Source organism: Longibaculum muris, assembly GCF_004343035.1.
Lineage (GTDB): Bacteria > Bacillota_I > Bacilli_A > Erysipelotrichales > Coprobacillaceae > Longibaculum > Longibaculum muris.
In genome coordinates this window covers 57,672-115,342 of sequence record NZ_SMCQ01000006.1, presented here as the reverse complement: position 1 = coordinate 115,342, position 57,671 = coordinate 57,672, and the positions used below count along the sequence as shown (strand labels likewise).

At 29.4% G+C, this 57,671-nt stretch carries 58 protein-coding genes, 9 tRNA genes, 1 pseudogene and 1 other annotated feature (2 of these 69 cut by a window edge); of the genes and pseudogenes, 52 read left to right on the top strand and 16 right to left on the bottom strand.

Going from position 1 to position 57,671, the window contains the following annotated elements; translation table 11 throughout:
* From EDD60_RS06420 to EDD60_RS06260, 34 genes are all read left to right on the top strand, one after another.
* Positions 1-1,222: the 3' portion of a glycoside hydrolase family 32 protein gene (locus EDD60_RS06420; RefSeq protein ID WP_066446933.1), read on the top strand. 95 nt of this gene lie to the left of the window's left edge; 1,222 of the gene's 1,317 nt are visible here — the last part of the coding sequence; its start codon lies off the left edge, out of view; the stop codon is at positions 1,220-1,222.
* 66 nt (positions 1,223-1,288) lie between these two features.
* Entirely contained in the window at positions 1,289-2,773 is a 1,485-nt protein-coding gene (locus tag EDD60_RS06415) for a response regulator (RefSeq protein WP_066446930.1), read from the top strand.
* Between the two features lie 34 nt (positions 2,774-2,807).
* Positions 2,808-3,500, top strand: coding sequence for an ABC transporter ATP-binding protein (locus tag EDD60_RS06410; protein ID WP_066446928.1), 693 nt, complete (start codon positions 2,808-2,810; stop codon positions 3,498-3,500).
* 1 nt (position 3,501) lies between these two features.
* A complete protein-coding gene (locus EDD60_RS06405) occupies positions 3,502-5,061 on the top strand; it encodes a putative ABC exporter domain-containing protein (protein WP_066446976.1) in 1,560 nt (519 codons plus the stop codon).
* Between the two features lie 86 nt (positions 5,062-5,147).
* Positions 5,148-5,858, top strand: coding sequence for a trehalose operon repressor (treR, locus tag EDD60_RS06400; protein ID WP_066446926.1), 711 nt, complete (start codon positions 5,148-5,150; stop codon positions 5,856-5,858).
* Positions 5,859-5,981: 123 nt separating this feature from the next.
* Positions 5,982-6,422, top strand: coding sequence for a LytTR family DNA-binding domain-containing protein (locus EDD60_RS06395; protein ID WP_066446921.1), 441 nt, complete (start codon positions 5,982-5,984; stop codon positions 6,420-6,422).
* 10 nt (positions 6,423-6,432) lie between these two features.
* On the top strand, positions 6,433-6,885 hold the full coding sequence (locus tag EDD60_RS06390; RefSeq protein ID WP_066446918.1) for a DUF3021 domain-containing protein: 453 nt from the start codon (positions 6,433-6,435) through the stop codon (positions 6,883-6,885).
* Positions 6,886-7,183: 298 nt separating this feature from the next.
* Complete coding sequence (locus tag EDD60_RS06385) at positions 7,184-7,633, top strand: hypothetical protein (protein ID WP_066446915.1); 450 nt, start codon at positions 7,184-7,186, stop codon at positions 7,631-7,633.
* A 258-nt stretch (positions 7,634-7,891) separates the two neighbouring features.
* Complete coding sequence (locus tag EDD60_RS06380; protein WP_066446913.1) at positions 7,892-9,226, top strand: MATE family efflux transporter; 1,335 nt, start codon at positions 7,892-7,894, stop codon at positions 9,224-9,226.
* Between the two features lie 104 nt (positions 9,227-9,330).
* Positions 9,331-11,208: a PTS system trehalose-specific EIIBC component gene (gene treP, locus EDD60_RS06375; RefSeq protein WP_066446911.1), complete on the top strand. Its 1,878-nt coding sequence runs from the start codon at positions 9,331-9,333 to the stop codon at positions 11,206-11,208.
* A 12-nt stretch (positions 11,209-11,220) separates the two neighbouring features.
* Positions 11,221-12,861 carry an alpha,alpha-phosphotrehalase gene (treC, locus tag EDD60_RS06370; protein ID WP_066446909.1) on the top strand — a complete coding sequence of 547 codons (1,641 nt, stop codon included), beginning with the start codon at positions 11,221-11,223 and terminating at the stop codon, positions 12,859-12,861.
* Positions 12,862-13,036: 175 nt separating this feature from the next.
* Positions 13,037-13,237, top strand: coding sequence for a cold-shock protein (locus tag EDD60_RS06365; RefSeq protein ID WP_066446907.1), 201 nt, complete (start codon positions 13,037-13,039; stop codon positions 13,235-13,237).
* Positions 13,238-13,462: 225 nt separating this feature from the next.
* On the top strand, positions 13,463-13,663 hold the full coding sequence (locus EDD60_RS06360) for a cold-shock protein (RefSeq protein WP_066446905.1): 201 nt from the start codon (positions 13,463-13,465) through the stop codon (positions 13,661-13,663).
* 206 nt (positions 13,664-13,869) lie between these two features.
* Positions 13,870-14,643 (top strand): HAD-IIB family hydrolase, encoded by a 774-nt coding sequence (locus EDD60_RS06355; protein WP_066446903.1) that lies wholly within the window; start codon positions 13,870-13,872, stop codon positions 14,641-14,643.
* A 242-nt stretch (positions 14,644-14,885) separates the two neighbouring features.
* Positions 14,886-15,410: a sigma factor gene (locus EDD60_RS06350; RefSeq protein WP_066446902.1), complete on the top strand. Its 525-nt coding sequence runs from the start codon at positions 14,886-14,888 to the stop codon at positions 15,408-15,410.
* Entirely contained in the window at positions 15,403-16,593 is a 1,191-nt protein-coding gene (locus tag EDD60_RS06345; RefSeq protein WP_066446899.1) for a hypothetical protein, read from the top strand. Before EDD60_RS06350 ends, EDD60_RS06345 begins: the two co-directional genes overlap by 8 nt.
* A gap of 66 nt (positions 16,594-16,659) precedes the next feature.
* The gene (locus EDD60_RS06340; RefSeq protein ID WP_165973134.1) at positions 16,660-18,144 is read left to right on the top strand and encodes a DUF4118 domain-containing protein; all 1,485 of its coding nucleotides are present in this window, start codon (positions 16,660-16,662) and stop codon (positions 18,142-18,144) included.
* Positions 18,145-18,438: 294 nt separating this feature from the next.
* Positions 18,439-18,813: a DUF1016 N-terminal domain-containing protein gene (locus tag EDD60_RS16405; protein ID WP_243646647.1), complete on the top strand. Its 375-nt coding sequence runs from the start codon at positions 18,439-18,441 to the stop codon at positions 18,811-18,813.
* On the top strand, positions 18,738-19,343 hold the full coding sequence (locus tag EDD60_RS16400) for a PDDEXK nuclease domain-containing protein (protein ID WP_449560095.1): 606 nt from the start codon (positions 18,738-18,740) through the stop codon (positions 19,341-19,343). The genes EDD60_RS16405 and EDD60_RS16400 overlap by 76 nt, the downstream gene beginning before the upstream one ends.
* A 553-nt stretch (positions 19,344-19,896) precedes the next feature.
* On the top strand, positions 19,897-20,592 hold the full coding sequence (locus EDD60_RS06330) for a response regulator (RefSeq protein ID WP_066446893.1): 696 nt from the start codon (positions 19,897-19,899) through the stop codon (positions 20,590-20,592).
* A gap of 153 nt (positions 20,593-20,745) precedes the next feature.
* Complete coding sequence (locus EDD60_RS06325; RefSeq protein WP_066446891.1) at positions 20,746-21,120, top strand: hypothetical protein; 375 nt, start codon at positions 20,746-20,748, stop codon at positions 21,118-21,120.
* Positions 21,117-21,554 carry a potassium channel family protein gene (locus EDD60_RS06320; protein ID WP_066446889.1) on the top strand — a complete coding sequence of 146 codons (438 nt, stop codon included), beginning with the start codon at positions 21,117-21,119 and terminating at the stop codon, positions 21,552-21,554. Before EDD60_RS06325 ends, EDD60_RS06320 begins: the two co-directional genes overlap by 4 nt.
* Positions 21,555-21,556: 2 nt before the next feature.
* Complete coding sequence (locus EDD60_RS06315; protein ID WP_066446973.1) at positions 21,557-22,222, top strand: potassium channel family protein; 666 nt, start codon at positions 21,557-21,559, stop codon at positions 22,220-22,222.
* The gene (locus EDD60_RS06310) at positions 22,219-23,697 is read left to right on the top strand and encodes a TrkH family potassium uptake protein (RefSeq protein ID WP_066446886.1); all 1,479 of its coding nucleotides are present in this window, start codon (positions 22,219-22,221) and stop codon (positions 23,695-23,697) included. The genes EDD60_RS06315 and EDD60_RS06310 overlap by 4 nt, the downstream gene beginning before the upstream one ends.
* Before the next feature lie 344 nt (positions 23,698-24,041).
* Positions 24,042-24,794, top strand: coding sequence for a hypothetical protein (locus tag EDD60_RS06305; protein ID WP_066446879.1), 753 nt, complete (start codon positions 24,042-24,044; stop codon positions 24,792-24,794).
* Between the two features lie 146 nt (positions 24,795-24,940).
* Entirely contained in the window at positions 24,941-25,462 is a 522-nt protein-coding gene (locus EDD60_RS06300; RefSeq protein ID WP_066446876.1) for a hypothetical protein, read from the top strand.
* A gap of 131 nt (positions 25,463-25,593) precedes the next feature.
* Positions 25,594-25,802: a binding site (T-box leader), on the top strand.
* 116 nt (positions 25,803-25,918) lie between these two features.
* On the top strand, positions 25,919-27,139 hold the full coding sequence (locus tag EDD60_RS06295) for an argininosuccinate synthase (RefSeq protein WP_066446873.1): 1,221 nt from the start codon (positions 25,919-25,921) through the stop codon (positions 27,137-27,139).
* A gap of 12 nt (positions 27,140-27,151) precedes the next feature.
* Complete coding sequence (gene argH / locus EDD60_RS06290; RefSeq protein WP_207905298.1) at positions 27,152-28,531, top strand: argininosuccinate lyase; 1,380 nt, start codon at positions 27,152-27,154, stop codon at positions 28,529-28,531.
* The gene (gene argC, locus EDD60_RS06285) at positions 28,528-29,562 is read left to right on the top strand and encodes an N-acetyl-gamma-glutamyl-phosphate reductase (RefSeq protein ID WP_132226330.1); all 1,035 of its coding nucleotides are present in this window, start codon (positions 28,528-28,530) and stop codon (positions 29,560-29,562) included. The genes argH and argC overlap by 4 nt, the downstream gene beginning before the upstream one ends.
* 12 nt (positions 29,563-29,574) lie before the next feature.
* Positions 29,575-30,789, top strand: coding sequence for a bifunctional glutamate N-acetyltransferase/amino-acid acetyltransferase ArgJ (argJ, locus tag EDD60_RS06280; RefSeq protein WP_066446859.1), 1,215 nt, complete (start codon positions 29,575-29,577; stop codon positions 30,787-30,789).
* A 14-nt stretch (positions 30,790-30,803) separates the two neighbouring features.
* Positions 30,804-31,664, top strand: coding sequence for an acetylglutamate kinase (gene argB, locus EDD60_RS06275; protein ID WP_066446858.1), 861 nt, complete (start codon positions 30,804-30,806; stop codon positions 31,662-31,664).
* A 10-nt stretch (positions 31,665-31,674) separates the two neighbouring features.
* The gene (gene argF, locus EDD60_RS06270; RefSeq protein ID WP_132226329.1) at positions 31,675-32,676 is read left to right on the top strand and encodes an ornithine carbamoyltransferase; all 1,002 of its coding nucleotides are present in this window, start codon (positions 31,675-31,677) and stop codon (positions 32,674-32,676) included.
* 125 nt (positions 32,677-32,801) lie between these two features.
* Positions 32,802-33,605 carry a hypothetical protein gene (locus tag EDD60_RS06265; RefSeq protein WP_132226328.1) on the top strand — a complete coding sequence of 268 codons (804 nt, stop codon included), beginning with the start codon at positions 32,802-32,804 and terminating at the stop codon, positions 33,603-33,605.
* Positions 33,606-33,664: 59 nt separating this feature from the next.
* Entirely contained in the window at positions 33,665-34,114 is a 450-nt protein-coding gene (locus tag EDD60_RS06260) for a hypothetical protein (RefSeq protein WP_066446854.1), read from the top strand.
* Positions 34,115-34,158: 44 nt separating this feature from the next.
* On the opposite strand, the gene EDD60_RS06255 is transcribed toward EDD60_RS06260, so the two are convergent.
* The gene (locus EDD60_RS06255) at positions 34,159-34,737 is read right to left on the bottom strand and encodes a metalloprotease family protein (protein ID WP_066446847.1); all 579 of its coding nucleotides are present in this window, start codon (positions 34,735-34,737) and stop codon (positions 34,159-34,161) included.
* Positions 34,738-34,843: 106 nt separating this feature from the next.
* Positions 34,844-35,950, bottom strand: coding sequence for a DUF362 domain-containing protein (locus tag EDD60_RS06250; RefSeq protein ID WP_066446844.1), 1,107 nt, complete (start codon positions 35,948-35,950; stop codon positions 34,844-34,846).
* A 174-nt stretch (positions 35,951-36,124) separates the two neighbouring features.
* Between EDD60_RS06250 and EDD60_RS16075 the strand changes: the two genes are divergently transcribed.
* A complete protein-coding gene (locus EDD60_RS16075; protein ID WP_165973133.1) occupies positions 36,125-36,268 on the top strand; it encodes a hypothetical protein in 144 nt (47 codons plus the stop codon).
* Positions 36,269-36,621: 353 nt separating this feature from the next.
* Positions 36,622-36,888: a hypothetical protein gene (locus tag EDD60_RS06245; protein WP_066446839.1), complete on the top strand. Its 267-nt coding sequence runs from the start codon at positions 36,622-36,624 to the stop codon at positions 36,886-36,888.
* A 48-nt stretch (positions 36,889-36,936) separates the two neighbouring features.
* Here the strand turns inward: EDD60_RS06245 and EDD60_RS06240 are convergent, their stop codons facing one another.
* A complete protein-coding gene (locus EDD60_RS06240; protein WP_132226327.1) occupies positions 36,937-37,794 on the bottom strand; it encodes a pilin in 858 nt (285 codons plus the stop codon).
* 136 nt (positions 37,795-37,930) lie between these two features.
* On the opposite strand from EDD60_RS06240, the gene EDD60_RS06235 reads away from it, so the two are divergent.
* Together EDD60_RS06235 and EDD60_RS06230 are read left to right on the top strand one after the other, a co-directional pair.
* Entirely contained in the window at positions 37,931-39,049 is a 1,119-nt protein-coding gene (locus tag EDD60_RS06235) for an aldo/keto reductase (protein WP_066446831.1), read from the top strand.
* Between the two features lie 61 nt (positions 39,050-39,110).
* Entirely contained in the window at positions 39,111-40,376 is a 1,266-nt protein-coding gene (locus EDD60_RS06230) for an N-acetylmuramoyl-L-alanine amidase family protein (protein ID WP_132226326.1), read from the top strand.
* Between the two features lie 53 nt (positions 40,377-40,429).
* On the opposite strand, the gene EDD60_RS06225 is transcribed toward EDD60_RS06230, so the two are convergent.
* Positions 40,430-42,865 carry an ATP-binding cassette domain-containing protein gene (locus EDD60_RS06225; protein WP_066446823.1) on the bottom strand — a complete coding sequence of 812 codons (2,436 nt, stop codon included), beginning with the start codon at positions 42,863-42,865 and terminating at the stop codon, positions 40,430-40,432.
* A 209-nt stretch (positions 42,866-43,074) separates the two neighbouring features.
* Here EDD60_RS06225 and EDD60_RS06220 point away from each other — a divergent pair, with 209 nt between their 5' ends.
* The 5 genes from EDD60_RS06220 to EDD60_RS06200 all read left to right on the top strand — a co-directional run bounded on the left by EDD60_RS06220 (position 43,075) and on the right by EDD60_RS06200 (position 47,707).
* Positions 43,075-44,484, top strand: coding sequence for an amidophosphoribosyltransferase (locus EDD60_RS06220; RefSeq protein ID WP_066446822.1), 1,410 nt, complete (start codon positions 43,075-43,077; stop codon positions 44,482-44,484).
* Between the two features lie 229 nt (positions 44,485-44,713).
* On the top strand, positions 44,714-45,841 hold the full coding sequence (locus EDD60_RS06215) for a helix-turn-helix domain-containing protein (protein ID WP_066446820.1): 1,128 nt from the start codon (positions 44,714-44,716) through the stop codon (positions 45,839-45,841).
* A complete protein-coding gene (locus tag EDD60_RS06210) occupies positions 45,838-46,038 on the top strand; it encodes a PLDc N-terminal domain-containing protein (RefSeq protein WP_066446818.1) in 201 nt (66 codons plus the stop codon). The genes EDD60_RS06215 and EDD60_RS06210 overlap by 4 nt, the downstream gene beginning before the upstream one ends.
* A complete protein-coding gene (locus EDD60_RS06205; RefSeq protein WP_066446816.1) occupies positions 46,038-46,940 on the top strand; it encodes an ABC transporter ATP-binding protein in 903 nt (300 codons plus the stop codon). Before EDD60_RS06210 ends, EDD60_RS06205 begins: the two co-directional genes overlap by 1 nt.
* Entirely contained in the window at positions 46,937-47,707 is a 771-nt protein-coding gene (locus tag EDD60_RS06200) for an ABC transporter permease subunit (RefSeq protein ID WP_066446814.1), read from the top strand. Before EDD60_RS06205 ends, EDD60_RS06200 begins: the two co-directional genes overlap by 4 nt.
* A 20-nt stretch (positions 47,708-47,727) precedes the next feature.
* On the opposite strand, the gene EDD60_RS16070 is transcribed toward EDD60_RS06200, so the two are convergent.
* Positions 47,728-47,895, bottom strand: a complete 168-nt coding sequence (locus EDD60_RS16070; protein ID WP_165973132.1) for a hypothetical protein — start codon at positions 47,893-47,895, stop codon at positions 47,728-47,730.
* A gap of 146 nt (positions 47,896-48,041) precedes the next feature.
* Between EDD60_RS16070 and EDD60_RS06195 the strand changes: the two genes are divergently transcribed.
* The 5 genes from EDD60_RS06195 (at position 48,042) to EDD60_RS06175 (ending at position 52,612) form a co-directional block, all read left to right on the top strand.
* Positions 48,042-48,878, top strand: a complete 837-nt coding sequence (locus tag EDD60_RS06195) for a tRNA 2-thiocytidine biosynthesis TtcA family protein (protein WP_066446808.1) — start codon at positions 48,042-48,044, stop codon at positions 48,876-48,878.
* Between the two features lies 1 nt (position 48,879).
* On the top strand, positions 48,880-49,575 hold the full coding sequence (locus EDD60_RS06190) for a tRNA threonylcarbamoyladenosine dehydratase (RefSeq protein WP_066446806.1): 696 nt from the start codon (positions 48,880-48,882) through the stop codon (positions 49,573-49,575).
* Between the two features lie 59 nt (positions 49,576-49,634).
* Entirely contained in the window at positions 49,635-50,027 is a 393-nt protein-coding gene (locus EDD60_RS06185; RefSeq protein ID WP_066446803.1) for a hypothetical protein, read from the top strand.
* A gap of 48 nt (positions 50,028-50,075) precedes the next feature.
* Positions 50,076-50,495, top strand: coding sequence for a hypothetical protein (locus EDD60_RS06180; protein WP_066446799.1), 420 nt, complete (start codon positions 50,076-50,078; stop codon positions 50,493-50,495).
* Positions 50,496-50,617: 122 nt separating this feature from the next.
* A complete protein-coding gene (locus tag EDD60_RS06175) occupies positions 50,618-52,612 on the top strand; it encodes a penicillin-binding transpeptidase domain-containing protein (protein WP_132226325.1) in 1,995 nt (664 codons plus the stop codon).
* 87 nt (positions 52,613-52,699) lie between these two features.
* Here EDD60_RS06175 and EDD60_RS06170 read toward each other — a convergent pair.
* The 10 genes from EDD60_RS06170 to EDD60_RS06125 all read right to left on the bottom strand — a co-directional run bounded on the left by EDD60_RS06170 (position 52,700) and on the right by EDD60_RS06125 (position 54,964).
* A tRNA-Glu gene (locus tag EDD60_RS06170) sits at positions 52,700-52,775 on the bottom strand.
* Positions 52,776-52,782: 7 nt separating this feature from the next.
* Positions 52,783-52,858, bottom strand: a tRNA-Asn gene (locus EDD60_RS06165).
* Between the two features lie 8 nt (positions 52,859-52,866).
* Positions 52,867-52,940: transfer RNA gene (locus EDD60_RS06160), tRNA-Gly, on the bottom strand.
* Positions 52,941-52,947: 7 nt separating this feature from the next.
* Positions 52,948-53,036 (bottom strand) — tRNA-Leu (locus tag EDD60_RS06155).
* A gap of 14 nt (positions 53,037-53,050) precedes the next feature.
* Positions 53,051-53,126 (bottom strand) — tRNA-Lys (locus tag EDD60_RS06150).
* 7 nt (positions 53,127-53,133) lie between these two features.
* Positions 53,134-53,217 (bottom strand) — tRNA-Tyr (locus EDD60_RS06145).
* Positions 53,218-53,224: 7 nt separating this feature from the next.
* A tRNA-Thr gene (locus tag EDD60_RS06140) sits at positions 53,225-53,300 on the bottom strand.
* A 2-nt stretch (positions 53,301-53,302) separates the two neighbouring features.
* Positions 53,303-53,378, bottom strand: a tRNA-Val gene (locus tag EDD60_RS06135).
* Between the two features lie 5 nt (positions 53,379-53,383).
* A tRNA-Gln gene (locus tag EDD60_RS06130) sits at positions 53,384-53,459 on the bottom strand.
* Between the two features lie 221 nt (positions 53,460-53,680).
* Positions 53,681-54,964: an aminotransferase class I/II-fold pyridoxal phosphate-dependent enzyme gene (locus EDD60_RS06125; RefSeq protein ID WP_132226324.1), complete on the bottom strand. Its 1,284-nt coding sequence runs from the start codon at positions 54,962-54,964 to the stop codon at positions 53,681-53,683.
* 162 nt (positions 54,965-55,126) lie between these two features.
* Here EDD60_RS06125 and EDD60_RS06120 point away from each other — a divergent pair, with 162 nt between their 5' ends.
* The 4 genes and pseudogenes from EDD60_RS06120 to rbr all read left to right on the top strand — a co-directional run bounded on the left by EDD60_RS06120 (position 55,127) and on the right by rbr (position 57,526).
* Positions 55,127-55,750: a flavin reductase family protein gene (locus EDD60_RS06120; protein ID WP_066446557.1), complete on the top strand. Its 624-nt coding sequence runs from the start codon at positions 55,127-55,129 to the stop codon at positions 55,748-55,750.
* A gap of 79 nt (positions 55,751-55,829) precedes the next feature.
* Positions 55,830-56,486 carry a rubredoxin gene (locus EDD60_RS16650; RefSeq protein ID WP_066446560.1) on the top strand — a complete coding sequence of 219 codons (657 nt, stop codon included), beginning with the start codon at positions 55,830-55,832 and terminating at the stop codon, positions 56,484-56,486.
* A pseudogene (locus EDD60_RS16395) lies at positions 56,483-56,641 on the top strand (4Fe-4S binding protein); the annotation flags it as partial. The gene EDD60_RS16650 and the pseudogene EDD60_RS16395, both read left to right, overlap by 4 nt.
* A gap of 327 nt (positions 56,642-56,968) precedes the next feature.
* Entirely contained in the window at positions 56,969-57,526 is a 558-nt protein-coding gene (gene rbr / locus EDD60_RS16390; RefSeq protein WP_396627788.1) for a rubrerythrin, read from the top strand.
* 22 nt (positions 57,527-57,548) lie between these two features.
* Here the strand turns inward: rbr and EDD60_RS06105 are convergent, their stop codons facing one another.
* A protein-coding gene (locus EDD60_RS06105; RefSeq protein WP_229105208.1) for a HAMP domain-containing sensor histidine kinase crosses the window boundary here: on the bottom strand, positions 57,549-57,671 show its 3' portion. It continues 975 nt past the right edge of the window; the window shows 123 of its 1,098 coding nt (coding positions 976-1,098); its start codon lies beyond the right edge, outside the window; its stop codon occupies positions 57,549-57,551.

Genomic DNA, 57,671 nt, shown 5'->3' with positions numbered 1-57,671 from the left:
ACATTTTCCTTATACTTGTCAGTGGGGAACAATGCACTGGGGACATGCTGTGAGTAATGATCTTGTTCATTTTGAGCATTTGCCAATTGCTTTGTATCCATCAAAATATGCTGATCGTAATGGATGCTTTTCTGGTTCAGCAATTGCATATCATAATCAATTGTATTTGTATTATACATCAATTCGTTATGCTAAAGAAAATCCAGAATATGTTCATGTTCAATACAGTGATGATGATTTAATCGCTTCACAATCTGTTGTTATATCTCAAGATGGTTTTACATTTGATAATCAAAATGATAAACATCTTGTTGTTGATGTTATTGAGGATGAAAAATTAGGTGATAAACGACATACTAGAGATCCTAAAGTCTGGATTGGAAAAAATGGACATGTTTATATGAGTGTTGGAAGTAAAATACCTAGTGATAAGGGCTATGATGGTGAAGTTTTATTTTATGAAAGTGAAGATGGTTTAAATTTCACTTACAAAAATAGATATACTGATGCCGATATTGGAGATATGTGGGAATGTCCTGATTTAATTTGCTTAGATAATCAATATTTTTTAATATTCTCACCAGAAAATATCAATCAACCACCTTATCCTAACAGCAATGCTGTGATTATGTGTGTTTCTTTTGATGAAGATACATGTACATTAAAAAAACAAGGGGATTATATGTATTTAGATTATGGTTTGGATTTTTATGCGCCACAAACATTTCTCGATGAGTATCAACAAAGAACAATGTTTGGTTGGATGCGAATGCGAAAACCAGCTAAAGATGAAAATTGGTGTGGGATGTTAACAATGCCAAGAGTCATAATAAATAAAAATGGACATATTTATCAACAGGTCCATCCTCATATAAAAAGACTATTTACTAAAGAGGCAAAGATTATTGATTTTAATCAACCATTTCAATTATTGACTTCTTTAAAAGAAGGAGAAGAAATAAGCTTAGGGGGATTAAAATTAAGTATTAAAAATGATTGTCTTTATTGTGATAGAGAAAAAGTATCAATTGTTGCTGATAAGGTATGTAATATCAATCATACACCATGTTTAAATGGACAATATGATTTAGAAATTTATTATGATCAACATATTTTTGAAATTTATATTAATGATGGATATTATGTTTTAAGTCAAATTGTTTATGAATTAGATAAAAAAGATATTTCATTAAATAAATATCAATTATATAATTTGTTTTAAAAAGTGGGCTATCCTTTCTTTCAATCTAAAAATGCAATATAATAATAGTGAATAGAAGGTGATCATATGCCAACAAATCATAATTATATGCTTATAATTGGGAAAAATCATTTACAAAACCAAAATATTGTAGATATTTTTAATGATCACTATAAACCTATTATTGTACAAGATATTTCTAAAGCTATAGAAAGCTTAGAAGCAAATCATAGTCAAATTGGAATTGTTATGATTGATGATAGTATGGATAAAGATGAAATCAAAGATTTTCTTGATTTTTGTCTATCTAAACATTTAGATGTACAAATTCCAATGGTTTTTATAGATGGAACAGAAGATGATGAATTATATAATTTAGTTTTTTCTTTAAAGATAGACGAAGTTATCAGAAAACCATATAATCCTAATATATTTAAAGCAAGAGTATTAAATTTAACTGCTTTATTTAGTCATAAATATCGTCTACAATGGCTAGTCGATACACAAACTAAAGAATTAAGAGAAAGCATTGAAGTGTTAAATCAAATGCGTTTAGAAGTTTTAGAATCTTTAGGAACATTGGTTGAATTTAGGAGCATTGAATCAGGAGAGCATATTTATCGTGTTCGTTTTATTACAGAACTACTTATGCAAGAATACCAACAATGCCATCCAGAATTAGATATATCTAATGAAATGATACATGAAATAGGAATGGCGTCAATTTTACATGATATTGGGAAAATATCTGTTAGTGATACAATTTTAAATAAACCAGCACGTTTAACTGAAGAAGAATTTAATGAAATGAAGAAGCATACGATGTATGGTTGTGAAATTATTAAACAATTTAAAGGATTGTATAATGAAAAAACATATCAATATTATTATGATGTCATTCGTTCTCATCATGAAAAATGGGATGGTAAAGGCTATCCTGATGGTTTAAAGAAAGATGAAATACCTTTATGGGCACAAATTGTATCCGTTGCAGATATTTATGATGCTTTAACGAATACCCGTGTCTATAAATCAGCTTATCATCATTCAAAAGCTGTGAAAATGATTTATGATGGTGAATGTGGAATGATTAATCCAGAAGTTCTTGACTGTTTTAAAAATATAGAAAATGAAGTTCATCAAACAGCTCAAGCTTTATCTGGTGAAAAAATTGAAAGCTTTCAAAATGAAGAAGAAAACTTTGTTATGCACAATTTAGAAAGAGAACGTTCCTATCATCGTGCTTATACAGAGTTATTATCGGATTGTTATTTTGAATATGATAGTGAGTATCGTACTTTACAGCATTATAATATATTGGGTAGAGTTGGTTTAGAAAAATATCATGAGGATATGTATAGAAATGTTCATCCCGATGACATTGATAAATTAAAACAAGCAATCAATCAGACCTCTAGCAGCAATCCAACTTTGAAACTCTATATTAGAATACGATATGGAATGCAGTTAGCTTATATGCCTTGTTTAGTGACAATCCGTACAACGTGGGATATTTATACCAATAAACGTATTGGTGGTGTAGGAAAAATTGAAATAGTGAGAAATAACTAGCAATGACTAGTTATTTCTAGTTAAGGAGGATATTATGATAGAAGTTAATCATTTAACAAAAAGATATGATCAATTTAAGGCTGCAGATGATGTAAATCTTGTAGCAGAAAGTGGTAAGATTACAATTTTACTTGGACCTAATGGGGCAGGGAAATCTACGACGATTAAAAGTATTGCTAATTTATTAAAATTTGAGGGAGTTATCAAGATATGTGGTTATCGCAATGATACAATTGAAGCAAAACGTTGTTTTGGGTATGTCCCTGAAACACCTATCTTATATGATTTATTGACAATTGATGAGCATATTGATTTTATTGGACATGCTTATCAAATCAAAAATTATCAAGAAAAAGCTGAAAAATATTTAGAACTCTTTAAATTAACAGAAAAAAGAAAGAAAATGGCTAAAGAATTAAGTAAAGGGATGACTCAAAAACTAAGCATGTTATTGGCGTTTATGATTGAACCAAGAGCTTTATTAGTTGATGAACCAATGGTTGGTCTTGATCCTGCTAGTATTGAAGATACTTTAAAATTATTTAGAGCTTTGGCTAATGAAGGTTGTGCAATTTTAATTAGTACCCATATTATTGATATTGTCAGTGATATATTTGATGAAGCTTATATTATGAATAAAGGACATATTATTAAACATGTTAGAAAAGAAGATTTACAAGAGGAATCTTTGAAAGAATATTTCTTTGAATTAACGGATGGTGAATAATATGAAAACACTTTTACGACTTTGGTTTTTAAAATCAAAAGCAAATATAAGAAATTTATTTAAAAAACCAACCAGTGCAATATTTACAGTTTGTATGGTTCTTTTATATGGATTTATTATTATCAGCATGTTTACAATTAAACGCAGTCCTTCACCAATGATGGTTACCCTGGATTTACACACATCAATATTAGTATTAATAGGTTTTCTCGCATTAATGTTATTTTCTACATTAATGTCATCTAAAAAAGCCTTGTTTTATGGTAATGATGCCTTTTTCTTATTTAGTGGTCCTTTTACTAGAAAACAAATTATGGCATATCTTACATTACAAACAATTGTTCAATCAGTTATGATAGGCTTCTTTGCTTTAATATTTTTTGTTGGTATGAGTAGTGGTTTATCTTTTGAACCAATGTTTGTATGGTTATTGATTATTGGAGTTATATTCACTATTCTTATTTTTCTTGTTTTAAGTGATTATTTATATGTTTTATCCATTGGTGATAAGAAATATAATATATTATCTAAAGTGATTATTGGTATATTTGTTTTTATTGTTATGATGACTTTAATAATGACTTATTTACAAACAGGAGAATTAAAGACATTATTCATTGATTTTATTCAATCACCATTATTTTATTTTGTTCCTGTTTTTGGTTGGCTAAAACTAGGTTTAATTAGTTATGTTACCAAAGAATATCTTTTCGTATTTATTGGTTTTGCTTTATTATTATTAACATATATCATCATTTATTTATTATTCATTAATTATCAAGGTGATTTTTATGAACAAGCATTACAAGATTCCTTAGATTTTTCAAAAAGATATAAATCATTAAAAGAAGGTAATCAAAATGCTATGAAAGATGTAAAGGTCAAAAATGTAACAGGAAAGTTTCAATCAGGAGCTTTTGCAGTTATGTCAAAAAACTTCTTACTAATGAAAAAAACAGGACATATTTTATCAGCTAATGATTTAATAACAATCTCTATTTATATTGTTTTGGCAATTTTTACTGGTTTAGGATTTGGTTTCTTTATTTATATGATGGTTTTATATATCTTTACATCACTACAAAATAGTGAACTAGCAACTGAATTAAAGAACTATCAAATCTATCTTATTCCAGATAAACCAATAAAAAAATTAATAGCTGTTATGTTACCAACGTTTATTAAGGTGATACTTATTATGACAATTTCATTGATCATTGTAGGGATTTATTATCAAACAGATTTCATCACATTAATCATGTATCTCATCAATATGATAGGATATATATGTGTTTTTATGAGTGGTAGTGTATTAACCGTGAGAATCTTAAAAAGTCGTTCTTCACGTATATTTGAAAATTTAATGAGAATGTTTATCATGGTTGTTTGTTCATTGCCAAGTGTATTCTTAACAGCATTTGTCCTCATAACTGGTCATTTGAATACAGCCACACTAACGCTAATTTCTTATTCATCATTATTTATGAATTTTGTGATTGCAGTAGGAATTATTATATTATGTCAAGATATGATGAATGGTCGAGAGTTAAAGAGTGAGTAGGGATTATATATTCCTACTTTTCTTGTACGGACATGCATTGATAAAAAGGGTGAAGTTGTGTATACTGTAAGAAAGGACGTGATTTTATGAGTAAATATCAAATGATATATCAAGATTTGTTAGATAAAATAAAACAAAGAGTTATTCAACCTAATACTTATCTTCCTAGTGAAAATGAATTAATGAAACAATATGGTGCTTCAAGAGATACTGTACGTAAAGCTTTAAATTTGTTGTTACAAAATGGTTATATTCAAAAAAACAAGGGAAAAGGATCTTTGGTTTTAGATATGGATAGAATTGCTTTTCCAGTTTCTGGTGTAACGAGTTTTAAGGAACTTCAAAAAACATTACATGGAGATGTAGAAACAATTGTGAATATGTTTTTAGAAGAAGAAATTCCTAATGAATTAAAAGAAGATCTTTATATGGATAGTGGTAAAATATATCATATTGAAAGAATTAGGAAAATAGATGGAGAAAAAGTAATTCTAGATACTGATTATCTTAATGGAAAAGTTGTTAATGGATTAAAAATAGAACATGCTAAGAATTCATTATATGAATATATTGAAAAAGAATTAGGGCTGAAAATTAGTTTCGCTAGAAAAGAAATTACGGTTGTTAAAGCAACTCAAAGAGAAAAACAGTTGTTAGATATGTTAGACTATGATTTATTGGTTTGTGTTAAATCGTATACTTATTTAGAAGATGCGACATTATTCCAGTACACAATTTCAAAACATCGCCCTGATAAATTTAGATTTGTTGATTTTGCAAGACGAACAGAATTATAGATGAGTGATTCTTCATTCATCTTTTTTTGACCGTTTATAGTTAATAAAGAACCATCTGTTTAAAAGTAAAGGTATTTCTTTTCATAACTCTATATAATGAAATCGAAAAAGGAGGGAAACATCATGAAAGTGAAAGTTGAGTTAGATCAAGACTGTGTTGAACCAATCATATTAATTAAGACAAAAGAAATTACAAATGAAATTAATGAATTGATACAGTTTCTTAATTCTAAACAATATGAGATGATTGCTGGATTCTATAATGATACAGTAGAACTGTTAGAACAATCACAAATTATTAGATTCTATGCATCACAACAAAAAGTTTATGCTCAAGTCAATGATAGAGAATATGTCATTCGGTTAAGGTTATATGAAATCGAAAATCGATTAAATCAAAAAGACTTTATTCGAATTTCACATTCAGAAATTGTTAATCTCAAAGCAATTGAAAAATTAGATTTAAGTTTTTCAGGGACTATTCAATTGCTTTTATCTAATGGAGAAGTGACTTATGTTTCCAGAAGATATGTGAAAAAAATAAAAGAAATATTAGGAATATGAGGTGAAAGTGATGAAAAAAAAGATGCTTTTAAGAGGGGTATTAGGGATACCATTAGGGATTTCAATAAGTTATGTTATTTCTATTATAACTTCATTTATTTATGGTAATGGTAAGTTTTTTGTTTGTTCTCCTTTACTTATTGAATATGCAGGAAATGAAATAAATGCTGTTGTTTTACAGACAGTACTTAGTGCTTTATTGGGAATGATTTTTGCTGGGGGATCAGTTGTATGGGATATGGAGCAGTGGAGTATAGCAAAGCAAACAGGAATCTATTTTACTTTAACTGCAGTTGCTATGTTTCCTATTTCTTATATGGCAGGATGGATGGAACATACTTTATTAGATTGTGTGATTTATTTTGGAATATTTGTTGTTATCTTTGTTGTTATGTGGCTTATTCAATATTTTATTTGGAAACAAAAAATTGAAAGAATCAATAAAAATATTCATAAGTCATAAAAGAGATTATAAATAAGGTCTTCTCTTAAATATATTCATTTGATTTGCATATAAGGATGTCATCTTATCTATAATCATTCTTATATTGTGTTCAATATATGTGGATTATAGTTTGTATAAAAGACAATATAAAATAAAAAGAAAGTATGTATTAATGCATTTTGCATAAATTGTATATTAGATTTCAAGTGATCAATACATTGATTTAAAAATATGAAATTGATATAATGGATATATAAAATAGAGAGGAGGATGTATGACCTAAGGGTTGTCTTTTCCTTAAGTTATACGCCAAAATATGGACAAAAATATTATTTGTATTGGAACTCAGTATAACGGTTATTCAATTGATTTAGAAAAGCATTTATTAATCATTCATCAACCTAATAGTTTATATGAAAATAAAGTTCAGAAAAAAGAAAAGAATATAACTATTAAGTTAAATGAAATCAAATATGTGGACGTATTATATTCTGAATATGATCCTGGATTATTTGGAACTAATTGTAGTGTTGTGTTGGAGGCACATTTAAATGATGGAAGCAGATATGATTTTCATAAATACATTGAAGCTTCAAAAGATGATTTGTTAAAGGCTTATTCAATATTCAAGAGTGAAGGTATTGTGTTTAATGATAAGTACAAAATATTAGAAACTATTGTTCATTCTCATGAGGAACGTATCAGTTATATATTGGTTGATATGATTAAAAATAATAAATTACCAAGAATAGATTTGTCAAAATAATGTCATCTATTTTAGAGTGTTTGTTGTTATCTTTATTGTCATGGGGCTTATTTAATATTTTATTTAGAAGCATAAAATTGAAAGAATTAATGAAAATGTTCTTAGGTCATAAAAAGATATTTCATGTCTTGACATTCAAAATGAGTTTGCTATAATATGTGTTGCTCGGAGGGCTAATCAAAATGATTTGCTGGATAAGAGTATAGGTCAACAATCTATACTTTTGTCCAGCTTTTTTAATGTAAAGGAGGAGATACAATGGACTTTTTAACTGGAAAATTAAAATCACTTTATTTTAAATATTTGGCTGCAGCATTTGGAAGTGCATTAGTAACATCAATATATTCAATTGTTGATATGGCTATTGTTGGACAATATCAAGGACCGGATGGAACAGCAGCTTTGGCTGTTGTTGCACCAATCTGGAATATTATTTTTAGTTTGGGATTATTAATGGGAATTGGTGGGTCAATTATTCTCAGTACATTAAGAGGACAAAGAGATGGTCATCATCAATATGAAAATGAATACTTTTCATCAGCTGTGATAGGTTCTACTGCTTTAGGATTAATCATGTGGGTTTTACTTATTTTCTTTGATAAAGAATTATTTATATTCTTTGGAGCAAAAGGAAATCTTTTAGCCCTTGCACAAACTTACATCATACCAATTAAGTTTGTTTTACCATGTTTCTTGTTTACACAAATGTTAGCAGCCTTTTTAAGAAATGATAATGCTCCAACTTTAGCAACCATAGGTGTATTATTAGGTGGAATATTTAATATCTTTGGGGATTACTTCTTTGTATTTACTTTAGATATGGGAATCTTTGGAGCTGGACTTGCGACTGCAATAGGATCAGTCATTTCTTGTATCATCATGCTTACACATTTTTTATCAAAAGAAAATACCCTTCATTTTGTTATACCTAAACATATATTACAACAATTACAAAAGATTGTGATTACCGGATTTTCAACTTTTTTTATCGATATAGCTATGGGAATTTTAACTATTTTATTTAATCGACAAATTATGGCTTATCTAGGAAGTCAAGCTTTATCTATTTATGGAATTATTGTTAATATTAGTACCTTTGTACAATGTTGTGCCTATAGTGTCGGACAAGCATCACAACCTATTATTTCTACAAATTTTGGTGCAAAGTTTGGTCATAGAATTAAAGAAACTTTAAAATATGCATTATATAGTGTTGCTTTCTTTAGTATTCTATGGACTGCTCTTGCACTTCTTGTACCAAATATGTTCGTTAAAATTTTTATGACGCCAACTCAGGAAATTCTTCAAATAGCTCCTCCTATTATAAGAATGTATGGTCTATCTTTCTTGTTGTTACCATTTAATATTTTTTCAACATATTATTTCCAAGCATTATTAAAACCTAAAACATCATTTGTTATATCAGTTGGTAGGGGATTGGTTTTGAGTGGCATTTTGATTTATCTGTTACCACTAATCAATGCTGATTATTTATGGTTGACAATGCCAATCACTGAATTCATTGTAGCTATATATGCTGTTATTCATATGCGCAAGTGCACAAAAAGTTTACCTATTGAATCAAGAAGTTAAAATTTAATTAACTTCTTTTTATTTTATGTTGACATACATGTACGTACATGTTAAGATATGTTCGTCAAAGATGTACGTACAAGTTTAAAAAGGAGAGAAAAATTATGGGTAAGTTTCGTCAAGATGCAAGTGAGCTCTTAAAAGAAGTTGGTGGTAAAGAAAACATTCAAGCAGTTACACATTGTGTGACTAGAATGCGATTTGTATTGGTTGATCCTGATAAAGCTGATGTTCAAGCAATTGAAAAAATTCCTTCAGCTAAAGGAACATTTACACAATCAGGACAATTTCAAGTTATTATTGGAAATGAGGTTCAAGAGTTTTATAACGATTTTATTGAAATTAGTGGTATTGAAGGTGTGAGTAAAGATCAAGTCAAACAATCTGCGAAAAGTCAACAAACAAGATTACAAAAAGTGATGAGCGATTTAGGTGAAATCTTCGCACCAATTATTCCTGCATTGATTTGTGGTGGTTTGATTTTAGGATTTAGAAATTGTATAGATGCTATTGAGTTTTTTGAAAATGGAACAAAGACTTTAGTTGAAATATCTCAATTTTGGGCAGGTGTAGATAGTTTTCTATGGTTGATTGGTGAAGCAGTTTTTCATTTCTTGCCAGTAGGAATTGTTTGGTCAATTACTAAAAAGATGGGAACAAGTCAAATTCTTGGGATTGTCTTAGGAATTACCCTTGTTTCACCACAGTTATTAAATGCTTATTCAGTTGCTTCAACTGCAGCAGCAGATATTCCAGTTTGGAATTTTGGGTTCGCCCAAGTCCAAATGATTGGATATCAGGCACAAGTCATTCCAGCTATTTTGGCAGGATTTGCATTGGTATATTTTGAAAAGTTCTTTAGAAAAATATCACCAGCTGCCATTAGTATGATTATTGTTCCATTTTGTTCATTAGTATTGGCAGTTTTAGTAGCTCATACAATTTTAGGACCAATTGGTTGGGTCATTGGAGATTATATTTCTAATATTGTTTGGGCAGGATTAACATCATCAGTGAATTGGTTATTTGCTGGGGTATTTGGTTTCTTATATGCTCCATTAGTTATTACTGGTTTACACCATATGACAAATGCAATTGATACTCAATTAGCTAGTTCTTTTGGCGGAACAATCCTTTGGCCTATGATTGCTTTATCTAATATTGCTCAAGGTTCAGCAGTTTTAGCAATGATTGTTTTACAAAAAGATAATGAGGATGCGAAACAAGTTTCAATTCCAGCATGTATTTCCTGTTATTTAGGTGTTACTGAACCAGCGTTATTTGGAGTTAACTTAAAATATGTATTTCCATTTGTATGTGGAATGATTGGTTCATCAATTGCCGCTATTATTTCAGTTGCTACAGGAACAATGGCAGCATCTATTGGAGTTGGTGGAATCCCAGGAATCTTATCTATCTTACCTCAATATATGCTTAATTTCTTCATTGCAATGATAGTGGCTATCGTTATTCCATTTGGATTAACTTACATTGTAGGAAAACAAAAATTAACTCATGAAGACAATACTGAAGTAGAAAAAGAATTAACTTTTGTATCACCTATTCAAGGAAAAGTCATGCCATTAACAGAAGTTGAAGATCAGGTTTTTTCACAAGGCTTGATGGGCGAAGGATATGCTGTAGACTTAACAAATGGTGAAGTTGTTGCCCCTTTTGATGGAGAAGTCGTTATGACATTTCCTACTAAACATGCTTACGGTTTAAAACGAAGTGATGGGGTTGAAGTTCTTATTCATCTTGGAATGGATACGGTAGAATTAAATGGCGAAGGTTTTGAATGTTTAGTTGAAGTAGGACAACAAGTTCAACAAGGACAAATCATTGCTAAAGTTGATTTAGATTATGTACGTAGTCATCATAAATCATTAATTTCACCTGTTGTTTTTACATCTGGACAACATATAGAACTTTGTCAAAAAGAAGAAGTTCAATTAAATCAGAATATTATTCAAATAGCATAGAGGAGGATCGTTATGTCAAATTTTAAAAATAAAGTCATTTATCAAATTTATCCTAAATCTTTCAATGATACAAATCATGATGGGATAGGAGATATTAATGGCATCATTGAAAAACTAGATTATTTAAAAGAATTAGGAATTGATATGATTTGGATGTGTCCAATCTTTGCTTCACCACAAAGAGATAGTGGATATGATATTAAAGATTATTATCAGATAGATCCAATATTTGGAACAATGGATGACTTAGATCATTTAATTGCAGAAGCTCAAAAAAGAAATATTTCTTTGATGTTTGATATGGTATTTAATCATACTTCAACAGAACATCAATGGTTTCAAGAAGCATTGAAAGGTAATGGGAAATATAAAAATTATTATTTCTTTAAAAAAGGTAAAGACGGACAACTTCCTACTAATTGGGATTCTAAGTTTGGTGGAAAAGCTTGGAAGTATGTTCCAGAATTTGATGAATATTATCTTCATTTATATGATGAGAAACAAGCTGATTTAAATTGGCAAAATGAAGAAGTTAGAAATGAATTAATCAAGGTTATTAATTTTTGGCTTCAAAAAGGAATTAGAGGTTTCCGTTTTGATGTTATTAATAATATTGATAAACGTAGTTTTGAAGATAGTCCTGATGGACTAGGGAAACAATTCTATTGTGATCAACCAAAAGTTCATGATTACTTACATGAATTAAATGTAAATTCATTTGGTAAAGTTAATGATTGTATTACAGTTGGAGAAATGTCAGCAACTAGTGTTGAAAATTGTATTGGTTATACGAATCCAGCAAATCAAGAATTAGATATGGTCTTTAGTTTTCATCATTTAAAAGTTGATTATGTAAATAAAGAAAAGTGGACATCTATGCCTTTTGACTTTAATGAATTTAAAGATTTACTTCATACCTGGCAAGTTAAAATGCAAGAAGGAAATGGATGGAATGCAGTCTTTTTGAATTGTCATGACCAACCAAGATCAGTTTCACGTTTTGGTAATGATCAACAATATCGTAAAGAATCAGCAAAAATGCTAGCAAGCACTATTCATATGATGAGAGGAACACCATACATTTATCAAGGTGAAGAAATTGGTATGACAAATCACTACTTTACTGATATCAATCAATATCGAGATGTTGAAAGTATTAATGCTTATCACATTTTAAAAGATAAAGGATTACCAGAAAAAGAAATTCATAAAATTTTACAAGAAAAATCACGTGATAATTCTAGAACACCAATGCAATGGAATAGTACAATCAATGGTGGATTTTCAGATGTTACTCCTTGGCTACAAGTTAATGATAATTATCAAACAATTAATGTTGAAAATGATTTAAATGATTCTGATTCAATTTTTAAATATTACCAAAAATTAATACGTTTAAGAAAAGAGTATCAAATCATTAGTGAAGGAATGTATGAACCCTTATTTATTGATCATCCAAGTATCTTTGCATATAAGCGATATTATCAAAATGAAGAACTTATTGTCTTAAATAATTTCTATGCTGAAGATACATTTATTGATATCCAAGGTATTGAAGAATATCAAATTCTTTTATCTAATTATCATGAACAAGATTTAAAAAATCATTTAAAATTACGTCCTTATGAATCACTTGTATTATATAAAAAATAAATGAAATAAAGTTTGACTTATAAAACACCACGTGTTATGATGAGACCGTAATAAAAGGCAACAAATTATGATTCACATTGGGAATTGTTATTGAGCACTTGATGTACACAAATTCCATATGTGAATTTTTTATATCAATGCTTCCTTTTGTTAACACAAAGAAGGAGGTATTCAAATGAATACAGGTAAAGTAAAATGGTTTAATTCTGAAAAAGGTTTTGGTTTCATCACAGTTGATGGTGGAAAAGATGTATTCGTACATTTCTCAGCTATCAATGGTAATGGATTCAAATCATTAGAAGAAGGACAAAACGTAAGCTTCGACATCGTTGAAGGTGACAGAGGTCCTCAAGCATCTAACGTAACAGTATTATAATCAATGAAAAACAAGAGAAATCTTGTTTTTTTCTTTATTTTGTTAAATATTGAAAATAAAGTTTGACTTATTGATTGTAACGTGTTAGGGTGAGAGAGTAATAGAAGGTTATAAATTATAATTCACAAAAAAGGATTGTATTTAGCACTTGATGTACAATCTCCATTTGTGGATTTTTTATATCAAAGCTTCCTTTTGTTAACAAACAAAAAAGGAGGTATTCAAATGAATACAGGTAAAGTAAAATGGTTTAATTCTGAAAAAGGTTTTGGTTTCATTACAGTTGATGGTGGAAAGGACATTTTTGTTCATTATTCTTCAATTGCTGGTTATGGATATAAAACTTTAGAAGAAGGTCAAAATGTAAGTTTCGATATTACTCAAGGTGATAGAGGAAACCAAGCATCTAACGTAACAGTATTATAATTGTATAAATATTGACGTAAAAATGAAACTAGAGCACTATGTTCTAGTTTTTTTGTAATTAAAAATATAAATAATTAAGAAAATAATGAAACCTGTGATATACTAATTAAAGAATCGAAAATGAGATGAAATAAATAATATGGAGAGAAAAAATATGGCAATGTAATGATGATATTGCAGAATATAATATAGGGAAAGGGTAAAATATGAAATACATATTTTTTGATATTGATGGAACTTTAGTGGATTTAGTTGATAATCAGGAAGTGATTTATCCATCTACACGAAAAACAATACAACAATTAAAAGATAAGGGATATAAAGTAGCTATTGCATCAGGCAGATCATTAATAGAAATATTACCAACGGCACAAAAATTAGGGATTGATAATATTGTAAGTGATGGGGGTTATGGTTTAACTATTGAAGGGAAACTTCAGTATATTCATTCTTTACCTCATGATATCGTTCAATCACTAAGTCAGGAATTGATAGAAAAGAAGATTCCATTTGCTTTTTTGACTAACCCATCACAAAAAGAATTGTTTGCTAGTTCACAAATGTTAAATCATCAATATGATTTTGATTGTGAAGGTATTCAATTAACAATAGATGAAACTTTTGACTATTTAAATACTGATGCATATAAAGTTTTTATGGCAATTCATAGAGGTGAAGAAGATCGGATTGACACTGTTAATGCTCATCAGATTATGCGTTATCGAGAAGGAAGTCTTGCTTATGAACCAGATGATAAATATGCTGGGGTAAAAGAATTTGTTGAATATTATCATGGAAGTATGGAAGATGTTATTTTCTTTGGTGATGGATTAAATGATATAGGTATGTTTGAACAGATTTCTTGTACAGTAGCAATGGGAAATGCTATTGAGGAAGTAAAAAAATTAGCTTATTTTATTACTAAAGATATTAAGGAAGATGGAATTGAATATGCTTGTTGTTATTTAAAATTACTATAAAAAGAAAGACTTAATGTCTTTTTTTTATTGAATAGTATTTAAATAGGTCATTGTATTGCATGATTCATGATAATTTATGTGTGCAAAAGAAAAGTTCCCTGTATGATATTTAAGAGGAGTATATGACGCTTTAATAGGGAACCTAATATTAACTTATGTAATCAAAGTAATTGTGTGAATGGAAAAATCTTTGAGGGATAAGGGGATGTATTGGTGTATATATAGATGAGGAGGGAGATGTTGTGGATAATAAAATCATAAAAAGTATTCAAAATCAAAATGATAAAGCATTTGAATATATTGATAAAGAATACGCGCAGCTTATACATTATATTCTTTATAATTTACGATTAAGTCATCAAGATGTTGAAGAATGTTATAATGATATTTTATTAAAATTATGGACACATTTACAATCTTATGATGTTTGCCAAGCAAGTTTAAAGAATTATATTGCTTTAATTACACGAAGAACAGGATTGAATTATGTTAGAAAAAATAAACGTTTATATGAAGAAATCTTATATGAGCGTATGGATATTTTTGAAAGTCAAACTCAAGGGAAGGAGATAGATTGGGATTATATTGTAGAGCAGTTGAGTTTTTATGAAAGAGATTTATTTTATCGGTATTTTTACTATTTTCAAACAATTGAATCTATTTCACTAGAAAAAGGAAAAACATATAAATCAGTTGAAAGTTCTATCTATCGCTTAAGGAAAAAATTAAAGATATTATTAGAAAAAGAGGTGAAAAAATATGAATGATATAGAATTAAAAAAATATGTGCAACTTCCTTTTCATCCATTATCCAGAATGATTACTTATTTACAAATAGGTTTATTGTTATTTTCCTTTCAAATAGATTTTGGTTACTTAAAATATATATTTGATATTATTGGAATGTTTTGTCTTTATTTTGGGTTACGAATGATTAAAGATGCAAGTTTGTATTTTAAAAAGGCTTATTATTGCATTATTGTTGATATGATAATAAATATTGCTTTTTTATCAGTACTTGCAACACCTTATTATAAATATGCAGATTATCTTTATTATATCTCTGTACCAATAACATATCTTATAATTTATTTGATTTATATGGGGTTAAATAAATATTGTCATGAAAGTGGATGTACTAAATTTTTTGCGACGTATATTATTATACAAATTATAGGTATAATAGGTTTGTTTTTAGAAGGAATATGGGAAATTGTTTCTATAATTATGTTTGTTATAGGGTTTATATTTTTGGTTTATACTTTATCATCTGTAAAAAAAGACATATTAACTCATCAATACTTACTTAAACTTTCACCAGTAAAACACAATGCATGGTTTGTGATGTTTATTTATATTTTGACGTTATGTATAAGTGTTTCAGGATGTTTTTTAGTGACAACTTCAAGGGCTTATCATCAAGATCCTAGCCAAATACATCTACAAAGTTCAAATAAAGGTAAGAGTGTTGATAAAATTGTTGAAAAAGATGATTTGAAGTTAAAAGTCAAGTATACAATTACCCAAGATGAAGAACAATGTTATGTTCATGTTATTGATTATGAATGGTTAGAATTTCCAGTATACACATTCATGGCAAATACAACTATATTTAAAAGTCAGGAAGTTTTTTATGAATCTATTAATAATAATGTTTATAGTGATAAGCAAAGTTATAAATCAATTTTAGAAAATGCTCAAATATCAGATTGGTTTTCAATATCAGATGTATGTAAATTTAAGACGTATGTGAATCCATGGAATCATCAAATTAAAGGAAGGATTTGTATAACAATGAAAGCTAATTATAAAGATGCATTTTTTGAAATACCAATCACTTTTGGAATCAAGAATCGACCTAAGCTTTTATATAATGAAGAAGATGATCAAAATATACAAATTATTGTGCTTATAGATCACCAAGAAATAACAACATGGAATGAACAGTAAAGTGGAAAATTTTCCACTTTTATTATGAATTGATGTATAATGAAAAGCATAAAGAGTGGTGATTTTATGAAAGATAAAAAACAAATAGGAATATCAATATTAATAATGTTAGGATTATTATGTCTTTCATCACTAGTGGGTATTCTTTTTCAAAGTTGGCATTGGGCTGATACAAATATTATTTTAGTTTATATTTTAGCAGTTTTAATGACATCACGTTTTACCAAGGGATATTTTTATGGAATTATGAGTTCAATTATTTCCACTTTCTTATTTAATTACTTTTTTACTGCCCCATATTACACTTTATCTGTTTATGATTATAAATATTTTATTACTTTCATTGTTATGACTTTGACTGCCATTATTACGAGTGCATCTACATCACGTATTCAATTATCAACTGATTTAGCTAATGAAAATGCACGTAATATGAAAACTCTTTATGATTTAACAAATAAATTATCAGATTTATTAGATTATCAATCATTGTCAAAAGTTGTTATTGAGATGTTTTCTGAAGTGTTTGATTGTGAGATAGGTTTTATTTGTTTTCAAGAAAGTCCACATTATATCTATTTGTTAGGGACAAAGGACAGTAAGCATGAAGAAATATTAGATGATTTACAAGAGTATCAGTCACAGTTTTTGTATTTAAGAAAGCCTTATAAAGAATTAAATCAGTGCTATCACTATCCTATATATGGTATTCATAAATTATTAGGAGTTGTTATCTTACCTAAAGAAAATGTAGAATTAATGAATGATAATACTCATAAATTATTGGTTTCTATGATTGAAAATGTATCTTTAGCTTTGGATCATATTTATTCTATAAAAGAACAACTCAAACTTAAAGAGGCGACGGTTAAAGAACGATATCGTAGTAATTTATTGAGAGCTATTTCACATGACTTACGAACACCTTTATCTGGAATTATGGGGACATCAGAAATGATTATGGATATGAATAATCATCAAGAGGAAACTTATCAGTTAGCTCATGGGATTTATGAAGAAGCTAATTGGTTATATTTATTAGTTGAGAATATTTTAAGTTTAACAAAGGTAGAAGAAGGAAAGCTTGTTATTCATAAACAATTAGAAGCTGTTGAAGAAGTAATTGGAAGTGCTGTTTATCATGTTACAAAAAACAATCAAAGAAAGATTGAAGTTCATGTTCCTGATGATGTTTTGATGGTACCAATGGATGCTAAGTTGATTCAACAAGTTATTATTAATTTATTAGATAATGCAATGAAACATACATCTAAAGATAAACCAATATATGTGGATGCTTATGAAAAAGATCAAGAGGCTTATATTGTTGTGGAGGATTATGGAAAAGGATTTGAAAATCAAAATCCTAAAGAGATATTTGAAATGTTTTATACGAATAATGGAAGCAATTCATCTGATGGTTCAAAGGGTGTTGGATTAGGATTGACTATTTGTAAAGCAATTGTTGAAGCTCATAGTGGTGAGATTCAAGCAGAGAATTGTAGTGAGCATCAAGGTGCAAGATTTATTGTGAAACTAAAGAAACGTTAATCAAATTATTCGTAAATAGTTATCTAGAACATGGATTTTATCTATGATCTTTGTATTTATAAAAAAGCACCTAATTTGTTTTAAATCACCTAAAATAATAGTACATTGTATTGGATTAGTGTATTATTAAATTGATAAATGGTAGTAGTGATAGCATTTATTAATTTGGTAATTTAATAGAGTATTTAGACTTTGTGAGAAGTTTAGATACTTCTTTTTTTCTTTTGAAATTAAGGGTATAGTATAAGAGCAAATTAATTTATAAATAACAAATTATAGAAAGGATCTTTGAATATGGATGAACTTATGTATAGTGTTGATTTGGTTGATGAAATAGGGAATCTAATTACAAATGCAAGAAAAAATGTTGTAAAGAAAGTTAATAATGAACTTTTAGAAACATATTGGAATATAGGTCGTGTTATAGTTGAAGATGAACTTAAGAATGAACGTGGAGAATATGGTAAAAAGCAACTTATTTCACTTTCAAAAACTCTCACAAAAAGATTTGGAAAAGGATTTTCGCGAGCAAATTTATATAATATGAAGATGTTCTATACAAAGTATCCAATTATCCAGTCAGTGACTGGACAATTAAGCTGGACTCATTATTTGAAAGACTATTATTATCAAATGGTAAAGCAAATAAAGAAACTGTACTTCAATTAGCTCGAAAAGGAAATGAAATAGAAAAGCCTGAAGATATTGTTAAAGAACCATATGTATTAGAATTTTTGGGATTACCAGATGATAAGCCTATTATGGAATCAGATTTAGAAAAAGTATTGGTTAGTCATATTGAAAATTTCTTGTTGGAGTTAGGAAAAGGATTTATGTTTGTTGGAACTCAACAAAGAGTAACGTTATTCAATACTCATTACTATGTAGATATGGTTTTCTACAATAAGATATTACGATGTTATGTACTTATTGAATTAAAGACTACAAAACTTATGCCAGAAGCAGTAGGACAATTAAATATGTATTTAAATTATTATAGATCAGAAGTGAATGATGAAACAGATAATGATCCTATTGGAATCATTTTATGTACTGATAAGAAAAGTGTAGATGCAGAATATGCATTAGGAGGACTATCAAATAATATATTTGCATCAAAATATACTTATTATATTCCAAATAAAGATGAACTAATCGCACAAGTAGAATCAGTACTTGATGAAATGGATAAAGAGTAGTCAGTTGTGCTGAAATGCTTTGATTAAGATACAAGCAAGATTAAAAATGTTGATTTTATTGCATCTCTAAATTAATGTAGTATTAATCATATATTCATAGGGGAGATATTAAGATTGTAGACTTTGTCTATGATCTTTTTATAAAAGTTAAAGATTATTTTGTTAACTCAAATGGATAAAGATAGTTTGAGATTTGTTAGAAATAGTTTATATATAAATAGACAATCAAAGAATAATAACGCTAAATATAATTTAATTGTAATACCTAAAAAATATTACAAATGAAGATATGACTGCTATGAATTATTAGTGAATTAGCTAATAATTTATAATTGTTAGTAGTATAACTAATAATGGTTGATTTGACATTTAAATGGTTTTGTCATAAAAATTGTTTCAAAGTTAAATCTCATTATTCAATTCATAAAATATAACTTTTATATAGAAATATTCTACTATATCAGGTTTGAATATTTCTTTTTGTTTTCTAATTATAGAATAAAGAGTATAATTAAAAAAAGTAATCTTATCAATAAATTATGGAGGTTAAATGATGAGCCAGAGAATATTGGTTGTTGAAGATGATACACAAATAAGAAAGTTTATTTGCTATTGTTTAGAAAACAATGATTATGAATATATAACTGCTAGTAATGGGATTGATGCTTTAAGAAAAATAGCCAATGAAAATATTGATCTTATCTTATTAGATTTAGGTTTACCTGATATTGATGGAACTGATATTATTAAAAAGCTACGAGAATTTTCAGAGATGCCTCTTATTGTTGTATCTGCTAGAGATAAAGATCAAGAAAAAGCTGATGTTTTAAATCTAGGTGCTGATGATTATTTAACAAAGCCATTTTCAGCAACTGAATTGATAGCTAGAATAAAGGTAGCTTTTCGACATTTTTACCGATTTACTCAAGTTCAAAGACAAACACTTTACAAAGTGAAAGATTTATCTCTTGATTTAGATAAGCATCTTGTTTATTTGAATAATCAAGAAATTCATGTAACTCCATTAGAATATCAACTCCTAACATTATTTATGAAAAATGTTGGCAAAGTCTTAACAACAAGTCATATCATTGAGGAAATCTATGGAAAAGGTTATGGAAATGATACACAAGCATTAAGAGCTTTAATGGCAGGTTTAAGACGTAAAATTGAAAAAAATCCTGCAACTCCTGAATATATATTGACTGAAATAGGTGTGGGTTATCGAATGAAGTCAGATGAAGAATAATAAAATAGACCATATATTAAAAGTCAAATGAATTCCTATTATTATCAATAGGAATTTTTCTTTTCTCACACGATTCTCACACCTTTTTATATATCCTCACACCATCTTCACAACAATATTTCTATAATATAAGTGAAAAGGAGGAGACGGATTATGAAGGCTCACCAAGATTTAGAAGAATATCAGACTCTAGAAAAATTAAGTCAAGAAATCAGAGCCATTTTAGATGATGAACAAGTATGTCTAAATAAAATCAAAGAAGCATTAGTACTTTATCCAGATGCTCCACAACCACAAAATTTATTAGGCATTCTTGCAGAAACAAAAGAAGATAAAGTTTTAGCAATGAAACATTATCGAGCAGCTTGGGCATTAGCTCCTTATTACCGTCCATCACGTGAAAATATTGATCGTCTTGTAGATATGCATTATTACAAACATTACTACTTTTGTGATCAAGATGTAGATGAAAAGGATAGGCAAAAAGAGACAATAAAATTTAATATGTTAAGGAGGAAACTAGGATGATGGAATTTTATAAGAAGTTAGAAAATAAAAGAATAGTTATTATGGGATGTGGGAGACTAGGTGCTAATTTAGCAGATTATTTATATGAACAAGGACATGAAGTTATTGTTGTAGATAGTGATGAAGATGCTTTTAGAAAGCTATCAGCATCTTATGGTGGTTTAACATTTATTAGTGATGCGACTGAATTAGAAACATTTGATAAGTTAGAGATTGATGAGCAGACAACAATGATTGTTGTGACAGATAGTGATAATACAAATATTTTAATATCTCAAGTCGCAAGAGAAGTCTATCATGTGAAAACAATTATATGTCGTTTATACGATCCACAAAGAGAATGTGTTTATGATGAATTTCATATTGATACAATTTGTCCAACATATTTATCAGTGCATCGTATTGAAGATATTTTAAAAGAGAGAGGGGCATAATGATGAAAAAGAATGTTTTGTTAGTTGGTGGACTTCATAAGGCAATGTCACTTGCTCAATCGTTATTAAATAAAGGATATGCTGTTACAGTTATTAATGATAATTATAATGATTGTATGACTTTAGCAAGTATTGAGGATTTAGAGGTGATTTTTGGTGATGGAACTAAACCTTTTGTATTAGAAGAAGCTGATGGAGAAAATATGGATATAGCTATAGCGTTGACAAATAAAGATGATGATAATTTAGTTATTTGTGAATTGTGTAAAAAGAAATTTCATGTGAAAAAGACGGTTGCTTTGGTAAGAGATCCACAAAAAACACGCTTCTTTTATCAAATGGGAATTGATTCAGTTGTTTGTGCAATTAATGCTATTACTGGAATTATTGAACAACAAGCTTTTATTGATGAGATGACAAATATTATTTCAGTAGAGGATGGAAGGGTCAATATTTTAGAATTAAAGATTGGTCATCATATGCCTTCAGTTAATAAAAAGTTATGGGAAATAGATTTACCATCAGAAGCCATTATTGGTTATATTTTAAGAAATGATCAAGGAATTGTACCTAGAGGAGATACCAGAATATTAGCTGGTGATACATTGATTGTTATTTGTGATCAATATGTTCAACAAACTGTAACAAAGGAGTTGACAGGGAGATGAATAGGATATTCAAAAGTAATAACTATTTTGGTCAATTCTTAATTTTAATAGGAATATTATTACTTATACCACTTATAACAGTTATCTTTTATCCAGAAGATATATCTCAAATGTATGCTTTTGTTATTCCCGCAGTGTGGGCAATCATCTTAGGACTATGTATTTGTTATATAAGACCAAAAAGAAAATCTCCACAGAATTGGCGAAGCTCTATTCATGAAGGAAGTTTAACAGTTTTATATGCCTGGTTAATAGGAATTATTCTTGGAGCTATGCCATTTGTTATAAGTGGACAATTGACATTTGTACAGGCACTATTTGAAGCTGTAAGTGGTTGGACAACAACTGGATTATCAGTTGTTGATGTAACTAAGGTCAATCATTTGTTTCAGTTTCATCGTTGTTTTATGCAGTTTTGTGGTGGACTTGGATTTATTATGATGATTTTATTCTTTGTTCAGGAAAATCAAGCAGCAAATTTATATAATGCTGAAGGGCATCCAGATCGTTTAGAACCAAGATTAATTAATACTGTACGTATGATTTTTGGTATTTATTTTGTATCATTAGTTTTAGGAAGTATCTTGTATTATATTTTTGGAATGAATTGGTTTGATAGTATTTTTCATGCGATGTGTTCACTTTCAACAGGGGGATTTTCTACTCAGGTTGATAGTATTGGAGCTTATCATAGTATTGCAATTGAATGGGTTACAATATTATTAATGGTCATTGGAACAACTAATTTTGCTGTATTATTATTGATGGTGAAAAGAAAATGGCGTGAAGTTGAAAAGATTAGTGAATTAAGATTGTTTACTGTGCTTGTCATTATTTCTACAATACTTATCGCAATAATGTTAAGTTATTCACTCTATTTATCTATTAGTGATGGACTAAGAGTAGCTGTCTTTAATGTTGTTTCTGCTTTATCAACAACAGGTTATGCAACCATGTCTTATCAATCATGGCCAACCACAGCAGTCTTTATACTTATTATTTTAATGATTATTGGTGGAGGCTATGGTTCAACAGCTGGTGGTATGAAATTAACCCGTGTTTATATTGCATATCAAACTTTAAAGAAAACATTTAGAGAAAAGATTTCATCAAAACGTAGTGTTAATAAGATTTATCATTATCGTGCACAAGGTCGAACAGAAATTAATGCAACTCTTATGCAGGATACGATGAGTTATATTTTGATTTATTTGTTAATTTATGTTGTGGGAACAATCTTAATGAGTTACTTTGCTCAATGTGATTTACAGAGTGCGATGTTTGAATTTGCCTCTGCATTAGGGACCGTTGGATTATCTATTGGCTTAACTGGACCACAAACATCAGCGATTGTTTTGATTATTGAAATGTGTGGAATGTTATTAGGTCGACTTGAAATCTTTGTTGTCTTTATAGGAATCAGCGCAATGTTTTATAAAGCGAAGAAAGTATTTATAAGAAAAAATCTTGTTTAAATGAAAAATCAGCTTATCATGAGCTGATTTTTAAAAATATATATATTATTTATGAGTAGATTGTTCTTCTTGATGATGAACACGACTTAAATATTCAACAGTATCTAATCCAGAAGAATGTTTAAAAATATATGTGACAGCTTGTAATATATAGTCCATAAAAATTCCTCCTATCTTTTATTATTAGTATAGTCAATAATTTATAAAAGGATTATTTTTTTCTATAATAGAAATCATTTTCTTTATTTGTAAAGTTCATAAGCAAATTGATGATACTATAAAATTATGATAAGATAAATACAACATATTAAGGTTTATCAACAAATAATGAAAGAAGAATAAAAATGAGAAAAACTAAAATATTTATAGAAAACTTTTTTAATCCACTTATCACTGGAATGTGGGTAATATTAATATATCAAATTTGTCAATACAAAAGATATCAATCTTATAATTATATTATTGATATCATTGTTTTAGGATTGATATTATTTGTCTGGTTATTAACAAGCCTAATTCTTGCATTTCAAAATTATAGTGTTCAATCAAAATTATGCCATATAAAATATGCATCTATTATTGGGGTTATCATAGTTATTGGGAGTTCTTGCATTTTAGGCTTTCAATCATATCAACACTATAACGATCAACATTTCTATGATAATAAACCTAGTGATTATGTACTTAATGATGGTCATTTTCAAACTGAGATAATCAATAAAATAGAAGAAGAAATTCAAGAGATTATACCTGATAATGCACAAGCATATGTTTGCCCATATACTTATTTTGTATGTAATGAATCAGGAGTATTGGATGCATTTGAAATTGAAATATATTTTGAAAAGGATGATAATGCTTATGTTTTAGGGAGTCGATATAAAAAAGGTGAAAATGTTAAAAATAGATTTATGAAAATTGATTATATGGAAGGAAGTGAATATCTTCCACAAATGAGTGATTTGGTTAAATCTATTTATAATATCAATTTACCAAATAAAACATGTAAAATTCAAATGGAATCAACTAATGATGAGGCTTATTTTAATTATGAATTTTATCCAATCAATTATAATTATAAACTAGTTATTTTATAGAAAATATCTATAAATATAAATAAAATAACAATCAAGATAGTTAGAAATCACTATCTTTTTTTATAAATATTTTATATTGATTGATAAGTTAGTATTTATTTTATATGATAAAAATATAAGATTAAATCTTTTTAGGAGGTGTAGATATGAAAAAAATAGTTATATTTTCTTTAAGAATTATTATTGTTTTTCTTGTGGTCTATGTTTTTTGTACATTCTTATTACAAAGTTGTAGTCCTGATGTGAATACACTTGATGAATATACAACTATTACAGATTTCGAAAAAAATTCAAAACTAAAATATTACAATCTCTATGATTTTGATATATTTTACAAAAATAATCAAAAAAAGTTATTAAAAGATGAAGAAATCATTTTGACATTTGATAATGAATATAAACAGAAATATATGATCACAACTACCTCATCAAAAATCCAATATAAAGTTGATTATGGTTTAGAAAATATGGGAGAACAGGATTATCAGATAGAAAACATGAATGGTGTTACTATCTATGGATATACCTATGATAATGAACAAAAATGTTCTTTTATAGTTAGATATAATGACTTTCAATACAGTATTGAAGGAGTTGAAAATCATGATTTCCAAGATTGTATGAATAAAATAAAGGACTATGTTAAACTTAATGAAAGTATGAATTGATGTTAAAAAAATAAATATATTTATTTGGTTAAAGACAAATAAAAAATATTAATTTTGGTTTTTTCAAAAAATGAAATAAAAAAAGTATTGACAAATAAGTTGTGACACTGTATTATAGACGCAAGTTCAAAAATAAATCGTTGAGCAGAAAGAGTAATTGATTGAACGCTTATAGCGAGGTAACACAGAGTGGAAGGTTACTAAGTAGAAGTCAATGAAGCGCGTCTGTGAGAGTCCATTGGAACTAAAAGTATAATGGAACGTGACCTGCGTTAAAGGAAAGAGTGGTTAGAAGATTTCTAACAACGAGAGTGGTACCGCGTATATATACGTCTCTGGAGTTTTTCCAGAGGCGTTTTTGTTTTATAGGAGGGTGATGAAAATGCGGCGATTAGGGAGATATGATTCATAAATATAACAAACACAAATAAATTAAAAAAAGAGGAGAAAAAGATTATGGAAAAGAAACAATATAAAAAAGTCGTATTAGCTTATTCTGGGGGATTAGATACATCAATTATTATTGCATGGTTAAAAGAAAATTATGGTTGTGAAGTTATTGCTGTGGCTGGAGATGTTGGTCAAGGTGATGAACTTGAAGGATTAGAAGAAAAAGCTTTAGCTACAGGAGCTTCTAAATATTATTGTGCAGATTGTAAGGAAGAATTTGTTAATGATTTTATCTTCCCAGCAATTAAAGCTAATGCTATTTATGAAAATAAATATTTACTTGGAACTTCACTTGCAAGACCAATTATTGCTAAGAAATTAGTTGAAATTGCTAAAGCTGAAGGCGCAGATGCTATTTGTCATGGATGTACTGGTAAGGGAAATGACCAAGTGAGATTTGAATTAACAATTAAGGCTTTTGCACCTGAATTAGATATCATTGCTCCTTGGAGAGTATGGGAATTAAAGAGTAGAGAAGATGAAATTGAATATGCTGAGGCAAGAAATATTCCTTTAAAAATTAACAGAGAAACAAACTATTCTAAAGATAAAAACTTATGGCATTTATCACATGAAGGATTAGATCTTGAAAATCCAGCTAATGAACCATTATATGATAAGATTCTTGAATTAGGAGTAACACCTGAAAAAGCTCCAGATACACCAACATATATTACAATTACTTTTGAAAAGGGAATTCCTGTTGCTTTAAATGGAGAAAAATTAACTGGAATTGAAATGATTGAAGCTTTAAATAAAATTGGTGGAGCTAATGGTATTGGCATTGCTGATATGGTAGAAAACAGACTTGTTGGAATGAAATCAAGAGGGGTTTATGAAACACCAGGTGGAACAATTCTTTATAAAGCACATGCTGATTTAGAAGAAATTACACTTGATAAAGAAACACAACATTTTAAACAACAAGTGGCATTAAAGTTGGCTGATATTTTATATAATGGTCAATGGTATACACCACTAACAAAAGCATTACTTGCCTTTGTTGATGAAACACAAAAGAGTGTTAATGGTGATGTGAAATTAAAATTATATAAAGGAAATATTATTGGAGCAGGGATGACTTCACCTGATACATTATATAGTGAACAAACAGCTTCATTTGGTGAAGATGAAGATTATAATCAAATGGATTCACAAGGATTTATTAACTTATTTGGATTACCAATTAAAGTGAAAGCATTATTAGATCAACAAAGAAAGAAATAAGGGGATGAGATTATGGCGTTATGGGCTGGTAGATTTAAAAAAGAAATCAATGAAAATGTCAATGCATTTAATTCATCAATTTCATTTGATGCAAGAATGTATAAACATGATATTATGGGTAGCATTGCTCATGCATCAATGTTATGTAAACAGGGGATTATTGATGAAAAGAGTTTAAAAGACATCTTAACAGGGCTAGATGAAATATTAAATGATTTAGAAACTGGTAAGTTATTATTTGATCCAAATGCAGAAGATATTCATATGTTTATTGAAAGTGAATTAACAAAGAAATATCCTGTCAGTGGAAAGAAACTACACACAGCAAGATCTCGTAATGATCAAGTCGCTTTGGATTTAAGATTGTATACACGTGATGAAATGAAAGACATTAAACAAATGCTTATTGATTTGATCAATGTCATTATTGAACAATCTTTACAACATACCGAAACGATTATGTGTGGCTATACTCATTTACAACGTGCCCAACCCATAACCTTTGCTCATCATTTAATGGCATATGCTCAAATGTTTTATCGTGATATCACAAGAATTGATGATTGTTATGAAAGAATGAATGTGTCACCTTTGGGGTCAGGGGCACTTGCGACAACAACTTATCCAATCGATAGAGAATTTGTTGCTCAACAATTAGGAATGAGTGGTATTTGTGAAAATTCATTAGATGGTGTGAGTGATAGAGATTATGCGATTGAATTTGCAAATGCTTTAGCGCTTATTATGATGCATTTATCAAGATTTAGTGAAGAAATGATTTTGTGGTGTTCATGGGAATTTAAATACATTGAATTAGATGATGCCTATGCAACAGGTTCAAGTATTATGCCACAAAAGAAAAATCCTGATATTGCAGAACTTGTCAGGGGAAAAAGTGCAAGAGTCATCAATCATGTTTCATCATTACTCACAATGATGAAAGGTTTACCACTTGCTTATAATAAAGATATGCAAGAAGATAAAGAAGCATTATTTGATGCGATTGATCAAGTCAAATTATGCTTACCAGTCTTTACAGATATGTTAAAGACAATGAAAGTGAACACACAAAAAATGAGAGAATTTGCCGCAAAAGGATTTATCAATGCAACAGATTGTGCAGATTATTTAGTGAAACATGGAAAAGCATTTAGGGATGCTTATAAAACAACAGGGGAATTAGTTGCTTATTGTATTGATCATGATCTTGTCTTAGAAACATTACCATTAGAAGTTTATCAAGCACATGATAAGGCATTTGATAAAGATATCTATGAAGCAATTGCTTTAGAAACATGTGTGAATAATAGAGTGGTTGATGGTGGTCCATCACCAGAGGCAGTTAAAAAACAAATTCAAAAAATGCAAAAGAAAGTAGGTGCTTTATCATGATAAAAGTAGGAATTATTGGGGTTAGTGGTTATGCTGGAGCAGAACTTTTACGATTATTATTAAATCATGATGAAGTTAAAGTTGTTTCTATTGAAGCAAGAAGTTATCAAGGACAACCGATATCAGATTTGTATCCATCTTTTTACCAAGTATGTGATATGATTTGTGAAAGTGATGAAGATGTTTTACAAAAAGCTGAACTTATTTTTGCTTCATTGCCTCATGGTTTAAGTGAAAAATATGCAAAGTATTGTGATGAAAATAATAAAAAATTCATTGATTTAGGGGCTGATTTTCGATTAGATAGTGAACAAGATTATCAAGAATGGTATAAATTGGATTATCATGAAAAAGCATTACATGATAAACAAGTCTATGGTTTAAGTGAAGTGAATCGTGAAAAAATCAAAACAGCGACTCTTATTGGGAATCCTGGATGTTATCCAACATCTATTACTTTAGGATTATATCCATTATTAAAAGAAAAATTAAACTTGAATAAACATATCATTATTGATTCAAAATCAGGAACAACAGGAGCTGGAAAGTCACTCAGTGAAGATACACATTTTCCAAAATGTAATGAATCTTTCCATCCTTATAAATTAGGAACTCATCGTCATACACCAGAAATTGAACAAGAATTATCAAAAATGGCAAATGATGATATTCAAGTCACATTTACGCCTCATTTATTACCAGTCAATCGAGGAATTGTTTCAACAATATATGTTGACTTAAAACCAGAAGTCTCTTTGGATGATGTTTATCAAATATATCAAAACTATTATTCTCAAGAATATTTTGTAAGAGTTTTACCAAAAGGGAAGATTGCAGATTTAAAATTTGTTAAATATTCTAACTTCTGTGATATTTCTTTACATTTAGATGAACGTTATCATCGTTTGATCATTGTTTCAACGATTGATAATATGGTTAAAGGGGCAGCAGGTCAAGCCATTCAAAATATGAATATTATGTATGGATTAGAAGAAACAAAAGGATTAAAGATGGTACCACCATCTTTCTAGGGGGAAAAGAATATGAAAGATATACAAGGTGGAGTTTGTGCACCTTTGGGATTTAAGGCAGCAGGGATTCACTGTGGTATTAGAAAAAATAAATCAAAAAAAGATTTAGCTTTAATTGTTAGTGATGTGATGTGTCATGCAGCAAGTACTTATACTTTGAATAAAGTCAAAGGAGCACCTATTGCAGTTACAAAACAACATTTATTAAATGGTGAAGCCAAAGCTATTATTTGTAATAGTGGTAATGCCAATACATGCAATCCAAATGGTGAAGACATTGCAAATGCTGTTTGTGGACTATGTGCCAAAGAATTAGGAATTAATGAAAATGATATTATTGTCGCTTCAACAGGTGTTATTGGACAACCTTTAGATTTAGTACCATTTGAAAATCATATGAATGAACTTGTACAAGCACTTCATAGCCAAGGAAGTAGTGATGCTTGTGAAGGTATCATGACAACAGATACAGTCAAGAAAGAATATGCTGTAGAATTTGAAATTGATGGTGTCACTTGCCACATTGGTGCGATTGCTAAGGGAAGTGGAATGATTCATCCTAATATGGCAACGATGTTAGCATTCGTGACATCAGATGTGAATATTTCCAAGGAAATGTTAAATGAAGTTATTCATGAAGTTGTTGATGATACATTTAATATGGTCAGTGTAGATGGTGATACATCAACAAATGATATGTTAAGTGTCATGGCTAATGGATTAGCAAATAATAAAGAAATAGTCCAAAAAGATGAAAGTTATCATATATTTAAAGATGCTTTAATGTATATTTGTGAATTATTATCAAAAGGGATTGCTAAGGATGGAGAAGGTGCAACAAAGCTTTTGACTTGTCATGTGAATAACGCTTGTAGTCAAAAAGATGCTAAGGTTGTTGCAAAGTCAGTCATTACAAGTTCATTGTTTAAAGCAGCCATGTTTGGTAAGGATGCCAACTGGGGACGTATTTTATGTGCAATTGGATATTGTGAAGCATCATATGATGTTGATAAGATCGAAGTCACACTGGCAAGTTCTGCAGGAAGTATTCTTGTTTGTCAAAATGGTAGGGGATATCCATTTGATGAAGATCAAGCATTAAAGATATTAAGTGAAGATGAAATTGAAATCTTGATTGATTTACATGATGGAAACTATCAAGCTACAGCTTGGGGTTGTGATTTAACTTATGATTATGTAAAGATTAATGGGGATTATAGAACATAAAGGGGAAGATCATAATGGATAAAAATTCAATTGTTAAAGCAGAAATCTTGTCACAGGCTTTACCCTATATTCAAAAATATAACAATAAGATTGTTGTGATTAAATATGGTGGAAATGCTATGATTAATGAAGAACTGAAAATGAATGTCATTAATGATGTTGTTTTATTATCAGAAATTGGTGTGAAAGTGATTCTTGTGCATGGAGGAGGTCCAGAAATTAGTGGAACTCTTAAGAAAATGAATAAAGAATCAAAGTTTATTCATGGATTAAGATACACTGATGATGAAACTATTGATGTTGTTCAAATGGTTTTAGCTGGTAAAACAAATAAAGACTTAGTGAAATTGATTATGCAGAGTGGTGGCAATGCAGTTGGGATTAGTGGGATTGATAACCAATTGATTGTTGCTAAAAAACATGAATGTGAAGATGATTTAGGATATGTTGGGGATATTGATAAAATCAATCCCAATATTATTTTAGATATGTTAGAAAAAGGCTATATTCCAGTTATAGCAAGTGTTGGAACTGATGAGGAAGGTCATACTTATAATATTAATGCTGATACAGCAGCTGCAGAGATTGCTGGAGCGTTAAGTGCTGAAAATATGATTTTAGTCAGTGATATTCCAGGGTTATTATTTGATAAAGATGATGAATCAACATTGATTCCACTTGTTCATGTTTATGAAGTTAAAGGATTAGAAGATAAAGGAATTATTAGTGGTGGAATGATTCCTAAAGTTGAATGTTGTGTGAGAGCTATTCGTCAAAATGTTAAAAAAGCAGTCATTATTGATGGAAGAATCCCACATTCAATATTAATTGAAATGCTTTCTAAAGAAGGTATTGGAACAATGTTTAAAAGATAGGAGGCATGTTATGGTTAATTTAAAAGGAAGAAGTTTTTTAACATTAAAAGATTATTCAAAAGAAGAAATTAGATATTTATTAGATTTAGCACATCAATTAAAAAAAGCAAAAAAAGCAGGAAGAATTGGGAAAACATTAGAAGGTAAAAATATAGTTTTACTCTTTGAAAAAACATCAACACGTACACGTTGTGCTTTTGAAGTGGCTGCCCTTGATGAAGGTGGACATGTTACTTTCTTAAGCAATTCTCAAATGGGGAAAAAAGAATCCATTGAAGATACTGCAAAAGTTTTAGGTAGAATGTATGATGCGATTGAATTTAGAGGTTTTAAACAAGAAACAGTTGAAGATTTAATGAAATATTCAGGAGTTCCTGTTTATAATGGTTTAACAGATGTTGACCATCCAACTCAAACATTAGCTGACTTTTTAACAATTGAAGAACATTTAAATAAACCATTAAATGAAGTAAAGTTTGTCTTTACAGGTGATATTAGAAATAATGTTTGTTATGGATTGATGTATGAAGCAGCAAAAATGGGAATGCATTTTGTTTGTTTAGGACCAAAATCATTACAAATCGATCCAGAGGTTCTTGCTTATTGTCAACAAGAAGCTATGAAGTCTGGTGGTAAAATAGAAGTTTTAGATAATGTTGATGAAGCAGTGAAAGGTGCTGATGTGATTTATACTGATATCTGGGTAAGTATGGGAGAAGATGAATCTTTATACAAACCAAGAGTAGAGATGTTATCACCTTATAAAGTCACAATGGAAATGATGAAGAAAACTGGTCAGGATTCTACATTATTTATGCATTGTTTACCATCATTCCATGATTTTGAAACAGAAGTTGCAAAAGCTAAAAATGAGCAAGGTATTGATATTCGTGAAGTTGAAGATGAAGTGTTTAGATCAGAACATTCTGTGGTTTTTGATGAAGCTGAAAATAGAATGCATACGATTAAAGCCGTCATGGTAGCAACTTTAGGAAATAATATTGATTTATAAAAAAGAAGAATTAAAAAGAGTTAAAATTATTTTGTAAAAAGATATCAAGAGGAAGTAGAATTTATGAAAATCTATTTCCTTTTTCTATATTATATATATAATATATTTAAAAAGAGGAAAAGATAATGAAGAAAATAAGAATGTTTGCATATAATTTTATAAATCCTATTACTATTATTCTTTATGGAACAGGTTTATATTATTTATATAGATATAGTACTCAATTAGTGTATCATGAATTTTATGAGTTATTGGATATATTATTTATTCTACTAGGGATAGGTTTTATATTATTGATATGGTTCTTAACTAGTTTAGTACTAGCTTTTCAAGGTTATAAAGTTGAAGCAAAAATATGTAATTTAAAATATTTTAGAATAATAGGGATGGTAATTTTAATTGTTGGAGGAATAATTTTTTCTGCTAAACTTACAGATTATCATAATACTCATAAAGATACCTTTAAACAATGTGAATATACAATAGATTTACAATTAGATGAAGTTTATTCAAAAAAAGAATGGTTAGATATAGTCAATAAACAAATACAAAATATCATTCCATCAGATGAAAAAAAATATATAGATAAATCTTCATTTATACAATGTCATTCATCTGGAAGTATCGAATCTTATGATTTAAAGCTATACTATAATAAATATAAAGATAGTTATGTTCATCATTTTACCTATTCATATTCAAAACTTCATGTAAAATTATATAGAGAAGCATATGGAATGATTATAGAAAATAATGCTAGATATAACGATTTTATAAAGAGTATTGAAAAAATAACTGAACCTAAAAACAAATATGAATTATCACTTGTTAGTACACCTAATGAAATAGAACATACAAAATACTATAAAATTGATAATAATAACTACCTACAACTAAGAATAATAAATGATACTGATTTTAATAAATAATTTATGGAATAAAAATAATTCTATGATATAATTATAATATAAAGAGAGGTGAACTTATAATGAAAAAGAAAAAATTAAGTATCGTGATTGTATCTTTATTATTGATGGTAGGGGTATACGGATGTCAATCAAAGAAAGAATCAATGAATTATGAAACAGTTATTAAAGATGTTATCATGTATTCACAAGATAATCTTATTGCTATGGAAGGTAAAACACCAGAAGAAGTATTAAAAATGTATGAAGAAGCAGATAAAGATATTGATGAACGTTTTAGTCAAACTTTTACAAAGGAAGCATTAAATGATTTGAAAATAAAAGATATAACAAATATACAAGAAAAGCTTTCTCATTATACCTTACCAATTGAAATATCTAAGATAATAGTCAAAGAAGATACTACAAGTACAGTAACTGTTCAATTTATTGACCATCAAAAAAAGCATGGTGAAATGATTTTTAGAGTTCAAGATACAAACAATGAAATAAATTATTTTGAAATAGAATAATATAAAATTATTTTGTCATGTAAAAAAGCCCGGATTGGGCTTTTTTATTGGTAATAGATATTTTGTTGATTTAAACGAACGGATTTAATTTTTTTAAAATTTCTAATTAAATAAATAGCATATGATAAATCATTAATTGTTCCTAATATGATAATACAACTACATAGGCCAAATACTTTTATAAATAAGAGTTGTGTACAAGTATAATATAAATATATAGTTAATATTGCGATAGGAAGGGCAATAATGATATTTGGTAATAAAAGTAATTTTATATATGATTTTGGATTTTTTTCTTCTGTACAATAAGTCATCATCATAAATCCTTTATACCAAATTGTTACATTTTGATTTTTTGAAAATTGCATAGCATGAAGATATTCGTGAATAATCATAAGTAAAACAACGATAATAAGTCCAATAATATCACCAAATAATATATTTGAAACAGGACCTTTATATGGCCCTATTAGTAAACGTAGTCCACAGTATAAAGGAAAAAGTAGAATGCAAAAAGTAAAGAAATAATCTAAAAAATTTCTCTTTATTTTATGGTAATGTGATATATCAGCTAATTCTAATAAATTATCATTTTTCAATTTTCCTTTAAAACGAATAGCCATATTGATCCCTTCTTTCATATATATTTTATCATAGAGTAGCTGTCTTTACTATCGTTAGATATATATATAAACAGTAATTCATATTAAAATTACTGTTTTTATCATATTATTCAATTTCAATTAATTCATACTCACGTGTTCCTAAACCAATCTTTTCAGCATGTTCTAGACATGATTTCCAGTTTGTTTCAGGAGATACATCTGTAAAGTGATCATGATGATCATGACCATGTTTATCTAATAAACTATTTGCTATAGTAGGTTGTTTATTAACTGCATCAGCACATGCTTGATCTAATGCTACTGGGTCAAATGATGCGAACATTCCAACATCAGGCACAATAGCAATATCATTTTCACTATGACAATCACAGAATGGTGATACATCAATAACAAGTGAGATATGGAAACAAGGTCTACCATCAACAACAGCTTTTGCATATTCAGCAATTTTACAATTTAAAATATCATTTGCTTCATCCATGCTTGCTTGAATAGCGTCTTTAGGACAAACCCCAATACAACGACCACAACCAACACATTTGTTATGATCAATTGTTGCTTTATGATCAGTAATACTAGGTCCATCATGAGCACAGATTTTAATACATTGACCACAACCTATACATAAATCTTGATTAACTGTTGGTTTACCAGCACTATGCATTTCCATTTTACCAGCACGAGAACCACAACCCATACCAAGATTTTTAAGTGCCCCACCAAATCCTGTTAATTCATGACCCTTAAAATGGCTTAATGAAATAACTATATCAGCATCCATAATAGCTTGACCAATTTTTGCTTCTTTGACATATTCACCATTAATAGGAACAAGTTCCTCATCAGTTCCTTTTAAACCATCTGCAATAATTGTATGAACACCAGTTTGAAAAGGATTATATCCATTAGTATAAGCACTGTCTAAGTGATCCAAAGCATTTTTTCTTCCACCTACATATAAAGTATTACAATCAGTTAAAAATGCTTTTCCACCTAATTCTTTAATATAATCACAAACAACTTTAGCATAATTTGGTCTTAAATAAGCTAAATTTCCAGGTTCACCAAAATGAATCTTAACCGCAGTAAATTTATCATTAAAATCAATATCTTCAAATCCAGCTTTCCTCATTAAAAATTTTAATTTCTCAAGTAAATTCATTCTACCAGTAGCGTGCATATCACAATAATAAACTTTAGATTTTTCCATTATTTTTCCTCCTTTACCTCTCATCTAGTTCTATTTTATCACTTAGAGTTTACTTTATGTCAAGATATTTCTAAAATATGATATAATTCTCTTGATAGTAGAGTCAATCGGTAGGCGATATGTTGTTAATCTTTCTATGAGATATATAATTTTATTGTCTATAGTAGGGATATTATGGATAATAAAAAAATAGAAAAGTATATTGCATTAAAGAGAAAACAAGTAGGAATGACTCAACATAATTTAGTTGATAGTTTAGCAGTTACAAATAAAGCTATATCGAAATGGGAGACAGGTACTTGGGTACCAGGCATTTGATTATTAAAAGAATTATCAAGAGTTCTAGGGGTAACAATTGATGAAATATTAGAAGGAGAAGATTCTTTATTTACTATACATAAAGAATCGAAACACTTTTATTCATTATAGGTGAATTTGCTATTTATTCATTGCATTATTATGCAGGAAATATAAATATTATAAGAATTGATATTATATTTTTAGAGGTAATATGTATTATATTACCAATGATATGGAAAAAACTCAAAATACATTTAAGTCAAGATCAAGAATTATTAAAAAATATAGAAACTGTTCAAAATTTTATTAATGAAATACAAGATATAGCACATAATGATCAGAAATATAAATAATTCAAATCAAAAAACAATATGTTTAAAACCAATACAACATCTGCAGATTATTTTGAAATAACAAGACGAGCATATTTTGAGCAATATGCAAAACCAGATGTTTCTAGTATTAAAGTCGGTGAACAAATCACAACAATTACAGTAGAAGCAGGAACTATTGATGATTTCTTCGTTAATGTAAAATCAAAGGAAACTTATTCATCAATAATAAAATGTGATCTAGGATTACTAAAGATGTTTCAAATAATCCAATGTATTACTATACAAAATAAAAAGAGAAGATAGAATATTTTTCTTTCTTCTCTTTTCTATTGTTATAAATTTTCTGAATATTTATTTATCCAATTTCACCCAAAAATTTTTATCATCAGGATTAATAGGGACTCCATTTTCATCAAATTCTAAAGTTGCTTCTTGAACATAGGTTGTTCTATATCCAAAGTTTGCAAACTGATTGACATAGTATTGATTGTTATAATATAGCATAACAGCTAATGCATTACTTCCGGCACTTCCTTTCGTATCAGCAAGAAGAATAACAGTACCGTCTTTTGCATACATTGGTTTCCAAACTAAAGCGTTAGGGTCTCCATTATAGTTACCATCTTTTAGTGTTTTTTGTTCTTCTTCATTAAGCTTTGGATATTGACCATTATTTTGTTCTTTAAAAGCTTTTTGTAATTTATATGACCATCCAGGTTTTTTACTAGATTCACCATTGTTGTTATTTCCATTTACATCAGCTTTGATATCATTTTCCTTTTCAAGCTTATTAGCAAGTTGCATCATAGTTTGTGCGGATTTAAAATAAGAAATTTCTTCATCATCAATAATCTTATACTCATTATTTTCATAAAGAACTAATAAACCATTAGAAGCCTTATATAATATCTTTGTCACTTCTTTATTCTTAACATCTGTTTCTAAAATACTTCCACCTTTATCAACAAAATCTTCAATCCATTGATTATCAGCTTCATCTAAAGTGATCTCATCATCATGATTTTGTGAATATTTTTCAATAACTCTTTTTTGAGCGGCAGTCACAATCGCATGGCATTCTGTCAGTGCTGGAGCCTCTTGTGCAGTATTCAAATATTTTAAAACCGAAGGAACAGCAACTGCCATAAGTACAGCCAGAATAACAACAATAATCTCAATAAGAGTAAAGCCTTTTTTGTTTTTTCTCATAATATTGCTCCTCCTTTTTTACATAATATAACATTTTTGTCACAACTTTACAAATGAGACAGTTAGATTTTTTCAAAGTTTATTTCTTTTCACAAAAAATTCATTATAATAGATAGTAGAATATGGAGGGTAAAATATGGAAAAGAGAAAGTTTGATAAGTTGAATATTGAATCATCTTTGTTAGGATTTGGATGTATGAGATTTCCATTAGATGAAAATGGAAATATTAATGAGGTAGAAGCTGAAGAAATGATTGATTTAGCAATTGCTAATGGAGTGACTTATATTGATACAGCATATCCTTATCATAATGGAGATAGTGAACCATTTGTAGGTAGAGTTTTAAAAAAGTATGATAGAGAATCATTTACTCTTGCAACAAAATTACCTATTTGGAATGTAAATAGTCAACAAGAAGCAAGAGAATTGTTTGAATCACAATTAAAAAGATTAGATGTTGATTATGTTGATTTTTATTTATTACATGCTTTAGATGCAGATAAATGGAAAAAAGTTTTAGATTATCATATTATTGAAATGTGTGAAGAATTAAGAAATGAAGGAAAAATTAAATATTTAGGATTTAGTTTTCATGATGAATTTAATGTATTTGAAGAAATTATTAAATATCATCACTGGGATTTTTGCCAATTACAATTAAATTATATGGATATGGGAATCCAAGCTGGTCAAAAAGGTGTAGACTTAGCTAATGAATTAGGTGTCCCTTTGGTTGTTATGGAACCAATTAAAGGAGGATCACTAGCTACTTTACCTGAAGATGTCACACAAATGTTTAAAGATTATAATCCAGAAGTTTCACTTGCATCATGGGCTTTACGTTATGTAGGAACATTACCAGGAGTAAAAGTTATTTTAAGTGGTATGTCAACATTAGCTCAAGTGAAAGATAATTTAGAGACTTTTAAAGAATATCAGAATTTAAATGAAGAAGAATTAGCAATTGTTAAAAAAGTTTCAGATACACTTCATTCACGTATGAAAAATGGATGTACTGGTTGTGGATATTGTATGCCATGTCCATTTGGGGTTGATATTCCAAGTAACTTTAAATATTGGAATAATCGTTTTGTATATGATGATGAAAAATTATTTAAAGGGAAATATCAAAAAATGGAAGCGAAAGCAAAAGCAATCAATTGTAAAGAATGTGGAGCTTGTGAAAGAATGTGTCCACAACAATTACCAATTCGTGCTGATTTAAAACGTGTAGTAAAAGATATGGGAGAATAACGATTCTCCTTTTTGAATACATAAATTTAGTGTATGATGGTTATAAGTAAGGGGGATTTAAATGAAGAAGAAAGTTATAGAAATTGTATCTGGGATTGTTGTTGTCTGTTTATGTATTGGAGGATATTTTTATTTCGATTATCAACATCAACAAAAAATCATAGATTCTATATCTTTAGAATTTAATGATATGAATCAAGTGGAATATGGACAAGCAGTTAGTGCAGAGAGCTTTATAAAAAGTACTAATGGTGAAATTCAATATCAAGAAACGGTTGATGAGATGAAGATAGGAAAACAGACATTGAAATTCATAATTAAAAAAGAGGGATATACAAAAGAATTTACTTATGAATGTATGGTTAAAGATACAAAGGCACCAGAAATTATTTTGACAAAAACAAAAGATCAAATCAAATATGGTGGAAAGTTTGATATAACAAAATATATTAAGAGTATAAAAGATCCAGTTGATGGAGATTTGAGATATAAAAAAGAAAGTGAGGTTAAAGAAGGGGATTCTAATTATTATACATATCATAATGATATAGATACAAAAAAACCAAAAGATTATAAAATTAATATTATTGCAGTAGATAAAAATCAAAATAAAACAGAAAAAACATTAACCATAACAGTATTAAAAGAAGATAAAAGTCAACCAACCACATCTTCAACAACACCATATGTTTCAAAACCTAATAATAAAGTTATAGTCATTAATCCAGGACATCAGGCAAGAGGAAATAATGCAAAAGAAGCAATTGGGCCAGGGTCATCAAAAACCAAAGCAAAAGTGACGACAGGAGCGACAGGGATATCCTCTCATAAAACAGAATCACAAATCAATCTAGAAATCGGTTTAAAATTAAAAAGTGAATTACAGGCAAGAGGATATACAGTTGTTATGACAAGAACAAGTCAAAATGTAAATATGTCAAATCAACAAAGAGCGCAAGTTGGTAATCAGAATAATGCTGCTGCAGTTATTCATCTTCATTGTGATAGTTCAGATGATAGTCGTGTGACTGGTGCCCATACGATAGCTATTGCAAAGAATAACCCTTATTGTCCACAACTTTATGGAGCAAGCTCATCTTTGGCCCAAAAAGTAATTCAATCTTATTGTCAGGCAACAGGAATTAGAAATCGTGGAGTTTCTTATTGTAATGACTTAACTGGTTTGAATTGGAGTCAAGTTCCTGCAATTTATATTGAAATGGGATTCTTATCTCACAGTCGTGAAGATCAATCTTTAGCTTCTTCATCATTTCAACAAAAATGTGCTCAAGGAATTGCAAATGGAATAGATCAATATTTACGTTAATAAAAAGAATGGAGATATCATAGACATAACAATTTATGATAAACCCATTCTTTTTATTTTGTTAGATATTTTGCAGTTATACTGTCAGAATTTTGTAAATCAAATGGTGTTCCTTCAAAGATAATCTGTCCACCATTGTCACCACCTTCAGGACCTAAATCAATAACCCAATCACTATGTCTGATCACTTGCTGATTATGCTCAACAACAATCACACTATGTCCTTGTTCAATAAAATGATCAAGTAATTTTAAGAAATGTTCAATATCTTTAGGATGCAATCCAATTGTTGGTTCATCCATTAAATAAAGAAAACGTTGAGAATCTTGATGCATAATTAATTCTTTAGCTAATTTTAATCTTTGACATTCTCCTCCAGAAAGAGTTGTTAATGATTGCCCTAACTGTAAATAACCAAGTCCTACATCTTGTAATAATTGTAATCTCTTTAAGATTTTAGGTTCGTTTTTAAAAACATCAAAAGCTTCATCAATGGATAAATCTAAAACATCTTTAATCGAATAACCATTATATAATATCTTTAAAATCTTTTCTTGAAATTGATGTCCATGACATACAGGACATACGACTTTCGTATTAGCAAAAAATAACATATTATTTTCAACATAACCAAGTCCTTCACAATTCTCACAACGTCCACCTGCTGTATTAAAAGAAAAATACTTTGCCGATAATTTTTCACTTTTAGCTAGTTTTGTTTTTGCAAAAACATTTCTCATTTCACTATAGACTTCACTATATGTTGCAACATTGGATCTTTTCATTTTAGTAAGTGGAAGTTGATTAATTTCAACAATCTTATCAAATTGTTCTAAACCAGATATATTTGCTTTTCTTTTTGCTAGAACTTCAAAGATAAGTGTGGATTTACCTGAACCAGAAGGACCAGTGATACTGACAAGACAATTGGTAGGAATATGTACTGAAATATTTTTAAGATTGAACATACAAGCATTTTCAATTGCAATTGCTTGATGACTTTCTCTAAAGTGAGTTGGAATTGTTTCTTCTTTTAATAAATATTGTGCGGTATAGGATTGTTTGTTTTGTAAAAGTTCTTCCATTGTCCCATCAGCAACAATTTCACCACCATATTTTCCTGAACCTGGCCCCATATCAATAATATAGTCTGCTTCTTTCATAACATCTACATCATGCTCAATAACCAGAACACTATTTCCTAGTTCAACAAGATTCTTTAATATCTTAATTAATCCATAAGTATCTTTAGGATGTAAACCTGCTGTTGGTTCATCAAGAATATAAATAATTCCTGATAACTTAGAATCAAGTGTTGCTGCTAAACGTAATCTTTGTAATTCGCCTCCAGATAATGTTGTGATTTTACGATTAAGAGTTAAGTAACCTAAACCTACTTTGATATAACGACTCACTTTTGTTTCTATATCTATAATATAGTCATTTACAAAAGATAATTGCTGAGTCGTTATATTTGTTTTTAAATCACTTATCCAATTCAACAGATGTTCTAAAGAAAATTCATTAAGTTCAGGTAAACGAGTATTCATAACTGTAATATGTCGACTTAAATCATTTAATCTTTCACCATGACAATCAGGACATTCAATGACTTCAAAATAATCACCTAATTGCTTTAAGTCACCATTTTTATCAGCTAAACGTCGCCATAAAATAGGATAAATACCTTCAAACTTACCTTGTGTCGTATTTTTAGGTGGAAGGATGTCAGGATATTTTTCTTTGACTGACTTGCAATCAACACCTTCAAACAAGATAGCCTTTTGAATTTCACTCATTTGTTTTATTGGGATATTTTGTGGGATAGGGATATGATAATGTTGATAAGCTTTATAGAGAATAGATATTTGATATTGATTATATTGTTTTTCAAAATAACGAATAGCACCATCTTCTAATGACAATCTTTCATCTATAACATTCTCTTTCTTGATTGTATGAATATGCCCTAATCCTTGGCATGTAGGACAAGCACCTTCATTCGTATTAAAAGAAAAATAACTACGAGTTATCTTATCCATCTTATAACCACAATGAGGACAATACATATAAACATAAAAGTCTTGATGAAGCTTTTTGGTTTCTTCTTTACAATCAGCATTACAAATAAGTTTTCCACAATGTGGACAATATCTTACCCCAAGCTTCTCATATATCATTCTTAAATCTGTATAAATATCACTCATGGTTCCTACTGTAGAACGTGGGTTTTTGTTTTGATCTGTCTGTGCTATAACAATAGCTGGTGATGCATAAGATATACTTTCAACTTGAGGTTTATGTATACCTTGAAAAGCCATTGCTTCTAAATATTGTCTTTGACATTCATTATATAAAACATCAATCAATAATGTTGATTTTCCAGAACCAGATAAACCAGTAAAAACAACCAGTTGATTCTTAGGAATATCAATTGAAATATCTTTCAATTGACCTTCATTAGCATGTCTTATTTGAATACAGTCCATTCTCATTCCTCCCTTACCTATTTTCATTATACAATATCATGTCAGTTAGATGTTTTATAAGATGTAAAAAAAGATAAATTATTTGTTTAAGATTAAAAAAATTTAAAAAGAAAGCGTTAACTTATAAAAAATCATTGATTAATTCTAGACTTTCAAAAAGAAATAAACTAAAATAGTTGTGAAAAATGACAGAAAAAGGAGAACTATGTATGAGTGGATTTTTTGGAGTGGCATCAAAAAATGATTGTGTAATGGATTTGTTCTTTGGAATTGATTATCATTCTCATTTAGGAACAAGACGTGGTGGTATGGCAGTATATGGAAAGAATGGATTTAATCGTTCTATTCATAATATTGAAAATTCACCTTTTAGAACAAAGTTTGATAAGGATGTAGAAGAATTTGAAGGAAATATTGGAATTGGATGTATTTCTGATAATGAGGCACAACCTTTATTAGTCAATTCTCATTTAGGTTCTTTTGCAATTACAACTGTTGGAAGAATTAACAATTTAGAGGAATTAAAAGATCAATGTTTTGAATATGGAAATACTCATTTCTTAGAAATGAGTGGGGGAGTTATTAATCCAACTGAATTAGTCGCAGCTTTAATGAATCAAAAGGGTTCAATTGTTGAAGGGATTAAACATGTTCAAGATGTTGTTAAGGGATCAATGAGTATTCTTATTATGACAAAAGATGGAATCTATTGTGCAAGAGATAAATATGGAAGAACACCAGTTATCATTGGTACAAAAGATGATGCAACTTGTGTGACTTTTGAAAGTTCAGCTTTCTTAAACTTAGGATATCATCATGAAAGAGATTTAGGTCCTGGTGAAATTGTCTTTATAACTCATGATTATATTAAACAGGAACAAAAACTTTTTGAAAAGATGAAAATATGTTCATTCTTATGGGTTTATTATGGATACCCAACTTCTACATATGAAGGTGTCAATGTTGAAGTTATGCGTAATCGTTGTGGAGAGTTACTAGCAAAACGTGATGATGTAACTCCAGATAGCGTTGCCGGTGTTCCTGATTCAGGAATTGCTCATGCAGTCGGGTATGCAAATCAATCAGGTATTCCATTTGCTAGACCATTTATAAAATATACCCCAACTTGGCCTCGTTCATTTATGCCTTCAAGTCAAGGTCAAAGAAACTTAATTGCTAAGATGAAATTAATTCCAGTTCAAGAATTAATTAAAGATAAGAGTTTATTATTAATTGATGATTCTATTGTAAGAGGAACACAATTAAGAGAAACAACAGAATTTTTATATGATTCAGGTGCAAAAGAAGTTCATGTTAGACCAGCATGTCCACCAATCTTATTTGGATGTAAATATCTTAACTTCTCTCGTTCAAGTTCAGAAATGGATTTAATCACAAGAAGGGTTATTCGTGATTTAGAAGGAACTGAAAATCCAAGTCAAGAATTATTGAAAGAATATGCAAATCCAGATAGTCCTAAATATCAAGCGATGTTAGAAGAAATCCGTAGAAGATTAAAATTCACTTCTTTAAGATATCATCGTTTGGATGATATGATTGAATCTATTGGTTTAAAACCATGTGATTTATGTACATATTGTTTTAGTGGTGAAGAATAAAATTAATAATTTATAAAAATGAGTTGGCATTTATAATGTCAACTCATTTCATTTACTTATATTTTTGTAGTTTTATACAAAAAGAATGAACTTTATAGATGTTTATAACTCTAATATCTTATCTTTATAAAGTATCGTGATAGTTGATTAAATTTCCTAAAGTATCATTACAATCCATTGTTATTGTATATGTTTCAATTTATAATGAAACTATAAAGGAGGGGAAATCATGGATCAGATACATTTAGGTGATAATATATCAAGACTTCGCCATCAAAAGAAAATCACACAAGAAGAATTAGCTCGCTTTATGGGCGTTACAAAAGCTTCAGTATCAAAATGGGAAACTAATCAAAGTTTACCAGATATTCTTTTGTTACCACAGCTTGCTTCGTTCTTCGATATCTCGGTTGATGAACTATTGGGATATAAACCTCAATTAAGTAAAGAACAAATTCAAAAATATTATTTTGATTTTGCTGCACAATTTGCTAGTGAGGCATTTGAAGAAGTGATGGAAAAAAGTGAAGTTCTGGTGAAGAAGTATTATTCTTGTTATGGATTCTTGTTACAGATATGTGTATTGTGGTTAAATCATTGTCATATGGCATCAACTCAAGCAAGACAGATAGAGATTTTAGAAAGAATTGCTGAAATTTGTAGTCATATTACATCGCATTGCTTGGATAATGGAATTTGTAATGATGCCATTATGTTGAAAGCTATGTGTCAATTACAATATGGGGAAATTGATGATGTAATTATAGTTTTAGAAGAAATGTTGAATCCATATCATTTCTTTCATCAAGGAGAATCGATATTGATACAGGCTTATCAAATGAAAGGCCAATTTCAACAAGCACATCAATTTACTCAATTTGAAATCTATACGCATTTAATGGAATTTATTAATCTTTCAATCCATTATTTAAGTATTCATGTTCAAGATTTACAAAGATGTGAAGAAACGATAAAAAGACTAGATGAAGTCATAAAGACTTATCATATTGAAAAGCTTAATCCTAATACAACGGCTCAATTTTATTACCAATGTGCGATTGTTTATTGTCAACATCAAAATGATCAACAAGCACTGGAAAGATTAACTGACTTTGTGAAATTGGTTTGTGAAATGATGGAAGGAGATCATATTTTACTTCATGGAGATGAATACTTTGATCAAATTCATATTTATTTTGAACAATCAGATTTAGGGGTTCATCCAGTAAGAAACAAAAAACTCATTTTACAAAGTGCTTTACAAGCTTTAGAGGTAGCAGAATTGAATAGATTAAAAGAAGATCATTGTTTACAAAGTTTAAAATTACAATTAAAAAGAAAAGGAGAAACATTATGACACTAAAAGATATTTTACCATTTTTAATTCCACTTATTATTGTTGAATTTGCCTTACTTGCTTATACATTACATCACATATTAACCCATCAGCATTACAAAAGAGGTAATCGTGTTTTATGGATTATTGTGACACTTGTAGGAATGGAGTTTATTGGACCGGTTTTATATTTTGTTTTAGGGAAGGAAGATAATTAATGGATATGTTAAGGGTCTCACATGTTTCTAAGTCATTTGGCTCTCATGTGGTTTTAGATGACTTGAATTTCGCAGTTAAGGAACATACAATATATGGTTTTATTGGACAAAATGGAGCAGGGAAAACAACAACCATGAAGATGATTTTAGGTTTACTTAAAATTGATCAAGGTGAAATTGAAGTTAATGGGCAAAAAGTCACTTATGGTCAAAATAAAACTAATCAGTTTATTGGTTATTTACCAGATGTTCCTGAATTTTATGGATATATGACACCAATGGAATATCTAAAATTATGTGGAGAAATATCAGGTATGTCATCATTAGATATCCAAAAGAAAGCTAGTGAATTATTAGAACTTGTTGGTTTAAAAGAGACTCATACTCGTATTCAAGGTTTTTCAAGAGGAATGAAGCAACGATTGGGAATTGCTCAAGCACTTTTAAATAGTCCACGTCTATTGATCTGTGACGAACCAACATCAGCTCTTGATCCGGTTGGAAGAAAAGAAATATTAGATATATTATTATCTATCAAGAATCAGACAACAGTTATTTTCTCAACACATATTCTTTCTGATGTTGAACGTATTTGTGATGAAATTGCTTTATTGCATCATGGAAAAATTGCTATGGAGGGGAAATTAGAGGACTTAAAGAAACTTCAAAGAAGTAATGGTTTTGAGATAGAATGCTATAACTTACAAGATGCTGATTATTTAGCAAATCAAATAGCTGGAAGTCAAAGACTAAGTTCTACAAAATTGTATTATCCTCAAAAGACAAAAGAAGAAATGACTCAAACAATGTTATTCATTGTAAATCATCAAATGACTATACAAAAAATAGAAATGTGTGAACCAACATTGGAAAATGTCTTTATGGAGGTTATTGAAAAATGAAATCATTGTATGCATTTGTAAAAAAAGAAAGTTTAGAATTAATTCGTAGTGGCAAGCTTGTTTTATTAGTTATCATATCTTGTTTATTTGGTATTATGAATCCATTTATCGCTAAGATAACACCTTGGCTGATGGAAATGATGTCTGATCAGTTAGCTGAATCAGGTATGAGCATAACAACCATTAAGGTAGATGCAATAACCTCTTGGACACAGTTTTATAAAAATGTACCACTATTATTAATTATCTTTGTAATTATTATGAGTGGAATATTGACAAATGAATATCAAAAAGGAACTTTAATTAATATTCTTACAAAAGGTTTAGAAAGATGGAAAGTGATTATTGCTAAGGCAATGATTATGATTGGATTATGGACTATTTGTTATTGGTTATGTTTTGTAGTAACATATCTTTATAATTTATATTTTTGGGATAATCAAATCGTCTCACATATGGTTTTAGGTGCAAGTTATGTTTATCTATTTGGAATATGGCTGATTGCATTGATTTTACTTGGTTCAACTTTGTTTCGTACAAGTTATGGCGTTATTGGATTTGTTGGTGGAGTTTTTATGATTGTTTATATATTAAGCATGGTTCCACAAATCCAAGAATATTTACCAAGTCAACTTTTAAACTCAATGAGTTTATTGTTATCAACAACGTATCCTAGTGATTATCTAGCTACAATACTTATTACTTTATTGACTTCTATTATGAGTATCGGTTTATCACTAGTTATATTTAATAAAAAGGCATTTTAAAAACGAGAGAAATCTCGTTTTTATAAATAGCGGTCCATTCTTGCTACACATATACCTATAATAGATAAACTTAATGTAAGAATATGATCAGTATGGAATATGAGAGATGAAATAATACAAAATAAAGTCATTATTATACAACTGTAAAATAAAACATTTTCAAATTGTAATTCTTTTAGTCTTTTCAAGTTTCATTCCTCCTTTGTTAAGAATAATATAACAAATGTAAATGAATATATTGTGGAAAAATCATGAAATTTTTGTGAATGTAAAACAAAAGAATTGCTTTCAAATAATAGTTCATGTAAAATGAAACACACAAAGGAGGATACTTATGGATAGAACAAAACAAATTGAACAAAGTATCATAAAGAAATATCGAAAACCAATATGGCGGAAATTTGTTAAAGGTGTACAAGCTTATGATATGATTCAACCTGGTGATAAAATTGCTGTATGTATTTCTGGGGGAAAAGATTCAATGTTGATGGCTAAACTTTTACAAGAATTAAAACATCATGGTAAGTTTGATTTTGGCTTGGTTTTTCTATCTATGGATCCCGGATATAATGAAAAGAATCGTCATAAGATTGAAGAAAATGCGAAAATATTAGATATACCTGTAGAATTTTTTGAATCAGATATTTTTCAAGTCGTAACAAATATTGAAAAATCACCATGTTATTTATGTGCAAGAATGCGTCGGGGATTTTTGTATGCAAAAGCAAAAGAATTAGGATGTAATAAAATTGCATTAGGACATCATTTTGATGATGTGATTGAAACTATTTTAATGGGAATGTTTTATGGTTCACAAGTTCAAACGATGATGCCTAAACTTCATAGTACAAATTTTGAAGGTATGGAATTAATTAGACCTATGTATCTTATTGAAGAAAAAGATATTATACATTGGTGTGAATATAATGATTTACATTTTATTCAATGTGCTTGTCGTTTTACTGAGGAAATGGAAGAATTAGGTGAAGTTCATCATACATCTAAAAGAGAAGAAATGAAGAATTTATTGAAATATTTAGAAACAATGAATCCAAATGTGAAAAAGAATGTTTTTAAGAGTGTAGAAAATGTCAATTTGGCAACCATAATTGCCTATAGTGATGATGAAGGAAAACATCATTTCTTAGATACTTATGATAAAGGAGAATGATATGTTTTCAAGATTTGAATTATTAATTGGTGAAGAAAAACTTCAACAGTTACAAAACTCACATGTTTTGGTTTTTGGTGTTGGAGGGGTTGGTGGTTATGTTGTTGAAGCGTTAGTAAGAAGTGGGATAGGACACATAACGATTGTGGATAATGACGAAGTCTCACTGACAAACCTTAATCGTCAAATTATAGCAACAAGAGAAACAATTGGTAAAAAGAAAGTAGAAGTTATGAAAGAACGTATTCTTTCGATTAATCCTGATTGTCTTGTGACAGGATTAGAAATGTTCTATTTACCAGAAAATGCTGATACTATCGATTTGACAAAATATGATTATGTCGTTGATGCAATTGATACTATTACTTCAAAAATCGAATTGGCTATGCGTTGTGAAAAATTAAATGTTCCTTTAATAAGTTCAATGGGCACAGGAAACAAGCTCAATCCTGCAATGTTAGAAGTCAGTGATATTTATAAAACTTCAGTTTGTCCACTCGCAAAAGTTATGCGTAAAGAATTAAAAACAAGAGGTGTTAAACATTTAAAAGTTGTTTATTCTAAAGAATTGCCAATCAAACCAAGACAATCTAATGAACCGACAAATAAAAGAACAGTTCCTGGAAGTAGTGCTTTTGTTCCATCTAGTGCAGGGCTTCTTATTGCAAGTGAAGTTATCAAAGATTTGCTGAAATAAGCAAATCTTTTGCACTTTTTAGACATCTTTTTCATAAATTAATATGAGGTGTTTAAGTGATGAAAGAGATATTACAAGCTTATATTTACAATGAAAAAATGTTAAATGATCTTTATAAAAGAGCGGCAGCCTTAACCTGTAGAGAAGATGAAAAGCAAGCCCTTTTAAATTTTGCTGATCATTGTCATCAAATTACCAATGAATTAAATCAAATCTATTATGAACAATTCGATGACTATTATCAGCCACTCATTCATGAACAAAATATGCAAGGAAGTTTCCGTGATGTTTTGAATCATATTCAAACATTAGAAATTGGATATTACGATACCTATCGTCGACATACTTATAGCAATGATCCTATTTTAAAAGAAGCAATGCGTGAATTTGCTGATTTAAAATTAGCCCATACATTAGCAATTATGGCAATGGTTATTGATATGGATGATTAATAGACACAATTTTTAAAATAAAACATACATTATATAGAGGTGTATGAAATGAATAGGGATCAACTCCAATCTTATATTTATACTGAAAAATTATTAGCTCAACTTTATCGAAGGGCTGCTGCACTAGCAACAATGCAAAGTGAAAGAGATGCTTTATTAGCGTTTGCTAGAGATGCTGAACAGAATGCGAATTATTTGAATTATTTTTATCGATTAGAATTTGGAACTGCCTTTGATCCAATGATACCAGATGTTAATATTCAAGGTGGTTATCGAGAATTATTGAATGAAATTCAAAGACAGGAATTATCATCATTTTTAGCATTAAGACGACTCACATATAACCAAGGAAATGCTGAATTAAGAGAAACAATGAGAGCTATTACGGACAACAAACTAGGACATATTTTGACAATTTTAGCAATTGTTACAAATATGAATACTCCTGGTCAAGAACGTAAAATTTAATCATAATAAAGCGCATAAAAGTGCGCTTTTTTTGGCTTTTGATAGAGAGTAGACAAAATCTACGCATAGTTAGTTTTTTTATGAGCTAAAAAATGATATACTTAGGTCAAGGAGGAGTCAATATGTACGATGTTTATACAAAACGAAACGATAAGAAAAAATATATTATAGCAGGTGCTGCTATTGTAGGTGTGATTGCAATTGCTGCAGCGTTCTTTTTATTAAAAGGAGACAGCAAAGAATCAACACTAAAGGACTATTATGCAGCTATTAAAGAAAAGAAATATGATGAAATGTATAATATGATTAGTGAACAATCACAAAAAGTGTATTCAAAGGATGAATTTATAAAAAGAAATCAAAATATTTATGAAGGAATAGAAGCAAGTGATATTGAATTGACAATTGATTCAAGTGAAGATGATACAATTCAATATAAAGTAAAAATGAAAACATTAGCAGGTGAAATCAGCTTTGATAATCAAACAAAAATCAAAGATGGTAAAATTTTTTGGGATGATTCTTTTGTGTTTCCTTCATTAGAAAAGACAGATAAAGTGCGTATAAGTGAAGATGATGCGAGTCGAGGAAGAATTTTAGATCGCAATGGAAAAGTTATTGCTCATATGGGTGAAGCTTATTCTGTAGGATTAGTGAGAGGAAAGTTAAATGGTGAAAGTGATTATGAGAAATTAGCTTCATTATTAGATCTAACAAAAGAAGGTATTCAAAAAACAATGAGTGCTTCATGGATTAAAGATGATTCATTTGTACCTTTAAAAACAATTTCAAAAAGTGATACAAATTTAGAAAATAGTTTATTAAAAATACCTGGAGTTAAACTCACTACAACAACAGTTCGAAGCTATCCTTATGGAGAAGCAACATCTCATCTTGTAGGTTATATGCAAAAAGTAACAGCTGAAGATTTAGAAAAACATAAAGGTGAGGGTTATGATGAAAACTCTTATATTGGAAGAAGTGGAATTGAAGCTGCTTATGAAAAAGAATTAAAAGGTCAAGATGGTGTATCTATTTATATTGTAGATAGTCAAGGAAATAAAAAGACTGCTCTAGCAAGTCATGATAAGAAAGATGGTCAAGATATAACATTGACAATTGATATTCAATTACAAAATAATTTATATCAATCTTTTAAAAAAGATAAAAGTGCATCAGTTGCTATGAATCCAACAAATGGAGAAATTCTAGCATTAGTGAGTACACCAACTTTTAATAGTAATGATTTTATTTTAGGATTAAGTTCTACAAAGTGGGATAGTTTGAATAATGATACAAATAAACCATTGCTTAATCGTTTTAAAGAAGCATGGGTTCCAGGTTCAACAATGAAACCTTTAACTGCAGCAATTGGTTTAAATACTCAATCATTAAATGCTTCTGAAGATTTCAATGCTCAAATGAAATGGCAAAAAGATTCTAGTTGGGGAAGTTATTTTGTAACAACTTTACATGCTCCTAAACCAAATAATTTAAAGAATGCTTTGATTTATTCTGATAATGTTTATTTTGCTAAAGCAGCATTAAAGATTGGTAAAGATAATCTTGTAAAAGGTTATAAAGCGATGAAAATCGGTGATGAAATTCCATTTGAATTATCATTGAAGAAATCTCAATATACAAGCAAGGATTTTAGTGAAGATATTCAAATTGCAGATAGTGGATATGGTCAAGGACAGATTTTAATGAATCCAGTACAAATGGCTTCTATATATGGAGCATTTGTAAATGATGGAAAAATGATGACGCCACATATTGCTAAATCAACAGAAACAAAAGTTTGGGCTGAAGCTTTCTCTAAAGCTGTTGCTGATGAAATTAAAAATGCTTTGATAGGAGTTATTAGTGATAGTCAAGGGACAGCACACTCATTTTATCATAATGGCATGACTTTAGCAGGAAAGACAGGAACAGGTGAAATTAAAGCTTCTCAAGATGATACGACAGGTCAAGAAGTTGGTTGGTTTACAGTAATGACAACTGATGCAAAGAATCCAATTGTTATATCTTCTATGGTGGAAGATGTCAAAGGTCGTGGTGGAAGTAATTATGTTGTTAATCGTATGAAACAACCATTTGATAGTTATATAAAATAATAGAAAAACAGAGATTGCTTTTATTCAATCTCTGTTTTCTTATCTTTATATAAATAAAAAACGATCAGATGATCGTTAATTTTTAAATGGTGACCTGTACGGGATTCGAACCCGTGAATGCATGCGTGAAAGGCATGTGAGTTAACCGTTTCTCCAACAGGCCACAAAAATGGCGCTTGAAGTAGGACTCGAACCTACGACCGATCGGTTAACAGCCGATTGCTCTACCAACTGAGCTATTCAAGCGTTTAAATTGGAGCGGATGATGGGAATCGAACCCACGTAGTCAGCTTGGAAGGCTGAAGTTCTACCATTGAACTACATCCGCATTAGAATGGTGCCCAGGGCCGGAGTCGAACCGGCACGGATTTTAAGGTCCGCAGGATTTTAAGTCCTGTGCGTCTACCAATTTCGCCACCTGGGCAATTCAATTTTTAATGGTGACCCGCAGGCGACTCGAACGCCTGACCCTCTGATTAAAAGTCAGATGCTCTACCGACTGAGCTAGCGGGTCTTGGAAATGGTGGGGAGGGGCGGATTCGAACCACCGAACCGAAAGGAACTGAGTTACAGTCAGCCGCGTTTAGCCACTTCGCTACCTCCCCATCAATATGGTGCCGGCTAAAGGACTTGAACCCTCAACCTACTGATTACAAGTCAGTTGCTCTACCAGTTGAGCTAAGCCGGCAATGGTGGAGGTTAACGGGCTCGAACCGCTGACCCTCTGCTTGTAAGGCAGATGCTCTCCCAACTGAGCTAAACCTCCATAATTGGCTGGGATACCTGGATTCGAACCAGGGAAATGACAGAGTCAAAGTCTGTTGCCTTACCGCTTGGCTATATCCCAAGAATGTTGCTCATATAATATAACAAGTTTTTATCTTTTAGTCAATAACTTTTTGAAAAAAATTGTAAAATTTTTTTCAAAAGAAAACAAGTTTCCATATGAGATAAATCCAGTCCCTTTAAACAATGTTTATTATAACACTGATAGTCACCGCATGCAATTAAAAAATACAACAGAATAATCACTTTACCAAGAAAAAAAGTACATTTTTTCAAATGTACTTAAGCTTTTTGTTCCATTAATTTTTCAAGTGATACCAATTTGACACAAATAGTAAAGATTTCTGTAGCTAATTGTAAATCATCTAATGGTAAATAAGATGGTGCAAGTCTAATATTACTATCATGAGGATCTTTACCATAAGGATAAGTTGCTCCAGCACTTGTTAGTGTTACACCAGCTTCTTGACATCTTTTGACAATTTCTTTAGCACAACCTTCCATTGCATTGAAAGAAACAAAATATCCACCTAATGGTTTTGTCCATGTTGCTATATTTAAACGACTTAATTCATGTGATAATACAATGGAAACAGTATCAAATTTAGGTCTTAATAATCTTGCTTGTTTTTCCATATGTTTATTTAAACTATTAGGTCTTTTAAAGAATTCAATATGTCTTAATTGATTAATCTTATCATGTCCAATACATTGAATAGACATATGTTTTAAAATATCAGCTTTGTTTTCTAAAGATGTTGCCAATGCTGCAACTCCAGCCCCAGGTAGTGTAACTTTTGATGTTGAACAAAATTCAAATACAAGATTTGGATTTCCAGCATCTTTACAAGCCTTTAAAATATCCATAACATGGGCTCTAGGACTTGTATGTAAATGATGAAGAACATAAGCATTATCCCAAAATATTCTAAAATCTTTAGCAGCTGGTTTTAAATGTGCAAATCTTTGCACAACTTCATCAGAATATGTTACACCTGTTGGATTAGAATATTGTGGTACACACCATATACCCTTAACACTTTCATCATTATTAACATATTCTTCAACTAAATCCATATCTGGACCATTTTCATCCATTGGAATATTGATCATTTCAAAACCAAAATGTTCCGTAATTGCAAAATGACGATCATATCCTGGTACAGGGCATAAAAACTTAATTTTATCTAACTGACACCAAGGTTTATTTCCTAAATAACCATGGGTATAACCACGACTAATCTGATCAAACATAATAGTTAAACTACTATTTCCATAAACAATGACTTGATCAGGTGATGTTTCTAATATATTAGCAAAAAATTGCTTTGCTTCATCAATCCCATCTAAGATACCATAATTACAATAATTAATTTTATCCCCAAAAGGATAATGACTATCAACAGTATCTAAAACCCCTAAAGACAAATGAATTTGTTCAAAATCTGGTTTCCCTCTTGCCATATTTAAATTTACGTTCAATGCTTTCATTCTTTCATATTCCTTAGATACTTGAGCATGCACTGACATTAATTCTTCATGATTTAATTTTGTATATTTCTTCATGATTTGTCCCTCTCTATTTATATTAATTGAGGTAATTGTACTCTTTCAAAGGGTAAAATGCAATGTCAAAAATAGAGATAATCAAAAAATATACATAAATAGTAATAATTACTATTTAAATTAAGAAAAAGGTGGTATAATAAATACAAGAGGAGGTATTTTATGGATACAACAGCATTTTTTAAACTTACTTATGGCTTATATATTGTTACAAGCAAAGATGGAGAACATGAAAGTGGTTGTGTTATGAACACCATGACACAAGTAACTGCTGAACCAGCACAGGTTTGTATTACCCTTAATAAAGAGAATTATACAACTCAATTAATTGAAAAAAGCGGTGTTTTCAATGTAAGTGTCTTATTGGATGATGTTTCAATGGACTTAATTCGTCAATTTGGTTTTCAAAGTGGTAGAGATGTTAACAAATTTGAAAACATTAAGTATGATACTGACCAACATGGTGTTAAATATTTGACTCAAGATAGTGCAGCTATGTTTGTATGTCGAGTTAAACAAAAAGTTGATGTAGGAACACATTATATGTTTATTTCAGAAGTATGTGATGCGAAAACTTTAAGCAATGAACCTGTTTTAACATATACAGCTTATCATGAAAAGAAAAAAGGTACGACTCCACCAAGTGCTCCATCTTATATCGAAGAAACAAAGAAACAAGGTTGGCGTTGCGATGTTTGTGGTTATATCTATGAAGGTGATAGTCTACCAGAAGATTATATTTGCCCAATTTGTAAAGTTGATGCGAGTCATTTTCATAAAATATAGAGTCTTTGAGAGGACTCTATATTTTAACATAGGGAAGTAAGCGTTTACATAGAATTGCTAGAAATGGAGATGAAGTATAATGGCAAAGTATGTATGTACAGTTTGTGGATTTATTTATGATGAAGATGTAGGAATACCAGCATCTGATATTGCAGCTCATACAAAATGGGAAGATTTAGATGAAAATTGGGTATGTCCGATTTGTAAAGCTCCAAAAAGTGCTTTTAAAGAATTAAAAGAAACAGTAAAAAAAGAAATAAAACGAGAAAAAGTTGAACAAAAATGGTCGAATCTAGAAATGAGTATCTTATTATCTAATCTAGCAAAAGGCTGTGAAAAACAATACCTTTCACATGAACAAGAACTTTTTAATCAACTTGCTGATTATTATGAAGCAATAGATGAATATCTACCAATCGATTCATTAGAAAACATTCAAGAAGATTTAGCAAAAGATATCAATGAAAATTATCCTTTAGCTCACCAAAGTGCTGATAACCAAAAAGATCGTGGAGCAAAACGAGCCATTGTTTGGAGTGAAAAATCAACAAATATGTTAAATTCTTTAATTGAAAGATATCAAAAAGAAAGAGAAGCAATGTTACAAGATACAAAAGTATTTGTATGTGAAATCTGTGGCTTTGTTTATATTGGTGATCAACCACCAGCTATATGTCCCGTTTGTAAAGTTCCAAGTTTAAAGATTCATGAAGTGAAAAGAGGGATTGCTGTATGAGTGAATTAAGAGCGTTACGTAATATTAGATTATGTACAAAAGATTGTTTATGTTTATATGTTTGTCCAACTGGTGCGAGTGATACTGAAAATGGACAAATAGATGCAAGCAAATGTACGGGGTGTGGAATGTGTGTACAAGCTTGTCCATCCCATGCTTTATCACTTGTTCCCTATGTTTATCCACCTCAACAAGTAAAAGAAAAAGAAGTCCTTGATGATTTACATCGTTTAATTTCAAGTAAAGCAAAACAAGTTTCTTCTTTACATTATTTAAAGACACATACCAATCAGCCAATTGTTGCTCAATTAGCTCAAGCAATGGAAACATCTAATCGTGTTATGGGTGAAGATTTAGCCAGAGAAGCTGGTTATATGTTACCACAAAGTCAAAATACTCATGATTTACTCACATTAATTGTTGAAAATGCTGAAGATGAAAATATAAAAAAGATAGCTCAAGAACTTTTAGAATCACTTCCTATCAATGATCAAAAACAAGATTGTTCAAAATATGCTGGAACAAAAACTGAAAAAAATTTAATGGAAGCATTTGCTGGAGAATCTCAAGCAAGAAATAAATATACATATTTTGCACAAATGGCAAGAAAAGAAGGATTAGAACAAATTGCTGCAATTTTTGAAGAAACTGCCAATCAGGAAAAACAACATGCAAAAATGTGGTTTAGTGAATTTCATGGCATTGGTTCAACCGATGAAAACTTAGAAGTAGCAGCTGCTGGTGAACATGAAGAATGGACGGATATGTATGCAAGAATGGCTAAAGAAGCAAGGGCAGAAGGTTTTGATGAATTAGCTATTCAATTTGAAAATGTTGCAAAAGTGGAAAAATCACATGAAGCTCGTTATTTAAGATTATTAAAGAATTATAGAGAAGGCCAAACTTTCAAAGCAGATACTCCTATAAGATGGAAATGTCGACAATGTGGATTTATCTATGAAGGAGAAGAAGCACCAAAAAGATGTCCAACTTGTGGATATCCTCAAGCTTATTTTGAAAGAATGAGTGAAAATTATTAAAAGAAGCTGAATTCAGCTTCTTTTAATCTGGAACTTGTAATCTATTTAAAACAACAACAAAGGTTGTTTTTTCTTTATGACTAGTGGCAAAGATTTGTCCATTATGAATATGAATAATATTTTTAGCAATCGCAAGTCCTAAACC

What these genes read in the sequence shown, in the direction of transcription:
- EDD60_RS06415 (WP_066446930.1), top strand. Translation starts at nt 1,289, where the DNA reads ATGCCAACAAATCATAATTATATGCTTATAATTGGGAAAAATCATTTA.
- EDD60_RS06410 (WP_066446928.1), top strand. Translation starts at nt 2,808, where the DNA reads ATGATAGAAGTTAATCATTTAACAAAAAGATATGATCAATTTAAGGCT.
- EDD60_RS06405 (WP_066446976.1), top strand. Translation starts at nt 3,502, where the DNA reads ATGAAAACACTTTTACGACTTTGGTTTTTAAAATCAAAAGCAAATATA.
- treR (WP_066446926.1), top strand. Translation starts at nt 5,148, where the DNA reads ATGAGTAAATATCAAATGATATATCAAGATTTGTTAGATAAAATAAAA.
- EDD60_RS06395 (WP_066446921.1), top strand. Translation starts at nt 5,982, where the DNA reads ATGAAAGTGAAAGTTGAGTTAGATCAAGACTGTGTTGAACCAATCATA.
- EDD60_RS06390 (WP_066446918.1), top strand. Translation starts at nt 6,433, where the DNA reads ATGAAAAAAAAGATGCTTTTAAGAGGGGTATTAGGGATACCATTAGGG.
- EDD60_RS06385 (WP_066446915.1), top strand. Translation starts at nt 7,184, where the DNA reads ATGGACAAAAATATTATTTGTATTGGAACTCAGTATAACGGTTATTCA.
- EDD60_RS06380 (WP_066446913.1), top strand. Translation starts at nt 7,892, where the DNA reads ATGGACTTTTTAACTGGAAAATTAAAATCACTTTATTTTAAATATTTG.
- treP (WP_066446911.1), top strand. Translation starts at nt 9,331, where the DNA reads ATGGGTAAGTTTCGTCAAGATGCAAGTGAGCTCTTAAAAGAAGTTGGT.
- treC (WP_066446909.1), top strand. Translation starts at nt 11,221, where the DNA reads ATGTCAAATTTTAAAAATAAAGTCATTTATCAAATTTATCCTAAATCT.
- EDD60_RS06365 (WP_066446907.1), top strand. Translation starts at nt 13,037, where the DNA reads ATGAATACAGGTAAAGTAAAATGGTTTAATTCTGAAAAAGGTTTTGGT.
- EDD60_RS06360 (WP_066446905.1), top strand. Translation starts at nt 13,463, where the DNA reads ATGAATACAGGTAAAGTAAAATGGTTTAATTCTGAAAAAGGTTTTGGT.
- EDD60_RS06355 (WP_066446903.1), top strand. Translation starts at nt 13,870, where the DNA reads ATGAAATACATATTTTTTGATATTGATGGAACTTTAGTGGATTTAGTT.
- EDD60_RS06345 (WP_066446899.1), top strand. Translation starts at nt 15,403, where the DNA reads ATGAATGATATAGAATTAAAAAAATATGTGCAACTTCCTTTTCATCCA.
- EDD60_RS06340 (WP_165973134.1), top strand. Translation starts at nt 16,660, where the DNA reads ATGAAAGATAAAAAACAAATAGGAATATCAATATTAATAATGTTAGGA.
- EDD60_RS16405 (WP_243646647.1), top strand. Translation starts at nt 18,439, where the DNA reads ATGGATGAACTTATGTATAGTGTTGATTTGGTTGATGAAATAGGGAAT.
- EDD60_RS06330 (WP_066446893.1), top strand. Translation starts at nt 19,897, where the DNA reads ATGAGCCAGAGAATATTGGTTGTTGAAGATGATACACAAATAAGAAAG.
- EDD60_RS06325 (WP_066446891.1), top strand. Translation starts at nt 20,746, where the DNA reads ATGAAGGCTCACCAAGATTTAGAAGAATATCAGACTCTAGAAAAATTA.
- EDD60_RS06320 (WP_066446889.1), top strand. Translation starts at nt 21,117, where the DNA reads ATGATGGAATTTTATAAGAAGTTAGAAAATAAAAGAATAGTTATTATG.
- EDD60_RS06315 (WP_066446973.1), top strand. Translation starts at nt 21,557, where the DNA reads ATGAAAAAGAATGTTTTGTTAGTTGGTGGACTTCATAAGGCAATGTCA.
- EDD60_RS06310 (WP_066446886.1), top strand. Translation starts at nt 22,219, where the DNA reads ATGAATAGGATATTCAAAAGTAATAACTATTTTGGTCAATTCTTAATT.
- EDD60_RS06305 (WP_066446879.1), top strand. Translation starts at nt 24,042, where the DNA reads ATGAGAAAAACTAAAATATTTATAGAAAACTTTTTTAATCCACTTATC.
- EDD60_RS06300 (WP_066446876.1), top strand. Translation starts at nt 24,941, where the DNA reads ATGAAAAAAATAGTTATATTTTCTTTAAGAATTATTATTGTTTTTCTT.
- EDD60_RS06295 (WP_066446873.1), top strand. Translation starts at nt 25,919, where the DNA reads ATGGAAAAGAAACAATATAAAAAAGTCGTATTAGCTTATTCTGGGGGA.
- argH (WP_207905298.1), top strand. Translation starts at nt 27,152, where the DNA reads ATGGCGTTATGGGCTGGTAGATTTAAAAAAGAAATCAATGAAAATGTC.
- argC (WP_132226330.1), top strand. Translation starts at nt 28,528, where the DNA reads ATGATAAAAGTAGGAATTATTGGGGTTAGTGGTTATGCTGGAGCAGAA.
- argJ (WP_066446859.1), top strand. Translation starts at nt 29,575, where the DNA reads ATGAAAGATATACAAGGTGGAGTTTGTGCACCTTTGGGATTTAAGGCA.
- argB (WP_066446858.1), top strand. Translation starts at nt 30,804, where the DNA reads ATGGATAAAAATTCAATTGTTAAAGCAGAAATCTTGTCACAGGCTTTA.
- argF (WP_132226329.1), top strand. Translation starts at nt 31,675, where the DNA reads ATGGTTAATTTAAAAGGAAGAAGTTTTTTAACATTAAAAGATTATTCA.
- EDD60_RS06265 (WP_132226328.1), top strand. Translation starts at nt 32,802, where the DNA reads ATGAAGAAAATAAGAATGTTTGCATATAATTTTATAAATCCTATTACT.
- EDD60_RS06260 (WP_066446854.1), top strand. Translation starts at nt 33,665, where the DNA reads ATGAAAAAGAAAAAATTAAGTATCGTGATTGTATCTTTATTATTGATG.
- EDD60_RS06255 (WP_066446847.1), bottom strand. Translation starts at nt 34,737, where the DNA reads ATGGCTATTCGTTTTAAAGGAAAATTGAAAAATGATAATTTATTAGAA.
- EDD60_RS06250 (WP_066446844.1), bottom strand. Translation starts at nt 35,950, where the DNA reads ATGGAAAAATCTAAAGTTTATTATTGTGATATGCACGCTACTGGTAGA.
- EDD60_RS16075 (WP_165973133.1), top strand. Translation starts at nt 36,125, where the DNA reads ATGGATAATAAAAAAATAGAAAAGTATATTGCATTAAAGAGAAAACAA.
- EDD60_RS06245 (WP_066446839.1), top strand. Translation starts at nt 36,622, where the DNA reads ATGTTTAAAACCAATACAACATCTGCAGATTATTTTGAAATAACAAGA.
- EDD60_RS06240 (WP_132226327.1), bottom strand. Translation starts at nt 37,794, where the DNA reads ATGAGAAAAAACAAAAAAGGCTTTACTCTTATTGAGATTATTGTTGTT.
- EDD60_RS06235 (WP_066446831.1), top strand. Translation starts at nt 37,931, where the DNA reads ATGGAAAAGAGAAAGTTTGATAAGTTGAATATTGAATCATCTTTGTTA.
- EDD60_RS06230 (WP_132226326.1), top strand. Translation starts at nt 39,111, where the DNA reads ATGAAGAAGAAAGTTATAGAAATTGTATCTGGGATTGTTGTTGTCTGT.
- EDD60_RS06225 (WP_066446823.1), bottom strand. Translation starts at nt 42,865, where the DNA reads ATGGACTGTATTCAAATAAGACATGCTAATGAAGGTCAATTGAAAGAT.
- EDD60_RS06220 (WP_066446822.1), top strand. Translation starts at nt 43,075, where the DNA reads ATGAGTGGATTTTTTGGAGTGGCATCAAAAAATGATTGTGTAATGGAT.
- EDD60_RS06215 (WP_066446820.1), top strand. Translation starts at nt 44,714, where the DNA reads ATGGATCAGATACATTTAGGTGATAATATATCAAGACTTCGCCATCAA.
- EDD60_RS06210 (WP_066446818.1), top strand. Translation starts at nt 45,838, where the DNA reads ATGACACTAAAAGATATTTTACCATTTTTAATTCCACTTATTATTGTT.
- EDD60_RS06205 (WP_066446816.1), top strand. Translation starts at nt 46,038, where the DNA reads ATGGATATGTTAAGGGTCTCACATGTTTCTAAGTCATTTGGCTCTCAT.
- EDD60_RS06200 (WP_066446814.1), top strand. Translation starts at nt 46,937, where the DNA reads ATGAAATCATTGTATGCATTTGTAAAAAAAGAAAGTTTAGAATTAATT.
- EDD60_RS06195 (WP_066446808.1), top strand. Translation starts at nt 48,042, where the DNA reads ATGGATAGAACAAAACAAATTGAACAAAGTATCATAAAGAAATATCGA.
- EDD60_RS06190 (WP_066446806.1), top strand. Translation starts at nt 48,880, where the DNA reads ATGTTTTCAAGATTTGAATTATTAATTGGTGAAGAAAAACTTCAACAG.
- EDD60_RS06185 (WP_066446803.1), top strand. Translation starts at nt 49,635, where the DNA reads ATGAAAGAGATATTACAAGCTTATATTTACAATGAAAAAATGTTAAAT.
- EDD60_RS06180 (WP_066446799.1), top strand. Translation starts at nt 50,076, where the DNA reads ATGAATAGGGATCAACTCCAATCTTATATTTATACTGAAAAATTATTA.
- EDD60_RS06175 (WP_132226325.1), top strand. Translation starts at nt 50,618, where the DNA reads ATGTACGATGTTTATACAAAACGAAACGATAAGAAAAAATATATTATA.
- EDD60_RS06125 (WP_132226324.1), bottom strand. Translation starts at nt 54,964, where the DNA reads ATGAAGAAATATACAAAATTAAATCATGAAGAATTAATGTCAGTGCAT.
- EDD60_RS06120 (WP_066446557.1), top strand. Translation starts at nt 55,127, where the DNA reads ATGGATACAACAGCATTTTTTAAACTTACTTATGGCTTATATATTGTT.
- EDD60_RS16650 (WP_066446560.1), top strand. Translation starts at nt 55,830, where the DNA reads ATGGCAAAGTATGTATGTACAGTTTGTGGATTTATTTATGATGAAGAT.